Source organism: Variovorax boronicumulans, from assembly GCF_009811375.1.
Classification (GTDB): Bacteria; Pseudomonadota; Gammaproteobacteria; order Burkholderiales; family Burkholderiaceae_C; genus Variovorax; species Variovorax boronicumulans.
Genome location: NZ_BKDH01000001.1, coordinates 1,576,558 through 1,630,552 on the forward strand (window position 1 = coordinate 1,576,558; position 53,995 = coordinate 1,630,552).

At 69.2% G+C, this 53,995-nt stretch carries 55 protein-coding genes and 1 riboswitch (2 of these 56 running past the window's edge); of the genes, 34 read left to right on the top strand and 21 right to left on the bottom strand.

Annotation, left to right across the window (positions count from 1 at the left end):
* Positions 1–685 carry the 5' portion of a fumarylacetoacetate hydrolase family protein gene (locus VHAB30_RS07080; RefSeq protein WP_159276314.1) on the bottom strand. Its footprint begins 17 nt before the window's first position, so the window shows 685 of its 702 coding nt (coding positions 1–685); its start codon is at positions 683–685; the stop codon falls past the left edge of the window.
* A 154-nt stretch (positions 686–839) separates the two neighbouring features.
* On the opposite strand from VHAB30_RS07080, the gene VHAB30_RS07085 reads away from it, so the two are divergent.
* The 3 genes from VHAB30_RS07085 to pgeF are packed head-to-tail and all read left to right on the top strand — an operon-like array spanning position 840 to position 3,177.
* Positions 840–1,748, top strand: coding sequence for a tetratricopeptide repeat protein (locus VHAB30_RS07085; RefSeq protein WP_159276315.1), 909 nt, complete (start codon positions 840–842; stop codon positions 1,746–1,748).
* Between the two features lie 23 nt (positions 1,749–1,771).
* Entirely contained in the window at positions 1,772–2,410 is a 639-nt protein-coding gene (gene maiA, locus VHAB30_RS07090; protein ID WP_095745808.1) for a maleylacetoacetate isomerase, read from the top strand.
* Between the two features lie 14 nt (positions 2,411–2,424).
* Entirely contained in the window at positions 2,425–3,177 is a 753-nt protein-coding gene (gene pgeF / locus VHAB30_RS07095; protein WP_159276316.1) for a peptidoglycan editing factor PgeF, read from the top strand.
* Here the strand turns inward: pgeF and VHAB30_RS07100 are convergent.
* A complete protein-coding gene (locus VHAB30_RS07100; protein ID WP_095745806.1) occupies positions 3,109–3,417 on the bottom strand; it encodes a hypothetical protein in 309 nt (102 codons plus the stop codon). The genes pgeF and VHAB30_RS07100 overlap by 69 nt on opposite strands.
* A 126-nt stretch (positions 3,418–3,543) precedes the next feature.
* On the opposite strand from VHAB30_RS07100, the gene phaC reads away from it, so the two are divergent.
* Together phaC and VHAB30_RS07110 are read left to right on the top strand one after the other, a co-directional pair.
* Complete coding sequence (gene phaC, locus VHAB30_RS07105) at positions 3,544–5,316, top strand: class I poly(R)-hydroxyalkanoic acid synthase (RefSeq protein WP_159276317.1); 1,773 nt, start codon at positions 3,544–3,546, stop codon at positions 5,314–5,316.
* Positions 5,317–5,377: 61 nt separating this feature from the next.
* Complete coding sequence (locus tag VHAB30_RS07110; protein ID WP_062480264.1) at positions 5,378–6,556, top strand: acetyl-CoA C-acetyltransferase; 1,179 nt, start codon at positions 5,378–5,380, stop codon at positions 6,554–6,556.
* Positions 6,557–6,663: 107 nt separating this feature from the next.
* Here VHAB30_RS07110 and VHAB30_RS07115 read toward each other — a convergent pair whose 3' ends face one another.
* Together VHAB30_RS07115 and VHAB30_RS07120 are read right to left on the bottom strand one after the other, a co-directional pair.
* Positions 6,664–6,849, bottom strand: coding sequence for a hypothetical protein (locus tag VHAB30_RS07115; protein WP_159276318.1), 186 nt, complete (start codon positions 6,847–6,849; stop codon positions 6,664–6,666).
* Between the two features lie 532 nt (positions 6,850–7,381).
* Positions 7,382–8,293 (bottom strand): LysR substrate-binding domain-containing protein, encoded by a 912-nt coding sequence (locus VHAB30_RS07120; RefSeq protein WP_159271438.1) that lies wholly within the window; start codon positions 8,291–8,293, stop codon positions 7,382–7,384.
* Between the two features lie 92 nt (positions 8,294–8,385).
* On the opposite strand from VHAB30_RS07120, the gene VHAB30_RS07125 reads away from it, so the two are divergent.
* From VHAB30_RS07125 to VHAB30_RS07145, 5 genes are read left to right on the top strand one after another with little or no spacing between them, the layout of a single operon-like run.
* Positions 8,386–9,396: a Bug family tripartite tricarboxylate transporter substrate binding protein gene (locus VHAB30_RS07125; protein ID WP_235926490.1), complete on the top strand. Its 1,011-nt coding sequence runs from the start codon at positions 8,386–8,388 to the stop codon at positions 9,394–9,396.
* Positions 9,397–9,431: 35 nt separating this feature from the next.
* Entirely contained in the window at positions 9,432–10,322 is an 891-nt protein-coding gene (locus VHAB30_RS07130) for an FAS1-like dehydratase domain-containing protein (RefSeq protein WP_159276319.1), read from the top strand.
* A 24-nt stretch (positions 10,323–10,346) separates the two neighbouring features.
* Positions 10,347–11,528, top strand: coding sequence for a CaiB/BaiF CoA transferase family protein (locus VHAB30_RS07135; protein ID WP_070061123.1), 1,182 nt, complete (start codon positions 10,347–10,349; stop codon positions 11,526–11,528).
* Positions 11,525–12,415 carry an HpcH/HpaI aldolase/citrate lyase family protein gene (locus VHAB30_RS07140; protein ID WP_159276320.1) on the top strand — a complete coding sequence of 297 codons (891 nt, stop codon included), beginning with the start codon at positions 11,525–11,527 and terminating at the stop codon, positions 12,413–12,415. The genes VHAB30_RS07135 and VHAB30_RS07140 overlap by 4 nt, the downstream gene beginning before the upstream one ends.
* 30 nt (positions 12,416–12,445) lie before the next feature.
* Complete coding sequence (locus VHAB30_RS07145; RefSeq protein ID WP_139703091.1) at positions 12,446–13,450, top strand: tripartite tricarboxylate transporter substrate binding protein BugD; 1,005 nt, start codon at positions 12,446–12,448, stop codon at positions 13,448–13,450.
* 51 nt (positions 13,451–13,501) lie between these two features.
* Here the strand turns inward: VHAB30_RS07145 and VHAB30_RS07150 are convergent, their stop codons facing one another.
* The 3 genes from VHAB30_RS07150 to VHAB30_RS07160 all read right to left on the bottom strand — a co-directional run bounded on the left by VHAB30_RS07150 (position 13,502) and on the right by VHAB30_RS07160 (position 15,165).
* Positions 13,502–13,924, bottom strand: coding sequence for a GNAT family N-acetyltransferase (locus VHAB30_RS07150; RefSeq protein ID WP_095947110.1), 423 nt, complete (start codon positions 13,922–13,924; stop codon positions 13,502–13,504).
* On the bottom strand, positions 13,921–14,445 hold the full coding sequence (locus tag VHAB30_RS07155; protein WP_062480868.1) for a CinA family protein: 525 nt from the start codon (positions 14,443–14,445) through the stop codon (positions 13,921–13,923). The genes VHAB30_RS07150 and VHAB30_RS07155 overlap by 4 nt, the downstream gene beginning before the upstream one ends.
* Positions 14,446–14,517: 72 nt before the next feature.
* On the bottom strand, positions 14,518–15,165 hold the full coding sequence (locus VHAB30_RS07160) for a DJ-1/PfpI family protein (RefSeq protein WP_159276321.1): 648 nt from the start codon (positions 15,163–15,165) through the stop codon (positions 14,518–14,520).
* Positions 15,166–15,369: 204 nt separating this feature from the next.
* On the opposite strand from VHAB30_RS07160, the gene phbB reads away from it, so the two are divergent.
* Together phbB and VHAB30_RS07170 are read left to right on the top strand one after the other, a co-directional pair.
* The gene (phbB, locus tag VHAB30_RS07165) at positions 15,370–16,107 is read left to right on the top strand and encodes an acetoacetyl-CoA reductase (protein WP_062480872.1); all 738 of its coding nucleotides are present in this window, start codon (positions 15,370–15,372) and stop codon (positions 16,105–16,107) included.
* Between the two features lie 157 nt (positions 16,108–16,264).
* Positions 16,265–17,608 carry a dicarboxylate/amino acid:cation symporter gene (locus VHAB30_RS07170; protein WP_062480874.1) on the top strand — a complete coding sequence of 448 codons (1,344 nt, stop codon included), beginning with the start codon at positions 16,265–16,267 and terminating at the stop codon, positions 17,606–17,608.
* Positions 17,609–17,675: 67 nt separating this feature from the next.
* Here the strand turns inward: VHAB30_RS07170 and VHAB30_RS07175 are convergent, their stop codons facing one another.
* Together VHAB30_RS07175 and katG are read right to left on the bottom strand one after the other, a co-directional pair.
* On the bottom strand, positions 17,676–18,275 hold the full coding sequence (locus VHAB30_RS07175; protein ID WP_159276322.1) for a tetratricopeptide repeat protein: 600 nt from the start codon (positions 18,273–18,275) through the stop codon (positions 17,676–17,678).
* A gap of 104 nt (positions 18,276–18,379) precedes the next feature.
* Complete coding sequence (katG, locus tag VHAB30_RS07180) at positions 18,380–20,638, bottom strand: catalase/peroxidase HPI (protein ID WP_159276323.1); 2,259 nt, start codon at positions 20,636–20,638, stop codon at positions 18,380–18,382.
* Between the two features lie 183 nt (positions 20,639–20,821).
* Between katG and ybaL the strand changes: the two genes are divergently transcribed.
* Complete coding sequence (gene ybaL, locus VHAB30_RS07185; RefSeq protein ID WP_159271447.1) at positions 20,822–22,525, top strand: YbaL family putative K(+) efflux transporter; 1,704 nt, start codon at positions 20,822–20,824, stop codon at positions 22,523–22,525.
* 105 nt (positions 22,526–22,630) lie between these two features.
* Positions 22,631–23,509: an EI24 domain-containing protein gene (locus VHAB30_RS07190; protein WP_159276324.1), complete on the top strand. Its 879-nt coding sequence runs from the start codon at positions 22,631–22,633 to the stop codon at positions 23,507–23,509.
* Here VHAB30_RS07190 and VHAB30_RS07195 read toward each other — a convergent pair.
* Entirely contained in the window at positions 23,479–23,886 is a 408-nt protein-coding gene (locus VHAB30_RS07195; RefSeq protein ID WP_070061115.1) for a hypothetical protein, read from the bottom strand. The genes VHAB30_RS07190 and VHAB30_RS07195 overlap by 31 nt on opposite strands.
* 151 nt (positions 23,887–24,037) lie before the next feature.
* On the opposite strand from VHAB30_RS07195, the gene VHAB30_RS07200 reads away from it, so the two are divergent.
* From VHAB30_RS07200 to VHAB30_RS07245, 10 genes are all read left to right on the top strand, one after another.
* Entirely contained in the window at positions 24,038–24,259 is a 222-nt protein-coding gene (locus tag VHAB30_RS07200) for a hypothetical protein (protein WP_159276325.1), read from the top strand.
* Between the two features lie 81 nt (positions 24,260–24,340).
* A riboswitch (cobalamin riboswitch) is annotated at positions 24,341–24,622 on the top strand.
* Between the two features lie 290 nt (positions 24,623–24,912).
* The gene (locus VHAB30_RS07205) at positions 24,913–26,937 is read left to right on the top strand and encodes a TonB-dependent receptor (protein ID WP_235926492.1); all 2,025 of its coding nucleotides are present in this window, start codon (positions 24,913–24,915) and stop codon (positions 26,935–26,937) included.
* A gap of 10 nt (positions 26,938–26,947) precedes the next feature.
* Complete coding sequence (locus VHAB30_RS07210; protein ID WP_159276327.1) at positions 26,948–28,486, top strand: PepSY domain-containing protein; 1,539 nt, start codon at positions 26,948–26,950, stop codon at positions 28,484–28,486.
* Positions 28,487–28,559: 73 nt separating this feature from the next.
* Complete coding sequence (locus VHAB30_RS07215; protein ID WP_062480892.1) at positions 28,560–29,237, top strand: energy-coupling factor ABC transporter permease; 678 nt, start codon at positions 28,560–28,562, stop codon at positions 29,235–29,237.
* 114 nt (positions 29,238–29,351) lie between these two features.
* On the top strand, positions 29,352–30,416 hold the full coding sequence (gene cobW, locus VHAB30_RS07220; RefSeq protein ID WP_070061111.1) for a cobalamin biosynthesis protein CobW: 1,065 nt from the start codon (positions 29,352–29,354) through the stop codon (positions 30,414–30,416).
* 4 nt (positions 30,417–30,420) lie between these two features.
* Positions 30,421–34,233, top strand: coding sequence for a cobaltochelatase subunit CobN (gene cobN / locus VHAB30_RS07225; RefSeq protein ID WP_159276328.1), 3,813 nt, complete (start codon positions 30,421–30,423; stop codon positions 34,231–34,233).
* Positions 34,230–35,288, top strand: a complete 1,059-nt coding sequence (locus tag VHAB30_RS07230) for an ATP-binding protein (protein ID WP_159276329.1) — start codon at positions 34,230–34,232, stop codon at positions 35,286–35,288. Before cobN ends, VHAB30_RS07230 begins: the two co-directional genes overlap by 4 nt.
* Positions 35,289–35,479: 191 nt before the next feature.
* Positions 35,480–35,926 (top strand): vWA domain-containing protein, encoded by a 447-nt coding sequence (locus VHAB30_RS07235; RefSeq protein ID WP_235926493.1) that lies wholly within the window; start codon positions 35,480–35,482, stop codon positions 35,924–35,926.
* A gap of 133 nt (positions 35,927–36,059) precedes the next feature.
* Positions 36,060–36,467, top strand: coding sequence for a RidA family protein (locus VHAB30_RS07240; RefSeq protein ID WP_159276330.1), 408 nt, complete (start codon positions 36,060–36,062; stop codon positions 36,465–36,467).
* Between the two features lie 132 nt (positions 36,468–36,599).
* Complete coding sequence (locus VHAB30_RS07245; protein ID WP_235926495.1) at positions 36,600–36,854, top strand: DUF1090 family protein; 255 nt, start codon at positions 36,600–36,602, stop codon at positions 36,852–36,854.
* 6 nt (positions 36,855–36,860) lie between these two features.
* On the opposite strand, the gene VHAB30_RS07250 is transcribed toward VHAB30_RS07245, so the two are convergent.
* The 5 genes from VHAB30_RS07250 to VHAB30_RS07270 are packed head-to-tail and all read right to left on the bottom strand — an operon-like array spanning position 36,861 to position 41,192.
* Complete coding sequence (locus tag VHAB30_RS07250; protein WP_159276331.1) at positions 36,861–37,415, bottom strand: SET domain-containing protein; 555 nt, start codon at positions 37,413–37,415, stop codon at positions 36,861–36,863.
* Positions 37,412–38,278 (bottom strand): GNAT family N-acetyltransferase, encoded by an 867-nt coding sequence (locus VHAB30_RS07255; RefSeq protein WP_159276333.1) that lies wholly within the window; start codon positions 38,276–38,278, stop codon positions 37,412–37,414. Before VHAB30_RS07255 ends, VHAB30_RS07250 begins: the two co-directional genes overlap by 4 nt.
* Before the next feature lie 13 nt (positions 38,279–38,291).
* Positions 38,292–39,221, bottom strand: coding sequence for an ABC transporter substrate-binding protein (locus VHAB30_RS07260; RefSeq protein WP_159276335.1), 930 nt, complete (start codon positions 39,219–39,221; stop codon positions 38,292–38,294).
* Between the two features lie 22 nt (positions 39,222–39,243).
* Positions 39,244–40,095, bottom strand: a complete 852-nt coding sequence (locus VHAB30_RS07265; protein ID WP_159276337.1) for a PA4780 family RIO1-like protein kinase — start codon at positions 40,093–40,095, stop codon at positions 39,244–39,246.
* A complete protein-coding gene (locus VHAB30_RS07270; protein WP_159276339.1) occupies positions 40,092–41,192 on the bottom strand; it encodes an N-acetyltransferase in 1,101 nt (366 codons plus the stop codon). Before VHAB30_RS07270 ends, VHAB30_RS07265 begins: the two co-directional genes overlap by 4 nt.
* A 338-nt stretch (positions 41,193–41,530) precedes the next feature.
* On the opposite strand from VHAB30_RS07270, the gene VHAB30_RS07275 reads away from it, so the two are divergent.
* Positions 41,531–42,343, top strand: a complete 813-nt coding sequence (locus VHAB30_RS07275; RefSeq protein WP_159276341.1) for an ankyrin repeat domain-containing protein — start codon at positions 41,531–41,533, stop codon at positions 42,341–42,343.
* A 3-nt stretch (positions 42,344–42,346) separates the two neighbouring features.
* Here VHAB30_RS07275 and pdxR read toward each other — a convergent pair whose 3' ends face one another.
* Positions 42,347–43,768, bottom strand: coding sequence for a MocR-like pyridoxine biosynthesis transcription factor PdxR (gene pdxR, locus VHAB30_RS07280; RefSeq protein WP_159276343.1), 1,422 nt, complete (start codon positions 43,766–43,768; stop codon positions 42,347–42,349).
* Between the two features lie 96 nt (positions 43,769–43,864).
* On the opposite strand from pdxR, the gene VHAB30_RS07285 reads away from it, so the two are divergent.
* The 5 genes from VHAB30_RS07285 (at position 43,865) to VHAB30_RS07305 (ending at position 47,028) form a co-directional block, all read left to right on the top strand.
* Positions 43,865–44,608, top strand: coding sequence for an NAD-dependent epimerase/dehydratase family protein (locus tag VHAB30_RS07285; RefSeq protein ID WP_159276345.1), 744 nt, complete (start codon positions 43,865–43,867; stop codon positions 44,606–44,608).
* Positions 44,605–45,138: a cupin domain-containing protein gene (locus tag VHAB30_RS07290; protein WP_159276347.1), complete on the top strand. Its 534-nt coding sequence runs from the start codon at positions 44,605–44,607 to the stop codon at positions 45,136–45,138. The genes VHAB30_RS07285 and VHAB30_RS07290 overlap by 4 nt, the downstream gene beginning before the upstream one ends.
* 114 nt (positions 45,139–45,252) lie before the next feature.
* Entirely contained in the window at positions 45,253–45,588 is a 336-nt protein-coding gene (locus VHAB30_RS07295; protein ID WP_095947131.1) for an SMR family transporter, read from the top strand.
* A gap of 12 nt (positions 45,589–45,600) precedes the next feature.
* Complete coding sequence (locus VHAB30_RS07300) at positions 45,601–46,401, top strand: APH(3'') family aminoglycoside O-phosphotransferase (protein ID WP_159276349.1); 801 nt, start codon at positions 45,601–45,603, stop codon at positions 46,399–46,401.
* Between the two features lie 246 nt (positions 46,402–46,647).
* Positions 46,648–47,028 carry a helicase SNF2 gene (locus tag VHAB30_RS07305; protein ID WP_159276352.1) on the top strand — a complete coding sequence of 127 codons (381 nt, stop codon included), beginning with the start codon at positions 46,648–46,650 and terminating at the stop codon, positions 47,026–47,028.
* Between the two features lie 126 nt (positions 47,029–47,154).
* Here the strand turns inward: VHAB30_RS07305 and VHAB30_RS07310 are convergent, their stop codons facing one another.
* Together VHAB30_RS07310 and VHAB30_RS07315 are read right to left on the bottom strand one after the other, a co-directional pair.
* Positions 47,155–47,544 carry a DUF427 domain-containing protein gene (locus VHAB30_RS07310; RefSeq protein ID WP_062481469.1) on the bottom strand — a complete coding sequence of 130 codons (390 nt, stop codon included), beginning with the start codon at positions 47,542–47,544 and terminating at the stop codon, positions 47,155–47,157.
* 95 nt (positions 47,545–47,639) lie between these two features.
* Positions 47,640–48,458, bottom strand: coding sequence for an NAD(P)H-dependent oxidoreductase (locus VHAB30_RS07315; RefSeq protein WP_159276354.1), 819 nt, complete (start codon positions 48,456–48,458; stop codon positions 47,640–47,642).
* Positions 48,459–48,546: 88 nt separating this feature from the next.
* Between VHAB30_RS07315 and VHAB30_RS07320 the strand changes: the two genes are divergently transcribed.
* Together VHAB30_RS07320 and VHAB30_RS07325 are read left to right on the top strand one after the other, a co-directional pair.
* Positions 48,547–49,440, top strand: a complete 894-nt coding sequence (locus tag VHAB30_RS07320; protein WP_159276356.1) for a LysR family transcriptional regulator — start codon at positions 48,547–48,549, stop codon at positions 49,438–49,440.
* A 49-nt stretch (positions 49,441–49,489) separates the two neighbouring features.
* Complete coding sequence (locus VHAB30_RS07325; RefSeq protein ID WP_235926497.1) at positions 49,490–49,885, top strand: hypothetical protein; 396 nt, start codon at positions 49,490–49,492, stop codon at positions 49,883–49,885.
* A 63-nt stretch (positions 49,886–49,948) separates the two neighbouring features.
* Here the strand turns inward: VHAB30_RS07325 and VHAB30_RS07330 are convergent, their stop codons facing one another.
* Positions 49,949–51,370, bottom strand: a complete 1,422-nt coding sequence (locus VHAB30_RS07330; RefSeq protein WP_159276358.1) for an FAD-binding oxidoreductase — start codon at positions 51,368–51,370, stop codon at positions 49,949–49,951.
* A 103-nt stretch (positions 51,371–51,473) separates the two neighbouring features.
* On the opposite strand from VHAB30_RS07330, the gene VHAB30_RS07335 reads away from it, so the two are divergent.
* A complete protein-coding gene (locus VHAB30_RS07335) occupies positions 51,474–52,190 on the top strand; it encodes a winged helix-turn-helix transcriptional regulator (RefSeq protein WP_159276360.1) in 717 nt (238 codons plus the stop codon).
* 18 nt (positions 52,191–52,208) lie between these two features.
* Here VHAB30_RS07335 and VHAB30_RS07340 read toward each other — a convergent pair whose 3' ends face one another.
* Entirely contained in the window at positions 52,209–52,595 is a 387-nt protein-coding gene (locus VHAB30_RS07340; RefSeq protein ID WP_159276361.1) for a VOC family protein, read from the bottom strand.
* Positions 52,596–52,748: 153 nt separating this feature from the next.
* Positions 52,749–53,450: a phytanoyl-CoA dioxygenase family protein gene (locus VHAB30_RS07345; RefSeq protein ID WP_159276363.1), complete on the bottom strand. Its 702-nt coding sequence runs from the start codon at positions 53,448–53,450 to the stop codon at positions 52,749–52,751.
* 123 nt (positions 53,451–53,573) lie between these two features.
* On the opposite strand from VHAB30_RS07345, the gene VHAB30_RS07350 reads away from it, so the two are divergent.
* Positions 53,574–53,995 carry the 5' portion of a hypothetical protein gene (locus tag VHAB30_RS07350; RefSeq protein ID WP_159276365.1) on the top strand. Its footprint extends 88 nt past the window's final position, so only the first 422 of its 510 coding nucleotides appear in the window; the start codon lies at positions 53,574–53,576; its stop codon lies beyond the right edge, outside the window.

Sequence of the window (53,995 nt, forward strand, 5' to 3'; positions counted from 1 at the left end):
TCAGCGCGGGCAGGCCTGCGACCTGGCCCACCAGCGTGTCGCCGGCCACCACGGCCGCGACGCCCTCGGGCGTGCCCGTGAAGATCAGGTCGCCGGGCCGCAGCTCCCAGGCCGCCGACAGGTGCTCGATGGTCTCGGCCACGTTCCAGATCAGCTTGCTCACGGTGCTGCGCTGGCGGTCTTCGCCGTTCACCTGTAGCGAGATTTCGGCCTGCTCGGCGTTGCCGGCCTGCGCCACGGGCACGATCGGGCCGATGGGCGCGCTCTGCTCGAAGCTCTTGCCGATGTCCCAGGGGCGGCCCTGCTTCTTCATGTCGTTCTGCAGGTCGCGGCGCGTCATGTCCAGGCCCACGGCGTAGCCGTAGATGTGCTTGTGGGCGTCGGCCGCTTGGATGTTCTTGCCGCCGGTGCCGATGGCCACCACGAGTTCGATCTCGTGGTGCAGGTTCTTCGTGAGCGTGGGGTAGGCCATGGTGCCGGTCTGGCCCGCATCGACCGTCACCAGCGCATCGGCCGGCTTCATGAAGAAGAAGGGCGGCTCGCGGCCGGTGAAACCCATTTCCTTGGCATGATCTTCGTAGTTGCGGCCCACGCAGTAGATGCGGTGCACCGGGAAGCGTGCGGGCTGACCGGCCACCGGCACCGAAACGGTGGCCGGCGGGGCGAAAACAAACTCGGAAGCCATGGGAAGGTGTCCTTTTTCAGCGAAGCGGGAGGGGAGACCGGCAGTGTGCCAGAGGCGGCACGGGCTTGCCGGCACGCCGGACTCGGGATTTTGCGGCGGCCCACAATAGGCGCTTCTGCGCGTTTCCCCGATCTCTTTTCTCCCTCGCTCCACCATGCCCATCCGACTCGGCAAAGCCGGCAAGGCCACCGCCTTCAACGAACTCGGCCGCGAACGCGACGAGGCCGGCGATCAGGACGGCGCCCTGGCCGCCTATGCGCAGGCCAGCGCCATCCATCCGTACTGGTCGGCGCCCTGGTACAACGCCGGGCTCATCCACAAGTACCGCGGCGACTGGGCCGCGTCGTTGCAGGCCAACGCCCGCGCCGTGCAGTGCGAGCCGGGCAACGAAGGCGCGCTGTGGAACCTGGGCATCGCGGCCACCGCGCTGGGCGACTGGCCCACGGCGCGGCGTGCCTGGCGCCAGTACGGCATCGGCATCCCGGACGGTGAAGGGCCGGTCGACTATTTCGTCGGCCTCACGCCGATCCGCGTGCACGGCGACGAGGCCAGCGAGGTGGTCTGGGCCGACCGCATCGACCCGGCACGCGCCATCCTGCGCAACGTGCCCACGCCCGCCAGCGGCCACCGCTACGGCGACCTGGTGCTGCACGACGGCGCCGCCAACGGCTACCGCCGCCGCGGCGAGCGCGAGGTGCCGGTGTTCGACGCGCTCGCGCTGATCGCGCCGTCGGACCATGCGACCTACGAAGTGTTCGTCGAAGAGGTGCAGGCCGAAGCGATCGATGCGCTGGTGCGCCGCTTCGAGGAAGCGGGCCTCAGCGCCGAGAACTGGACCAGCAGCATGCAGGTGCTGTGCAAGGCCTGCTCCGAGGGGCGGCCCGACGACCAGCACAACCACGCGCCCGGCGAACCGCCCGCGGCCGAAGGGCCGTGGCACCTGGGCATCGCCGCGCGCGAAGAAGCCGCGGCGCGCGCGCTGCTCGATGCATGGCGGCAAGAACACCCCGAAGCCCGGCTGCGCGATTTCCGCTGTGCATTGCCGGCCACACCACGCTCCTGAGAGGGCGCTATCCTTGAGAAATCATGAAGCTGCATAACTATTTCCGCTCCTCCGCCTCGTTCCGCGTGCGCATCGCCCTGAACCTCAAGGGCCTGGACTACGACTACGTGCCCGTGCACATCGCGCGCGGCGAACACCGCACCGGTCCGTACTCGGCGATCTCGGCCGACATGCTCGTGCCGCTGCTCGAGGACGAGGGCGAGCGCTTCTCGCAATCGATGGCCATCATCGAATACCTCGACGAAACGCACCCCGAGCCGGCGCTGCTGCCGACCGATCCCGTGGGCCGCGCCCACGTGCGTGCGCTGGCGCAGTCGATCGCCTGCGAGATCCATCCGCTGAACAACCTGCGCGTGCTCAAGTACCTCGTGAAGGAACTGAAGGTCGACGACGAAGCCAAGAACACCTGGTACCGCCACTGGGTGCGCGACGGCCTGCTGTCGTTCGAGCGCCAGCTCGCGCAGCACCCGGGCGGCACCTACTGCTGGGGCGACACGCCCACCATCGCCGACTGCTGCCTCGTGCCGCAGATCTTCAACGGCCGCCGCTTCGACTGCGACTTCAGCGGCCTGCCGCGCACCATGGCCGCCTTCGACGCCTGCATGAAGCTCGACGCCTTCCAGCGCGCGCAGCCCTCGCAGTCGCCCGACGCGGAACCCTGAGCCGGCACGTCGCGATGACTCCGCAATGGCTGGTGCCCGAGTGGCCGGCGCCATCGAACGTGCGTGCGCTGTGCACCACGCGCGACGGCGGGGTGTCGACCGGGCGCTATGAGAGCCTGAACCTCGGCGACCACGTGGCCGACGACGCCGCGCACGTCGCCGAGAACCGCCGGCGGCTGCAGCAGGCGATCGGCACGCGGCCGGTGTTCCTGCAGCAGGTGCATGGCACGGGGCTCGTGTCGCTCGACGAGGCCGTGCCCGACGGCACCGTCGCCGATGCCTGCACGGCCGCGACCTCCGCGCGCGCCTGCACGGTCATGGTGGCCGACTGCCTGCCCGTGCTCTTCACTGACGAACGCGGCCAGCGCGTGGCCGCCGCGCATGCGGGCTGGCGCGGGCTGGCCGGCGGCGTGCTCGAACAGACCGTGCGCGCCTTCGCGCAGGATGACGCCGCGCCGCGCCTGATGGCCTGGCTCGGTCCCTGCATCGGCCCGAAGGCCTTCGAGGTGGGGGCGGAGGTCAAGGCCGCCTTCGAGGCGCAGTCGCCCGAGGCGGCGTCGTGCTTCACGCCCGCGGCGGCCGAAGGCAAGTGGCTGGCCGACCTGCCCGCGCTGGCGCGGCAGCGGCTGCGTGCGGTGGGTGTCGCGTCGCTTCACGGCAACGACAGCGGCGATGCGTGGTGCACCGTCGCGCAGTCGTCACGGTTCTTTTCGCACCGGCGCGACGGCGTCAGCGGGCGCTTCGCCGCGCTGGTCTGGAAGGTCTGAAGCCGCAGCCTCCGCGGCAGCGCGGCGCGCGGCCTCCTGGGCCTGCGCCTCGCGTTCCTTGATCGCCCGCCGGCGCGCCGGCGTGGCCATCAGGTAGATCACCAGCGCCACCGGCGCGAGGCCGTAAAGAAGAAATGTGAAGATGGCGCCCAGCACCGTGCCCGTGGTGTTGGTGGCTTCGGCCACCGCCATCATCACGGCCACATAGAGCCAGCCGATCACGATCAAATGGATGAACACAGGCGCAGACGTTTTGTTTCAAGGGATTAGTGAAAGCGCGGCGTTGTGAGTGCCTTGCGAATGCAGCATACTCAAAACACGCAAGCCATCCGTTCGTATCGACCCAGGCCACGGCCAGGAGACATGATGAAGCAACAAGACACGGGGGCCGATGCGTTCGCGCCCTTTCAAAAAGCCCTCACGCAGGGCTGGACCCAGGCCATGGAGGCTTTCCAGAAAGCTGGGGGCCCAGGTGGTTCCGCCGCTTTCGACGTCGGCGGCACGCCGCTATGGCAATTGCCACAAATGGCGCAATTCCCGGGCGCAGCCGCCATGCCCGAGCTGCCCAAGTTCTCCATCGATCCCGAGCAGCTGCAGTCCATCCAGCAGCAGTACCTGAGCGACGCCACCGACCTGTGGCGCCGCGGCTTCGGTGCGCGCCCAGAGGGCGACAAGCGCTTTGCCGCCGAGGCCTGGGGCAGCAACCCGCTGGCGGCCTTCTCGGCCGCCGTGTACCTGCTCAACGGCCGCACCATGATGCGCATGGCCGAGGCCATCGACGCCGACGACAAGACCAAGGCGCGCCTGCGCTTCGCGGTCGAGCAGTGGATGGCCGCGGCCTCGCCCAGCAACTCGCTCGCCTTCAACGCCGAGGCGCAGAAGAAAGCCATCGACACGCAGGGCGAGAGCATCGCCAAGGGCATCCAGAACCTGCTGCATGACATGAAGCAGGGCCACGTCAGCATGACCGACGAGAGCGCCTTCGAAGTGGGGCGCAACGTGGCCACCACCGAAGGTGCCGTGGTGTTCGAGAACGAGTATTTCCAGCTGCTCGAATACAAGCCGCTCACCGCCAAGGTGTACGAACGGCCGTTCCTGCTGGTGCCGCCGTGCATCAACAAGTTCTACATCCTCGACCTGCAGCCCGACAACTCGCTCATCCGCTATGCGAACGAGCAGGGCCACCGCGTGTTCGTGGTGAGCTGGCGCAACCCCGACGAGTCGCTGGCCCAGGCCACCTGGGACGACTACATCGAGAACGCGGCCATCAAGGCCATCCATACCGTGCAGGAGATCAGCGGCAGCAAGCAGATCAACACGCTGGGCTTCTGCGTGGGCGGCACCATCCTGAGCACCGCGCTGGCCGTGCTCGCGGCGCGCGGCGAGAAGCCGGCCGCATCGGTCACGCTGCTGACCACGTTTCTCGACTTCAGCGACACCGGCATCCTCGACATCTTCGTGGACGAGCCCATGGTGCAGTACCGCGAGATGCAGCTGGGCAAGGGCGGCCTGCTGCCGGGCGGCGACCTGGCCTCGACCTTCAGCTTCCTGCGCCCGAACGACCTGGTGTGGAACTACGTGGTCGGCAACTACCTCAAGGGCGAGACGCCGCCGGCCTTCGACCTGCTGTACTGGAACAGCGACGCGACCAACCTGCCGGGCCCGTTCTACGCCTGGTACCTGCGCAACACGTACCACGAGAACAAGCTGGCCAAGCCCGGCGCGCTCACGGTGTGCGGCGAGAAGGTCGACCTCGGCAAGATCGACATTCCCGCCTACATCTACGGCTCGCGCGAAGACCACATCGTGCCGATCGGCGGCGCCTACACCTCCACGCAGTTGCTCACGGGCAAGAAGCGCTTCGTGATGGGCGCCTCGGGCCACATCGCCGGCGTGATCAACCCGCCCGCCAAGAAAAAGCGCAGCCACTGGCTGCGCGAGGACGGCAAGTTTCCCAAGACCCAGCCCGAATGGCTGGCCGGTGCGCAGGAGCAGCCGGGCAGCTGGTGGACCGACTGGGCACAATGGCTCAAGGGCCACGCGGGCAAGCAGATCCCCGCGCCCAAGGGCTACGGCAACGGCAAGGCCTACAAGGCCATCGAACCGGCGCCGGGACGCTACGTGAAGGCCAAGGCCTGAACGGGCGCCAGCTCCCGCAAGATCGCAACCGATTTCAAATCACCTCAACGGAGAGAACCTCATGGAAGACATCGTCATCGTTTCGGCTGCGCGTACGGCGGTCGGCAAATTCGGCGGCTCGCTCGCCGGCATTCCCGCCACCGAGCTGGGCGCCCTCGTGATCAAGGAAGTGATCGCGCGCGCCAACCTCACGGCCGACCAGGTGGGCGAGGCCATCATGGGCCAGGTGCTCGCGGCCGGTGCCGGCCAGAACCCCGCGCGCCAAGCCTGGCTCAAGGGCGGCGGTACCAAGGAAACGCCGGCGCTCACCATCAACGCCGTGTGCGGCTCGGGCCTGAAGGCCGTGATGCTGGCGGCGCAGGCCGTGGCCACGGGTGACTCCGAAATCGTGATCGCCGGCGGCCAGGAAAACATGAGCATGGCGCCGCACGTGCTGCCCAACTCGCGCAACGGCCAGCGCATGGGCGACTGGAAGCTGGTCGACACCATGATCGTCGACGGCTTGTGGGACGTGTACAACCAGTACCACATGGGCATCACGGCCGAGAACGTGGCCAAGAAGTACAACATCGACCGCGCCTCGCAGGACGAGCTGGCCCTGGCCAGCCAGACCAAGGCTGCTGCCGCGCAGGACGCCGGCAAGTTCAAGGACGAAATCGTCGGCGTGAGCATTCCGCAGAAGAAGGGCGACCCCATCGTCTTCAACCAGGACGAGTTCATCAACCGCAAGACCAACGCCGAAGTGCTGGCTGGCCTGCGCCCCGCCTTCGACAAGGCCGGCGGCGTGACCGCGGGCAATGCCTCTGGCCTGAACGACGGCGCCGCCGCCGTGATGGTCATGACGGCCAAGAAGGCCGCGGCCCTGGGCCTGAAGCCGCTGGGCCGCATCGCCAGCTACGCCACCGCCGGCCTGGACCCGACCATCATGGGCATGGGCCCCGTGCCCGCATCGCAGAAGGCGCTGCAGCGCGCCGGCTGGAAGGCCGCCGACCTCGACCTGCTCGAGATCAACGAAGCCTTCGCCGCACAGGCCTGCGCCGTGAACCGCGAAATGGGCTGGGACGTGAACAAGGTGAACGTGAACGGCGGCGCCATCGCCATCGGCCACCCCATCGGCGCGTCGGGCTGCCGCATCCTGGTGACGCTGCTGCACGAAATGCAGCGCCAGAACGCCAAGAAGGGCATCGCCTCGCTGTGCATCGGCGGCGGCATGGGCGTGGCGCTGACGATCGAGCGCTGAGCCTGATCACCGGGTGAACCGGTACGGGGAGGGGAGGCAGGGGCTCGCAAGGGCCGATGCCTCCCCTCCCTTTTTTGTGCGCGCTGTTTGCGGGTTTCGCCTGCGGATTACGTCGACCGGTCTGAGTCCACGAGGTCCCAGGCCAGGCCCGCGAGCCAGCCGATGCCCACGAGCCACGCGCCGGCGTGCACCGTGTCGATGTCTGCGGGTGCCAGCCAGTGAACCCCCAGGGCGATCAGCAGCCCGGCAACGGCGCCGAGGCAGGACCAGGGGGAGCTGAGGGCTTCGAGCATGTCAGGGCGACTGTAGCGGCCCTCTTTCGCGCCTCGCATCGACCCGATTCGGCATGCTGAGAACCTTTGGATTCATTTGAGCGGCGGTCCCCCAACTGGCTGACGCTCTTGTTCACCGCTCAAAAATTGAGCAATGTGTGGAATCCCTTTGTAAAACAACAACTTGCATTCGTTTTACAAAGCTCCACCCCAGTTACCCCCAAAGTTGCCCACAGAAAGTGGGGATTGAAGCGGACTTCTTCACAACCGGCGGCAAGTCGTTGGTTTCAAAGGGTGGCCTAGCACAGGCAACCCCCTGTTTTTTCGCTTGACTTTCCTGTTTTCGAGCGATTTTCAGACCCCTCGGCGGCCTGACTTGTGCACTGCAAAATTTTTAAGCAGACTAACTATTCCCTTTATAAAACAACAACTTGCGTTCGATTTACAACGCTGCCCCTGACTTACCCCCAAAGTTGTGCACAGAAAATGGGGAAGACATCGGGTTTCTCACAAGCCGCCTGCAAGTGCCTGTTTTTGACCGGAAAACCGGCCGTCAGCCGGTTTCGGCCTGCGCGTCGGCGTAGTGCTTGCACAAGGTCTCGACCAGCGCCTGGGCGTACACGGGCAGGGCGGCGCGGTCGCGCACGAGCAGGTAGCGCTCGCGCACGCACCACGGGTCGCTGAGCTCGACCAGCGCGAGCCCCATGCTCTCCTGGTTGCGCCGCGCGGCCGACTCCGGCACCACGCCGATGCCCACGCCGCTGCCGATCATCCGGCACATGGCGTCGAAGCTGCCGAGCTGGATGCGCAGCTTCTGGCGCTTGCCCAGGTGGTCGGTGATCTGCCCCAGGAAGGCCTGCAGCGTGCTGCCTTGCTGCATGCCGATGGCGTCTTCGTCGAGCGTCTCGGCGAAGGAGATGCGGCGGCGCCGCGCAAAGCGGTGCTGGCGCGAGGTGACGAGCACCAGCCGGTCGGTGCTGAAGTGGATGGTGTCCAGGCCCAGCGTGTCCATCTGGCCCGCGACGATGCCGATGTCGGCGCGCCCGTCGCGCACGCCGCGCGGGATCTGAGCATTCGGTTTTTCCTGAAGGTCGACGTTGATGCGCGGGTTGGCGGCCAGGAAGCCGGGCAGGATTTCGGGCAGGAAGTCGGTCACCGCCGTGGTGTTGGCGAACACGCGCAGGTGGCCGCGCAGGCCGCCGCCGTACTCGAGCAGGTCGGCGCGCAGCTGGTCGGCCTGGTGCAGCACCAGCCGGGCGTGGTGCAAAAAGGCTTCGCCCGGCGGCAGCAGGCGCACGCCGCGGGCCTCGCGCTGCAGCAGCTGCAGGCCGGCCTGGGTCTCGAGCGCCTTGATGCGCGCGCTGGCCGCGGCCAGCGACAGGTGCTGGCGCTCGGCCGCCCGCGTGAGGTTGCCGAGTTCGGCCGTGGCCACGAACAGGCGCAGGTCGGTGAGGTCGAAGAGCATCGGGCGATGGTAGTCAAGCCTTCGGAATTTCAGAAGCCTGGCTTCCGAAATCGCAGATTGCGCCGACGGGGCGGGCAGAAGACCATGCGGCCATGGAGACACACGACACCACCCCCGCCTTGCGGCTTCGCGCCAAGGCGCTGATCGCCTTCGGCCTCGCCGCCACCGCCTTGCTGGCCACGAACCCGGCCACCGCCCAGACCTACCCCTCGCGCCCCATCACGCTCGTCGTGCCCCAGGCCGCCGGCGGCACCAACGACATCGTCGGCCGCCTCGTCGGCCAGAAGCTCGGCGAGGTGTTGAACAACGCCAGCGTGGTGGTCGACAACCGCCCCGGCGCGGGCGGCAACATCGGCACGCAGCTGGTCGCCAAGGGCCCGAAGGACGGCTACACGCTGCTCATGACGATCAGCAGCAGCCAGGCCATCAACCCCGCGCTCTACAAGAACCCGGGCTTCGACCCCGAGAAAGACTTCAAGCCCGTCGGCCTGGTCGGCGCCGTGCCCAACGTGCTGCTGGTGAACCCGTCGTTCCCCGCGAAGAACTTCGCCGAATTCCTGAAGCTGGCGCGCGACAAGGGCGCCAACTACCAGTACGCCTCGGCCGGCAACGGCACGCTCAACCACCTGCTGGGCGAAATGCTCAACAGCATGGGCGGCATCTCTTTGCAGCACGTGCCGTACAAGGGCGTGGCGCCTGCCATCAACGACGTGCTGGGCGGGCAACTGCCGATCGTGTTCGCGAGCCTGCCTTCGGCGCTGGCGCACATCAAGGCCGGCAAGCTGCGCTCGCTGGCCGTGAGTGGTGAGAAGCGCTCGCCCGTGCTGCCTGATGTGCCCGCCATCGCCGAGCAGGTGCCGGGCTACAACGGCACGCTGTGGATCGGCCTGTTCGCGCCCGCGGGCGTGCCGGCCGACGTGCTCGCCACCCTGCAGGACGCCACGCGCAAGGCGCTCGCGGCCAAGGACCTGCGCGACAAGCTCGACCAGCAGGGCGTCGAGATCGCCGCGCCCACCTCACCCGAGCAGTTCTCGGCGCTGCTGCATGCCGACCTCGCCAAGTGGGCGCGCATCGTCAAGGCCTCGGGCGCCGCGGTCGACTGACCTCGCCACTCATCCTTCTTCCCGACACACACGACATGACTTCTCCCCTGATCGACGCCGAAGCTCTCGCGCACCTGCAGGCCTGGCAGGGCCGCACCGAAACGCTGCGCGACGACCTCACCGCCGCGCCCGTGCGCGCGCTGTCCGCCACGCTCGACCGCGACGACCCGCTGCCCGAGGCGGGCACGCGCCTGCCTGCGCTGTGGCACTGGCTCTACTTCCTGCCGCACCACCGCCAATCCGAGATCGGCGAAGACGGCCACGCGAAGCGCGGCGGTTTCCTGCCGCCCGTGCCGCTGCCGCGCCGCATGTGGGCCGGCGGCCGGTTGACGTGGGAACCGGGCAATCCGCTGCAGGTGGGCGATGCGGTCGAGCGCACGTCGACCATCGCCTCGGTCACGCACAAGGCCGGCCGCACGGGCGAGCTGGTGTTCGTGCTGGTGCGCCATGAAGTGCGCAACGCGCGCGGGCTGGCGCTGACCGAAGAGCACGACATCGTCTACCGCGCCGCCGCCGCACCGGGCGAGGCCGCACCATCGCCCACGCCCGCACCGAAAGACGCCGCCTTCAGCCGCGACCTCGTGCCCGACGACGTGCTGCTGTTCCGCTACTCGGCGCTGACCTTCAACGGCCACCGCATCCACTACGACCGCCGCTACGTGACGCAGGTCGAGGGCTACCCGGGCCTCATCGTGCACGGGCCGCTGATCGCGACGCTGCTGGTCGACCTGCTGCGCCGCAACGCGCCGGCCGATGCGCAGCTCGCGCGCTTCGAGTTCCGCGCCGTGCGACCGACCTTCGACATCGCGCCGTTCCGCGTGCACGGCAAGCCCGCCGAAGGCAGCACCGACGGCAAGACCTTCAGCCTGTGGGGCGAAGACGCCGACGGCTGGCTCACGATGCAGGCCACGGCCGTGCTCGCCTGACGCAAGGAAAGAAAGAAGAAGCCCATGACCAGACCCCTGGACGGAATCACCGTCATCTCGCTCGAACACGCCATCGCGGCGCCGTTCTGCACCCGCCAGCTCGCCGACCTCGGCGCGCGCGTCATCAAGGTCGAGCGCCCCGGCGGCGGCGACTTTGCGCGCGCCTACGACGAGCGCGTGAACGGCGAGGCCTCGCACTTCGTGTGGGTCAACCGCTCGAAGGAAAGCCTCACGCTCGACCTGAAACAGCCCGCCGCGCTCGCCGTGCTGCAGGAGCTGGTGGCCGGCGCCGACGTGCTGGTGCAGAACCTCGCACCCGGCGCCGCCGCGCGCATGGGCCTGGGCGCGCAGGTGCTTCAGGAAAAACACCCCGCGCTCATCGTCTGCGACATCTCGGGCTACGGCGAAGACGGCCCGTACCGCGACAAGAAGGCCTACGACCTGCTGATCCAGAGCGAGGCCGGCTTTCTCTCGGTGACGGGCACGCCCGACGACCCGTGCAAGTCGGGCAACTCCATCGCCGACATCGCGGCGGGCATGTACGCCTACACCGGCATCCTCGCGGCGCTGATGCAGCGCGGCAAGACGGGCAAGGGCTCGCACATCGACGTGTCGATGCTCGAATCGCTCGCCGAGTGGATGGGCTATCCGATGTACTACGCCTACGACGGCGCGCCGCCGCCGCCGCGCAGCGCCGCCTCGCACGCGACCATCTATCCCTACGGCCCGTTCCCCGCCGGCGACGGCGGCACCGTGATGCTGGGCCTGCAGAACGAGCGCGAGTGGCGCGCCTTCTGCGACAAGGTGCTGCTGCGCCCCGAGCTCGCGAGCGACCCGCGCTTCGACAGCAACGCGCGGCGCAACGAACACCGCGAGGCGCTGCGCACGCTCATCGTCGACACCTTCGGCGCGCTCAGCGCGGCGCAGGTGCTCGAACGGCTCGACACCGCGCAGATCGCCAACGCGCGCATGAACGACATGGCCGGGCTGTGGGCGCACCCGCAGCTGCAGGCGCGCGAGCGCTGGCGCCAAGTGGGTTCGCCGGCCGGCGACATCCCGGCGCTGCTGCCCGCCGGTCGCCAGAGCGCGTTCGACTACCGCATGGACCCGGTGCCCGCGGTCGGCCAGCACACCGACGCCATCCTGCGCAGCCTGGGCCGTGGCGACGACGCGATTGCAGCGCTGCGCGCGGCCGGCGCGGTATGAGCGGACCCGCCAATCAAGCGCTCGCTTTGGCGCGCGCCTTTCTCTTCGTGCCGGCCGACCGGCCCGAGCGTCATGCGCGCGCACTGGCGACGGGCGCGGGCGGCGTGATCATCGACCTCGAAGATGCCGTGGCGCCCGCGCGCAAGGCCGAGTCGCGCGATGCGCTCGGCGCCTCGTTGGCAGCGCTGCCCGCCGAAGGGCGAGGGCGGCTGCTCGTGCGCGTGAACGCGAGCGGCACGCCGTGGCATGACGACGACTGCGCGCGCGCGGCCGGCTGGATCGCCGAGGGCCTCATCGCCGGCATCGTGCTGCCCAAGGCCGAGCACGCCGACGAACTGCATCGGCTGGCCGCCACGGCCGGACCGAAGGCCGTGCTGGTGCCGCTCATCGAATCGGCTGCGGGGCTCGCTGCGCTCGATGCCATCGCGGGTGCGCCGCAGGTGCTGCGGCTGGCCTTCGGCCATCTCGATTTCCAGGCCGACCTCGGCATGGCCTGCGATGCCGACGAGGTCGAGCTGACGGCCGTGCGCCTCGCGCTCGTGCTGGCCTCGCGCCGCGCCGGGCTGGCCACGCCCATCGACGGCGTGTCGCCCGACTGGCGCGATGCGCAGCGGCTCGCCGCCGACACCGCGCGCGCCCGGCGCGGCGGCTTCGGCGCCAAGCTGTGCATCCATCCCGAACAGGTCGCGCCCGTGCAGGCCGCGCTCGGGCCCACGGCCGACGAGGTGGCCTGGGCGCACCGCGTCACCGAGGCCGTGCGCGCGGCCGGCGGCGGCGTCGTGAGCCTTGACGGCCGCATGGTCGACGGGCCCGTGGTGCGGCTGGCCGAGCGCTGGCTGGCGCTGGCCGCATCTCACGGCCCGGGCGATTCATCCGTGACGCACTGATCCACAGACAAACCACAAGGAGACAAAGAAGTGAACGCAACGAAGACCTGGAAACTGAAAGCCCTCATCGCGGCCTCGGCGGGCGCCTGCCTGCTCGCCGCCGCATCGCCCGCCGCCGCGCAGGCCGCGTGGCCCGACAAGCCCATCGTGATGGTCGTGCCGTACTCGGCCGGCGGCCCTACCGACGTGGTGGCGCGCATGCTCGCCGTGCCCATGGGCAAGTCGCTGGGGCAGACCGTGGTGGTCGAGAACACCGTGGGCGCGGGCGGCACCATCGCGCCGACCCGCGTGGCCAAGGCCGCGCCCAACGGCTACACCATCCTCATCCACCACATGGGCATGGCCACCGCGCCCGCGCTGTACAAGAAGCTCAACTACGACCCGCTGAAAGACTTCGAGTACGTCGGCCAGGTCATGGACGTGCCGATGACCCTGCTGTCGCGCAAGGACTTCCCGGCCAACAACTTCAAGGAGCTGCTGGCCTACGTGAAGGCCAACAAGGAGAAGGTCTCGCTCGCCAACGCCGGCATCGGCGCGGTCTCGCAGCTGTGCGGCATGCTCTTCGCGCACCAGATCGGCGTGCAGCTCACGACCGTGCCCTACAAGGGCGCAGGCCCGGCGCTCAACGACCTCATGGGCGGGCAGGTCGACCTGCTGTGCGACCAGACCACGCAGACCGCGCCCGTCATCAAGGACGGCCAGCGCGTGAAGGTGTTCGGCGTGACCACGCCCAAGCGCCTGTCGAGCATGCCCGACATTCCCACGCTCGACGAGCAGGGCCTCAAGGGCTTCGACGTGAAGGTGTGGCACGGCGTGTATGCGCCCAAGGGCACGCCGCCGGCGGTGATCGAGAAGCTCAACGTGGCCCTGCGCGCCGCGCTGCAGGACGACAACGTGAAGAAGCGCTTCGCCGAGCTGAGCACCGAGGCCGTGCCGATGGACAAGGTCACGCCCGAAGCGCTGCGCAGCCACCTGGCGGCGGAGATCGAGAAGTGGGGGAAGGTGATCCGGGCTGCGGGGGTGCAGGCGGATTGAGCGCGACAGCTTGAGAGGAGGTTCGGGGTCGGGGGCCGCAATGCCCCGGGCTCAGAGCTTCTTCTTCATGTAGGCGAGGTAGTTGCCGCGCGCGTAGTTGTCGATGCGCGCGAACTCTTCGTAGCCCTGCTTCAGGTAGAAGCCTCGCGCCTGCCACTCGAAGGTTTCGAGCGCGGCATTCCCGGCACCCAACGCCTTGCCGCGCGCTTCCGCCTCCGCGAGCAGGCGGCGGCCCAGGCCGGTGCCCCGGGCTTCCTCCTCGACGAACAGCACGTCGATGCGCAGCCATTCGAGGAAGACGAAGCCACGCAGCCCGCCCATCAGGCGGCCCTGCGCATCCTTCGCGTTCAGCCACACGGGTTGCGTATCGGGGTACTCGCCGACGAAGCCGTAGTTGAACTCGCGCAACCGGCGGCCCAGGACGCCGGAGCGGACCTCCTCTTCGGAGGCGGTCGAAATCACTGTTTCGGTCATGCGTCGCCGTTCGCCAGCAACGTCTCTTCGAACAACTTCAGCAACAGCCGCGCGAACACATCCATGTTCCATGGCCGGTCGGTCGCGCCGGTCTCGATCGTGCGGCTGACCACGAGGCCGTCCGCGCCGGTCACGGCGATGCAGACATGCCCCGGCGCGTCGCCGTACGGGCTGCCCGACGGTCCCGCCGCGCCGCTCTCGCAGATGCCCCACTTCGAACGATGGGCGTCGCGGATGCGGCCCGAGATGAAGCGCGCATAGGGCTCGGTCTCGCCGCGCATGTCGCCCATGTCCTCGGGCGTGAGGCCGAGCAGGGCCTTGCCGGCGCGCCGCGAGTAGATGACCGCGCCGCCCAGGAAGTAGGCCGAGGCGCCTGGCAGGGCGAGCAGGGCGGCCGAGACCAGGCCGCCGGCCGACGATTCGGCGACCGCCACCGTCTGGCGCCGCTCGCGCAGCGTCGCCCCCACGCGGGCGGCGAGCACGGAAAGCGGTTCGAGGTCGGTGAGGTCGGGCGTGGACATGGAGGTCGAAAGAAGTAAGAAAGAAGAAATGACCGACCGTTCGATCGATCAAACAAACAAGCGAAAGAACGATCAGGCCGAGCCCATGCGCGAGCCCGGCCGCCGCACATACGATGGCGCGCGCTCGTGGCTCGAGGTGTGGCCGTACACCGTGTCGGCCGGGTAGTACTCGGCCTGCAGCTGCACCTTGGCCGCGGCTTCCTCGCCCGCCACATGGGCGATGAAGGCGAGCATCAGGTCGGTGCCCGCCGAGACGCCGGCTGAAGTCCAGACGTGGCCGTCCTGCACGAAGCGCTGCTCCACCACCTTCACGTCGCCGAGCGCGCGCAGGCGGTCGAGCGATCCCCAGTGCGTGGTCGCGGTGCGGCCCGAGAGCAGGCCGGCCGCATGCAGCACGAAGGCGCCGGTGCACACCGACAGCAGCGCCTTGCAGCCCGGCGCCTGCGCGGCCAGGAACTGCACCATGGCGGGGTTGTCGACCTCGCGCCGCGTGCCCATGCCGCCGGGCACGAGCACGAAATCGAGCGGCGGGCAGTCGGCAAACGAGACATGCGGGTTGATCGACAGCCCCTTGGCGCAGACGACCGGGCCATGCGTTTGCGCCACCACGAGGCAGTTGGCGGGGCCGCCGGCCAGCTTGCTCCACATGGTGAGCATTTCCCAGGGACCGACGAAATCGAGCTCCTCGACCTCGGGGAAGACGACGATTGCGAAATTCATGCGTGCGAACTCCTGGTGGGGTGGCCGGCAGGGGCCCTGTCACGGGCGCGAAGCCGCAAGCATATAGAGTGCCGCCGAGGTGATGTCCGTGACAGCTGGTTGCAAGCTTGGCTCAGTGTTCTCCCTCAGAGTTGTGTGGCCTGAAAATGGCTAGAGTGAAGGCGGCCGTTCAGGCTTTTTGCTAGCTTCAATCAAGGAAATCTCATGAGCAAGAAAGTTGCATATGTCACCGGAGGCATGGGTGGCATCGGAACAGCCATCTGCCAGCGTCTCTACAAAGACGGGTTCACCGTGGTCGCAGGTTGCGGCCCCACGCGGGACTACGCCAAGTGGCTGGCCGAACAGAAAGCCGAAGGCTTCGAGTTCCACGCGTCGGTCGGCAATGTCGGCGACTGGCAATCCACCGTCGAGGCCTTCTCCGCCGCCAAGGCGGCCCACGGGGCGATTGACGTGCTCGTCAACAACGCCGGCATCACGCGGGACCGCATGTTCCTCAAGATGACCCCCGAGGACTGGAGCGCGGTGATCGAAACCAACCTCAACAGCATGTTCAACGTCACCAAGCAGGTGGTGGGCGACATGGTCGAAAAGGGCTGGGGCCGCATCATCAACATCAGCTCGGTCAACGGCGCCAAGGGCCAGGCCGGCCAGACCAACTACTCGGCGGCCAAGGCCGGCATGCACGGCTTCACGATGGCGCTGGCGCAGGAGCTGGCCAACAAGGGCGTCACCGTGAACACGGTGAGCCCGGGCTACATCGGCACCGACATGGTCAAGGCCATCCGTCAGGAAGTGCTCGACAAGATCGTGGCCACGATCCCGGTCAAGCGCCTGGGCGAGCCGAGCGAAATCGCTTCCATCATCGCGTGGCTCGCCACCGATGAAGGCGGCTACAGCACCGGGGCCGACTTCTCGGTCAACGGCGGCCTCCACATGCACTGAGCATGCGCGCCACGCCCTGAAAACAAAAACCCGCTTCGGCGGGTTTTTTCATTTCGGCGGCGGCCGCAGGCACCGAACGCAGTACCCCATCCATCGAAAGCAACCGAGACACGAACCCTTTTCTCCTCGTTTCCCTTCATTCCTTCAGGAGGCAGTCATGGCACATACAACAAGCACAGTACCCAGGAAGCTCCCCCTTTACCGTTCCCTGTACGTGCAGGTGATCACTGCGGTGATCGTCGGCGTGCTGCTGGGGTACTTCTACCCCTCGCTCGGCGAGTCGATGAAGCCCTTGGGCGACGGCTTCATCAAGCTCATCAAGATGATCATCGCGCCGATCATCTTCTGCACCGTGGTGGTCGGCATCGCCGGCATGGAAGACATGAAGAAGGTCGGCAAGACCGGCGGCCTGGCGCTCTTGTACTTCGAGATCGTGAGCAGCATCGCGCTGGTGGTCGGCCTCGTGCTGGTGAACCTGCTCAAGCCCGGTGCGGGCATGAACATCGACGCGTCCACGCTCGACACCAAGGCCATCGCGGCCTACACCGGCCCCGGCAAGATGACCGGCACGGTCGACTTCCTGCTCAACGTGATTCCCTCCACCGTGGTCGACGCCTTCGCCAAGGGCGAGATCCTGCAGGTGCTCCTGATCGCGGTGCTGTTCGGCTTTGCGCTGCACCGCTTCGGCGGGCGCGGCACGCTGGTGTTCGACGTGATCGAGAAGGGCTCGCACGTGCTGTTCGTGATCGTCAACTACATCATGAAGCTCGCGCCCATCGGCGCCTTCGGCGCCATGGCCTTCACCATCGGCAAGTACGGGCTGGGCAGCCTGCTGTCGCTGGGCAAGCTCATGGGCACTTTCTACCTGACCTGCCTGCTGTTCATCTTCGTGGTGCTGGGGCTCATTGCGCGCTTTCACGGCTTCAGCATCTGGAAGTTCATCAAGTACATCAAGGAAGAGCTGCTGATCGTGCTGGGCACCTCGTCCAGCGAATCGGTGCTGCCGCGCATGATGGAGAAGATGGAGAACCTGGGCGCCCACAAGACCTGCGTGGGGCTGGTGATTCCCACGGGCTACTCGTTCAACCTGGACGGCACCTCGATCTACCTGACGATGGCGGCGGTGTTCATCGCGCAGGCCACCAACACGCCCATGACGCTCACGCAGGAGATCACGCTGCTGGCCGTGCTGCTGCTCACCTCGAAGGGGGCGGCCGGTGTCACGGGCAGCGGCTTCATCGTGCTGGCGGCCACGCTGTCGGCGGTGGGGCACGTGCCTGTGGCGGGGCTGGCGCTCATCCTGGGCATCGACCGCTTCATGTCCGAGGCGCGCGCGCTCACCAACCTGATCGGCAACGGCGTGGCCACCATCGTGGTCGCCAAGTGGACCAACGAACTGGACACCGAGCGGCTGCAGGCCGGGCTCAACAACGAGAGCTGGGTCGAGTCGCAGGAGCCCGAGGAGCTGGTGAACGCGCGCGAATCGAAGATGGCGCAGTAGCCGGAGCAGGGCGCCGGCCCGCGCGTTTGGGTGCGGTGCGGCGCGTTTCGGTGCGCTTCAGTGCGCGTCAGTGCACCAGGGCCACCGCGAGCAGCGGCTGCGCCCTGGCGTCGAGCTCGCGTTCGTACAGCGGGGCGGCCTTGGCGTAGGCGCCCTGGGCGCGATGGGCCGCGGCCAGGTTCTGCCGGCTGTACAGCACGGCGTGTGCGTCGGGGCGCCGCTGCTTCTCGTGGATCGCCAGGGCGCGTTCGTACAGCGCAATGGCCTGGTCGAAGGCCTCGCGGCGATAGTGCAGGCCGGCCAGCGCGCTCAGCGTGAACGCCACCATCGGGCTGTCGGGCCCGGCGGTCTTTTCCTGGATGGCGAGCGCAGCCGTGTACGACTGCGCGGCCCGGGTCAGCTGCCCCTGCCGCTGGTGGACATGGGCCAGCAGCACGAGGCTGAGGGCCGTGTCGGCGGACTCGGGCCCGCCCGTGCGTTGCGCCGTCTGCAGCACTTGCTGCGCCAGCTCGAGCGTGCCGACGTCGTAGCAGTTGGCGTTGATGCGTTGCACGAGTTCCTGGCGCAGCGCGCGCCATTCGGGGTTGCCGTCCTGCGCGTGCAGCGCGCCGAACTGCGAGGCCGCCAGGACGACGCCGGCGGCAAGCCATGCCTTCGCGAATTTCATGGGGCCGAATCTAGTGCCCCGGCCCGGAAAACGAATACCTCGTTCATGGGAGTCCGCGCCCGCGGGGCAGGGCCCCGGGGCGCGGACGGCGCTGGCGCCCCGCCTCAGGCGAGATCGAAGCGGTCCAGGTTCATCACCTTGGTCCAGGCGGCCACGAAGTCGTCGATGAACTTCTGCTGGCTGTCGGACGCGCCGTAGACCTCGGCGATGGCCCGCAGCTGCGCGTTGGAGCCGAACACCAGGTCGACGCGCGTGCCGGTCCACTTGAGGGTGCCGGTCTTGCGGTCGCGGCCTTCGTACTCTTCCTTGGCGTCCGACACGGCCTTCCACTCCGTACCCATGTCGAGCAGGTTCACGAAGTAGTCGTTGCTCAGCGTGCCGGGCGTCTTCGTGAAGACGCCGTGGCGCGTCTGGCCGACGTTGGTGTCGAGCACGCGCAGGCCGCCGACCAGCACCGTCATCTCGGGCGCCGTGAGCGTGAGCAGCTGCGCCTTGTCGAGCAGCAGTGCTTCGCCGGGCACGCTGTAGCGGCCCTTCAGGTAGTTGCGGAAGCCGTCGGCCGCGGGCTCCAGCGGTTCGAACGAGGGCACGTCGGTCTGTTCCTGCGAGGCGTCGGCGCGGCCCGGCGAGAAGGGCACCTTCACTTCACGCCCGCCATTGCGCGCGGCCTGTTCCACGCCCGCACCGCCGGCCAGCACGATCAGGTCGGCGAGCGAGATCTTCTTGCCGCCGGTCTGTGCCGCGTTGAACTCGCTCTGGATGCCTTCGAGCGCCTTCAGCACCTGGGCCAGCTGCGCGGGCTGGTTGACCGCCCAGTCCTTCTGGGGCGCCAGCCGCACGCGGGCGCCATTGGCACCGCCGCGCATGTCGGAGCCGCGGAAGGTGGAGGCCGAGGCCCAGGCGGTAGACACCAGCTGCGCAGGCGTGAGGCCCGAGGCCAGCACCTTCTTCGTCAGCGCCGCGACGTCGTTGGCGTCGACCAGCGGGTGGTCGACGGCCGGGATCGGGTCTTGCCAGATCAGCTCTTCGGCCGGCACCTCGGGGCCGAGGTAGCGGGCGCGCGGGCCCATGTCGCGGTGCGTGAGCTTGAACCAGGCGCGCGCGAAGGCGTCGGCGAGCTGGTCGGGGTGGGCCAGGAAGCGGCGCGAGATCTTTTCGTAGGCCGGGTCCAGGCGCAGCGACAGGTCGGTGGTGAGCATGGTCGGCGCGTGGCGCTTGGAACCGTCGTGCGCGTCGGGGATGGTGCCGGCACCGGCGCCGCCCTTGGCGACCCACTGGTGCGCGCCGGCGGGGCTCTTGGTCAGCTCCCATTCGTAGCCGAACAGGTTCTCGAAGAAGTTGTTGCTCCACTTCGTGGGCGTGGTGGTCCACGTCACTTCGAGGCCGCTGGTGATGGTGTCGCCGCCCTTGCCGGTGCCGAAGCTGTTCTTCCAGCCGAAGCCCTGGTCTTCGAGGCCGGCGGCTTCGGGTTCCTTGCCGACGTTCGAGGCCGGCCCCGCGCCGTGCGTCTTGCCGAAGGTGTGGCCGCCGGCGATGAGCGCCACGGTTTCCTCGTCGTTCATGGCCATGCGGGCGAAGGTGTCGCGGATGTCGTGGGCTGCGGCGATCGGGTCGGGGTTGCCGTCCGGGCCTTCGGGGTTCACGTAGATCAGGCCCATCTGCACGGCGCCCAGCGGGTTCTCGAGGTTGCGGCTGTGCGGCACCTTGCTGTCGTCGTCCTTCACGAGCACGCCGCGGTCTTTCTCGACGCCGGGCGAGCCCTGTGCGTAGCGCACGTCACCGCCCAGCCAGGTCTTCTCGCGGCCCCAGTAGACGTCCTGGTCGGGCTCCCACACGTCGGGGCGGCCACCGCCGAAGCCGAAGGTCTTGAAGCCCATGGTTTCGAGCGCGACGTTGCCGGTGAGGATCAGCAGGTCGGCCCAGGAGATCTTCTGGCCGTACTTCTGCTTGATCGGCCACAGCAGGCGGCGCGCCTTGTCCAGGCTCACGTTGTCGGGCCAGCTGTTGAGCGGCGCAAAGCGCTGCTGGCCGCGGCCGGCACCGCCGCGGCCGTCGCCGATGCGGTAGGTGCCGGCGCTGTGCCAGGCCATGCGGATGAAGAGCGGGCCGTAGTGGCCGAAGTCGGCGGGCCACCAGTCCTGCGAGTCGGTCATCAGCGCGGCGAGGTCTTTCTTCACCGCGGCGAGGTCCAGGCTCTGGAAGGCCTTGGCGTAGTCGAAACCGGCGCCCAGGGGATCGGATTTGGAGGAGTGCTGGTGCAGCAGGTCCAGGCGCAGCTGCTCGGGCCACCAGTCGCGGTTCGTGGTGCCGGCGCCGGTGGCCTGGCTGAACGGGCACTTCGCTTCGGTTTTCTCGTTGCTCATGGGGAGGCTCCTGTTGTTGGGGGGACGGGGGGACCGCTCAAATTCTGGATGAGAAAGGTGTCGATGCGAATAGAAGTGCTTTATGCCTACGATAGTTCGCGTCGCTTCCGTAGGGGTGTAGACGCAGGCCCGTAGAAGCCTGCGGGCTTCAAAGGTTGGGGGCCGTTCCTGCAAAATGGACCGATGCCCCACAGCGTCTCCCTCATCAATACGATTGCCGCCGGCCTGGGGTTGGCGCTGGTGTTCGGCTTTCTCGCGGCGCGGCTGCGATTACCGGCGCTGGTGGGGTACCTCCTGGCGGGCGTGATCATCGGCCCGTTCACGCCCGGCTTCGTGGCCGACGCGGGCATTGCCGCGCAGCTGGCCGAGATCGGCGTGATGCTGCTGATGTTCGGCGTGGGCCTGCATTTTTCGCTGGCCGACCTGCTCGCGGTGCGCAAGATCGCGCTGCCCGGCGCCATCGCGCAGATCGCGGTCGCCACGCTGCTCGGCGGCGGCCTCGCCATGTGGTGGGGCTGGAGCTGGGGCGCGGCGCTGGTGTTCGGGCTGGCGCTGTCGGTGGCGAGCACGGTGGTGCTGCTGCGCGCGCTCGAGAGCCTGGGCATCCTCGATTCGTTCACCGGCCGCATCGCGGTGGGCTGGCTGGTGGTCGAAGACCTCGCGATGGTGCTGGTGCTCGTGCTGCTGCCGCCGCTGGCGGGCGCGCTGGGCAGCACCAAGGTCGACACCAGCGGCGACCCCGTCTGGCAGACGCTGGGCCTCACGCTGCTGCAGGTCGGCGGCTTCGTCGTGCTGATGCTGGTGGTGGGGCGGCGCGTGTTCCCGTGGATTCTCTGGCAGGTCACGCGCACCGGTTCGCGCGAGCTGTTCACGCTGTGCGTGGTGGCGGCGGCCGTGAGCATCGCCTTCGCCTCGGCGGCGCTGTTCGGCGTGTCGTTCGCGCTGGGCGCCTTCTTCGCCGGCATGGTGATGCGCGAGTCGCAGTTCAGCCACCGCGCGGCGCAGGAGTCGCTGCCGCTGCGCGATGCGTTCGCCGTGCTGTTCTTCGTGTCGGTCGGCATGCTGTTCGACCCGTCGGTGCTGCTGGAGCGCCCGCTGCAGGTGCTGGCCGTGGTGCTGGTGATCGTGCTGGGCAAGTCGCTCGCGGCCTGTGCGCTGGTGCTGGTGTTCCGCTACCCGTTGGCCACCGCGCTCACGGTGAGCGCGAGCCTGGCGCAGATCGGCGAGTTCTCGTTCATCCTGGCCGGGCTGGGCGTGTCGCTCGGCCTGCTGCCGGTGGAAGGGCAGAGCCTGGTGCTGGCGGGCGCGCTGATCTCCATCGCTACCAACCCGCTGTGGTTCAGCCTGATCGCGCCGCTGCAGAAATGGCTGCACGCGCATTCGAAGTTCGCACGCGAACTCGACGCGCGCAGCGACCCGTTGGCCGAACTGCCGATGACCACCGAGGCCAAGTACCTGTCGCGGCAGGTGGTGCTGGTCGGCTACGGCCGGGTGGGCCGGCGCATCGCCGCCGAGCTCGAGACGAACGACATCCCCTACGTGGTGGCCGAGCAGAACCGCGAGCTGGTCGAGAAGCTGCGCGAGGCCGGCATTCCGGCCGTGTGGGGCGACGCGGCCGATCCGGCGGTGCTGATCCAGGCGCACGTGGCGCGCGCCCGCGTGCTCGTGGTGGCCACGCCCGACGCCATGAACGTGCGCCAGATGATCGAAACCGCGCGCACGCTGAACCCCACCATCCAGACCGTGGTGCGCAGCCACAACGAGCAGGAAGCCCGCCTGCTGGCCGCCGAAACCGACGCGAAGGTGTTCCTGGGCGAACAGGAACTCGCCCAGGCCATGGCCCGCGATGTGGTGCAGCGCGCCGCCGCGATGGCGGTGCCGGCCTGAGGGCCGGTCGATTCCTCCTGTTGCAGCGCGCGTCGGCCGAGGAGCCCGTTCCTCGGCCAAGGCATGCGCCCGCACATTTCATCGATTTCTCCTTTTTCTGATCCCATGTCACTGAAAGCCCGATGGCATTCGTTGCTCGGCGCGGTGCGCGAGTCCCTGGTCTGCCTCGCGCTGGCCTTCCGCTCCAGCCTGCGCCCCGGCATCGCGCTGCGTTCCGCGGGCCTGTGCCTGCTGGTCTTCACGGTGTGGAGCTGGGTGCTCTACCGCCACTTCCAGCCGATCGGAACGGCGGCCGGGGTGGTGTCGGTCTTCATCGTGATGGGCGGGGCGGTGCTCGGCCTGCTGCCCGGCACGGGAGGCAGTGGGGGGAGCATCGCGGGCATGGCGGGCATCGCCCCTGCGCTGGCGATGTTGCTGCTCTATGCGGCGCTGCTCACGGTCGTGGTGCTGGTGGTGATGTACGTCGGCGTCATCGTCGCCACCATCCGGCTGGCGTTGCGCTGGGTGGTGTTGGGCCCGGTGCGCGAGCGCGTGCAGGCGCGCTACCCGGCGCTGCTGCAGTCACGGCCCGAGTCCTCGGGCTTGCTGGTCGGCGTGCGCGGATGGCTGGGGCCCTGGCTGGGCGCGAGCCTGGGGATGCTGCTGTGCCTGCTGGTGCCGGTGATCAACGGCGTGCTGCTGTTCCTGCTGCTCGCCTACCTCAACGTGCGCTTCCTGCTGGCGCCCGCGCTCGCCGGCATTGCGAACGGCGAGGAGCGCATGCAGGTCGTGCGTCGCCAGCGCGGTGCGATGGTGGCGTTCGGCGTTCTGATCCTGCTGCTGGCGCTCGTGCCGGTGGTGAATCTGCTGCTGCCCGCCTTGCTGGGCGCAGGCACCTGCCACCTCGGCTGCCGAGGTATGGAGGCACAGCGCCGGGCTGACACCGACGCCTTGACCGACGCTTCGGCCGGCGTTCAAAGATCCTCGATCACCAGCGTGCGATAACGCTCGGCGATCGAGTAGGGCACGGTACGCACCAGTTCCATCACGCGCTCGGCGATGGCGCCGTCCTTGGTGCGGATCAGCAGGCCCGTGTGGCCTTCGTGGGCCAGCTGGATGAAGGCGCGCACCGTGTCGCCGTCGGTGCCGGCGGAGGGCAGGGGACTGTGCGAGGCATGCACGGTCGGCGCGATTTCCGCCAGGACGGTTTCGGCCGGTATCAGGTAGACCTCGTCGCCGCTCACGATGCCTTTCGCGATCAGCCCGTGGCCGATGCGGCTGGCGTCTTCGACGCTCGGAAACATCACCAGGGAGTAACCGGTCGGGTAGAACGCGCCACCGAAGGCGGCGCGCATGTTGGGTTCAAGCGTGAAATGTTTCATGCTGACTCCTTGTTCTGATGCAACTCCCCACCCCTAACATTAGGCCGCGCGGCGTCCATGCACTGTAGGAGAAGCCCTAGTACTGACAACCGCGCCAGCCCCTTGCCCGTTCAAAGGCGGGTTCATTCCCTGTTTCATTTCTCTGACCGTCATGCCTTCGCCGAGAGACATCGCACTCACCGTCCACGAACTGGAAGAAGGGGAGTTCTACTGGGTGCTGATGGAGGCCGTGGACGGCTCGCCCGGCGACTCCACCCATGTGTACATGCCGCTCGAAGCCGCCCACGAGCCCTACGCCACGTATTCGAATGCACTGGTGGCCGGCGTGGCGGTGCTGCGGCGGCTGTTCGGGCCCGACGGCAAGCCCGTCTGACGGGGCCCGCAAGGGCGTTGCCGCAGGGCGCTCCCTATAATCCCGGCGGTTGGAAACATTGGTTCACACCGGTGTCGTCCAACACCCCACGGTTCGAAGGTGCCCTGCACGACCAGTCACAGGATTGGCGGCGGGGTTAAACGGGAAGCAGGTGCGAGGCGTCGTTTTTTTGAACGACCCTTCCATTCCTGCGCTGCCCCCGCAACGGTCAGCGGACATCGACACCCTCAGGTCCCGGCGATTCTTCGCCCGGGCAGCCACTGCGCTTCGGCGTGGGAAGGCGAGGGCTTCGGCGCCGAGGTGCATGCATTGCACCCGACGCACTCCGCGAGCCCGGATACCGGCCTTCGCAACCGCCTTCGGATGCTGCGGGAGTGCGTGTCCGGGCCTGCCGCTTTTCCCTCGCGCGAAACGGCACCGCCCCTCGTCTCTTCTCCCTCGGCGTCCGCGATCGGTCAGGAGCCTGCGGGGACGCGGGCCGGAGGAGAAGTCGGATGAATCGCATTGCATCGCCGCCGCGCGATCGCTCGGGCCCGCCCCTGCAACGGGCGCGCCTTTCGGGTCTTTCAGGTCTTTCACTGGGGCTCGGCCTCGCTTGCGGGCCCGCCCTGGCCCAATCGGGCGACACAACCGGTCGCCCCAGCCTCACGCCCGTGCAGGTCGAAGCCAGCCGCCACACGCCGCTGGCCCTGGACGAACCCACGCAGACCGGCAGCCGCCTGGGCCTCACGCCGCTCGAAACGCCGGCCAGCATCGAGGTGCTCACTGGCGATGCGATCCGCGCGCGTGGCGACGTCTCGGTGGTCGAGGCCGCGAGCCGCGCCACCGGCATCACGGGCTCGCCCGCGCCGGGCAATGGCGGCTCGTCGCTGTCGGCACGCGGCTTCAACGGCCACGGCTCGGTGATGCAGCTGTACGACGGCACGCGCCTGTACGTGGGCGCAGGCACCGTCACCTTCCCGTTCGACACCTGGTCGACCGACCGCATCGAGGTGCTGCGCGGCGCCGCCTCGGTGATGTTCGGCGAGGGCGCGATCGGCGGCGCGATCAACGTGGTGCCCAAGAAGCCCACGCGCGGCCCGATCCGCAACGAGGCGCTCGTGACCGTGGGCTCCGACGCCACGCGCCAGGTCGCCTTCGGCAGCGGCGGGGCGATCAACGACATGCTCTCGTACCGCCTCGACATCAGCCACCGGAAAACCGATGGCTTCATGCGGCGCGGCGAGGCCGAGAGCCTGGCGGTGGGCGGCGCGGTGCGGCTCGATGTGTCGCCGCGGCTGCAGTTCACGCTCTCGCACGACGAGGGCCGCCAGACGCCGCAGCGCTACTTCGGCGTGCCGCTCGTCAATGGCCGCCTGAGCAGCCTGAACCGCGAACAGAACTACAACCTGGACGACGCCGAGGTCAAGTACCGCGACCGCTGGACCCGCCTCGATGCGCAGTGGACGCCCAACGACGCCGTCACCGTGCGCAACCAGCTGTACCGCCTGGACAGCAAACGCCACTGGCGCGACAGCGAAACCTACACCTACAGCGCCACCACGAACCGCGTGACGCGCGGCGACTACCTGGAGATCGGCCACGACCAGGAGCAGATCGGCAACCGCACCGACGCCACCTTCAAGCACGCGCTGTTCGGCCTGAAGAACCAGGTGCTCGTGGGCTTCGACGCCAACCGCATCGACTTCCTGAATTCGAGCGACACGCCCTACGGCGGGCGCTCGGTGGTCGATGCCTTCGTCTTCAACCCCGGCACCTACGCTTCGCCCACGCCCTACCTGCCGCGCTACAAGACGAAGACCAGCACCTACGCCTTCTTCGCCGAAGACAAGCTGGCCTTCAACGAACACTGGTCGGTGGTCGGCAGCCTGCGCTGGGACCACGCGAAGATCGTGCGCACCGACCCGCAGAACCGCGCCCCGCGCCTGGACAAGACCTTCGAGTACGCCACGGGCCGCCTCGGCGTGGTCTACGCGCCCGACGCCGCGCAGTCGTTCTATGCACAGGTGGCGCGCGCGGCCGATCCGCTCACCGGGCTCATCAGCACCTCGGCCACGCAGGTGCCGTTCGAGCTCAGCGTCGGCAAGCAGGTCGAGGTGGGCTACAAGCGCCAGCTGGCCGAGGGCCGTGGCGCCTGGAGCGTGGCCGCCTACCGCATCGAGAAGACCAAGCTGCTGTCGCGCGACGCGAACGACCCGACCGTCGTGCAGCAGATCGGCAAGCAGTCGTCCGAAGGCATCGAGGCCACGCTCGACCTGGCGCTGACCTCCACGCTGCGCCTCGAAGCCAACGCCGCGCGGCTGCGCGCGCGCTATGACGACTTCAACGAGGCGGTCGGCAAGTCGCTGGTCTCGCGCGCGGGCAACACGCCCGCCGGCGTGCCCCAGGTGGCTGCCAACCTGTGGCTGCACTGGCGCTTCCTGCCGCAGTGGGAGGCCGAACTCGGTGTGCGCCACGTCGGCGCGCGGCAGGTCGATGCGGCCAACACGCGCCGCATCGGCTCCTACACCGTGGCCGACGCGGGCGTGAGCTGGCAGGCGAACCCGTCGCTCAAGCTCGCGCTGCGCGCCTACAACCTGGCCGACCGCAAGTACCCGGTCTCGTTCTCGAACGGCGGCAACCAGTGGCTGCTGGGCCGTCCGCGTTCGTTCGAACTGTCGGCGTTCGTGACCTTCTGAGCGCGGAATCATGAGCACCGCATGGCAACGCGCATGGCCCCCGCTTCGGCGGGCGCTGTACTGGACGCACCGATGGCTGGGCATCGGCGGCTGCCTGCTGTTCGTCATGTGGTTCGTCTCGGGCGTGGTCATGATGTACGTGGGGTACCCGAACCTCACGGACGAAGAGCGGCTCGCGGGGCTCGCCCCGGTGCGCTTCGAACAGGCGGTGGTCGCGCCGTCTGTCGCGCTCGAGGCGCTGCCGCCCGCGGTTCGCACGCAGCCGCCCCGGCGCATGGCGCTGGAGATGCAGGCCGGCGCCGACGCGCAGCCCGTGTGGCGCATCGTCGATGCGCGCGGCGGGCGGCATGCCGTGTCCGCGCGCGACGGCCGTGTGCTCGGCCCGGTCGATGCCGCGCAGGCCGAGGCCATCGCCCGCGACTTCTCCGCGCAGCCCGGCGCGCGCTGGGCCGAGACGCTGGAGCGCGACCAGTGGACCGTGCCGCAAGGCCTGAACCCATTGCGCCCGCTGCACCGCATCGAAGTCTGCGACGCGGCGGGCACCGAGCTGTACGTGTCCTCGCGCACCGGCGAGGTGGTGCGCGACACCACGCGCGCCGAGCGCTTCTGGAACTGGCTGGGCGCCGTGCCGCACTGGATCTACTTCACGCCGCTGCGCGCCGATCCGCCGCTGTGGCACGACGTGGTCGTGTGGCTGTCGGCCGCCTGCATCGTCTCGGCCGTGACGGGCATCGTCATCGGCATCCTGCGCATCCGGCTGCGGCGGCGCTTTCGCAGCGGCGCGGTCACGCCGTACACCGGCTGGATGGCCTGGCACCACATCGCCGGGCTCATCGGCGGCTTCTTCGTGCTGACCTGGATCGTGAGCGGCTGGCTCTCGATGAACCCCAACGGCTGGTTCCAGCGCGCGCCGGCCGATGCGGCCGCGATGGCGCGCTACACGGGCACCGGTGCATCGCCGTTCCCCTGGCCGCCGGCCGTGGTGCCGGTAGGCGAGGGCGCGGGCGCACCGCGCGAGGCGCTGCTGATGGGGTTCGACGGCAAGCCGCTGCTGCAACTGCGCGATGCGCAGGCCCGCGTGCAGGTGGTCGATGCCGCGACCGGTGCACCAGCCGCCATCGCCCGCGAAGACATCGTGCGCGCCGCCGCCCGCCTGCGCCCCGGCGCCGCGATCACGCAGGCCACCTTGCAGACGCAGGAAGACTTCCACTGGTACGGCCACCACCGCACGCGCGTGCTGCCCGTGTGGCGGCTCGAGTTCGACGACGCCGCGCGCAGCTGGCTCTACATCGACCCGACGAGCGGCCAGGTGGCCGGCAGCAACGACCGCAACGCGCGGCTGCGCCGCTGGCTCTTCAATGCCGCGCACAGCCTCGACTTTCCCTGGCTCATCCAGTACCGACCGGCCTGGGACCTGGTGATGTGGTTCCTGTCGGTCATCGGCGTCGTCGCTTCGGCGAGCGGCGTGGTGATCGGCTGGCGGCGGCTGCGGCGCAAGCCAGGGCCTTCGCCTGTTCAACGGGGGCTGCAAGGCTCCCGGGTTTCATGACGGGGACTTGCGCAAGCCAGTCCATCCCCCAACAATCAACTTTCGCACTTCGGTGCATTTCAGGAGGTGCGCGATGCACATCGAACCCGGACTCGTCGACGGATCCAAGATCTTCCTCAGCTATGCCACGGGGGCGGCTGCACTGGCTTACACAGGCAAGGTCGCCTTCGACACCTTGCGCAAGGACGGCCCCATCGGCCTGCTGCTGCGCTCGGTCTTCACCGTGATGCTGGTGTTCTGCTTCTTCGAGGTGTTCCCGCACCATCCCGTGGGCGTGTCCGAGGTGCACCTGATCCTGGGCACCACGCTGATGCTTCTCTTCGGGCTCGCGCCCGCGGCCATCGGCCTGGCCGGCGGCTTGCTCATCCAGAGCCTGTTCTTCGCACCGCCCGACCTGCCGCAGTACGGCATGAACGTCACGACCCTGCTCGTGCCGCTGTTCGCGACCGCCGCGCTGGCCCGCCGCATCATTCCCGCCAACATGGCCTACGTGGACATCAGCTACCAGCAGGCCTTCAAGCTGTCGGTGGCCTACCAGGGCGGCATCGTGGTGTGGGTCGGCTTCTGGGCGCTCTACGGTCGCGGCACGGGCCTCGAGAACCTGGGCCAGATCGCCAGCTTCGGCGCGGCCTACATGACGGTCGTGCTGGTCGAGCCGCTGGTCGACCTGGGCGTGCTGGCCGCGGCCAAGGCCTGGCGCCGCCTGCAGGGCACGGCCCTGGTCGAGCGCCGCCTGTACAGCGCCGTCTGATTCGCGCCGGCAGCCCCTCGTTGAAGAGGGCGTGCCGTTCGCCGGCGCGTGCGCCACGCACGCGCCGCGCGCCCGATTCCCCGTGCGCCTTGCGCGCCTGAAAGCACCCATTCCATGACACAAAGCAACGCCAAGATCCCCGTCACCATCGTCACGGGCTTCCTCGGCAGCGGCAAGACCACGCTGCTGCGCCACATCCTCGGCAATGCCGAGGGCCGCCGCATCGCGGTGGTGGTCAACGAGTTCGGCGAACTCGGCATCGACGGCGACATCCTGCGCGGTTGCGGCATCGGCTGCGACGACGAAGGCAACGAGCGCGAAGGTGCGCTGTACGAACTCGCCAACGGCTGCGTCTGCTGCACCGTGCAGGAAGAGTTCCTGCCCGTGATGCTGCAGCTGGCCGAGCGGCGCGACCAGATCGACGCCGTGCTCATCGAGACCTCGGGCCTGGCGCTGCCCAAGCCGCTGGTGCAGGCCTTCCAGTGGCCCGACATCGCGAACATCTTCACCGTCGATTCGGTGGTCACCGTGGTCGACGGCCCCGCCGCCGCGTCGGGCCAGTTCGCCGCGAACCCCGCGCAGGTCGACGTGCAGCGCCGCGCCGACCCCAACCTGGACCACGAATCGCCGCTGCACGAGCTGTTCGAAGACCAGCTCTCGGCCGCCGACCTCGTGGTGCTCAACAAGACCGACCTCATGGACGCCGCCGCGCGCGCGCAGGTCGAGGCGCTGGTGCGCGAAGAACTGCCGCCCGAGGTGAAGATCGTCGGCGCCACCGAAGGCAAGCTGCCGCTCGCGCTGCTGCTGGGCCAGGGCCGCGCCGCCGAAAGCACCATCCACCTGCGCGAGAGCCACCACGACCACGAGGAGGACCACGACCACGACGAGTTCGATTCGCTCGTGATCGAGCTGCCGCCCGTGGACCGCGACGGTCTCATCGCCGTGCTGACCGCGCTGGTCGAGCAGCACACCATCTACCGCGTGAAGGGCTTCGTCGCCGTGCCGCACAAGCCGATGCGCCTGCTGGTGCAGGGCGTGGGCCGCCGCTTCGACCACCACTTCGACCGCCGCTGGCGCGATGGCGAGGCGCAGCGCACGCGGCTCGTGTTCATCGGCGAAGACCTGGACGAAGGCGCGTTGCGCAAGGCACTGGAAGGCGTGGCGGCCGTTCCCGCCTGACCGCATGCACCTGCTGAGCACCCAGCCCGGCCGCTTCGTCGAGGACGATCCGAGCGTCGTCACCCGGCTCGACCAGACGCCGGGCGACATCGTGGTGCTCAGCTCGGCCGACACCACGCTCGCGCTGCTCGCCGCCGCGCGCACGGCGCTGGCGGCCACCGACCCCGGCTACCCCTCGCTGCGGCTGGCCAACCTCATGCACCTGCGCCAGCCCGCGTCGCTCGACCTGTACGTCGACGAGGTGCTGCGGCATGCGCGCGTGGTGGTGGTCGATCACCTGGGGGCCGAATCGGCCTGGGCCTACGGGCTGCAGCAGCTCGAAAAGCTTGCGAAGCGCCAGGGCCAGCAGCTTGCGATGTTCTCGGGCGACCTGCAGGAAGACGAAGACCTGCTCGCGCGCGGCACCGCGGCGCGCGGCGTGAGCCGGCAGTTGTGGCAGTACCTGCGCTCGGGCGGTGCGGGCAACGCGGCGCAGTTCCTGCGCGCGGTGGCCTTCCATGGCCTGGGCCACGGCGAGGCGCCCCTGCCGCCGCGCAGCCTGCCGCAGGTGGCGCTGCATGTGCCGGGCGGCATGGACGCGACGCACACGGTCGCAGGCATCGACGACCTGCGCGCCGGCTGGCATGCGAACGCGCCCGTGGTGGCACTGGTGTTCTACCGCTCGCACCTGCTGTCGGGCAACACCGAGGCCTTCGATGCGCTGGCCGCCGCGCTGCATGCGCAAGGACTGAACCCGCTGCCCGTGGCGCTCGATTCGCTGAAAGACCCGCTGTGCCTCTCTGCACTGCGCGCGCTGTGCACCGAGCACGGCGTGCAGCTGGTGCTCAACACCACCGCCTTCGCCGCGTTGGGGCAGGGCGCTTCGGGCGAAAGCGGCGAGCCCATGGCACTGGCAGGCGACGCCCCCGTGCTGCAGGTGATCGTGAGCGGCGGCAACCGCGAAGACTGGCTGGCCGACAGCCAGGGCCTGCGCCCGCGCGACATCGCGATGCAGATTGCCCTGCCCGAGATGGACGGGCGCATCGTCACGCGTGCCGTGAGCTTCAAGGGCCTGTCGCACCGCTGCGAACTCACGCAGACCGAGGTGGTCGGCTACCGGCCCGAGCCCGACCGCATCGCCTTCGTGGCCGAACTCGCGCGCCGCTGGTGCAGCCTGCGCCGCCTGCGCGCCGACGAGAAGCGCGTCGCGCTCATCCTCGCGAACTACCCCGGCAGCGAAGGCCGCATCGGCAGTGGCGTGGGGCTGGACACGCCGGCCTCGGTGATGGCCATCCTGCGCACGATGCAGGCCGAGGGCTACACGCTCGACACGCTGCCCGCGGACGGCGACGCGCTGATGCGCACGCTGCAGGAGGGCATCGCCAACGATTCCGCGCAGTGGGCCGCGCGGCCCGCGTGGCAGAGCTACGCGCTCGCCGACTACCGCGCCCGCCTGGCGGCGTTGCCCGAGGGCATGGCCGCCGCCATCGACGCGCAATGGGGCCCGCCCGAAAACGACCCGATGCTGCGCCAGGGCCGCTTCATGATCGCCGGGCTGCGGCTGGGCCGCGTGTTCGTCGGCATCCAGCCGGCACGCGCCCTCGGCCCGCTGGGCCTGGCCGACTACGCGAGCTACCACGACGCCGAGCTGGTGCCGCCGCACAGCTACCTCGCGTTCTATTTCTGGCTGCGCGACGTGTTCGCCATCGACGCGGTCGTCCACGTCGGCAAGCACGGCAACCTCGAATGGCTGCCGGGCAAGAGCCTCGCGCTTTCGGCCACCTGCTGGCCCGACGCCATCCTCGGGCCGCTGCCCAACGTGTACCCCTTCATCGTCAACGACCCCGGCGAGGGCGCGCAGGCCAAGCGCCGCACGCAGGCCGTGATCGTCGACCACCTGATGCCGCCGCTCACGCGCGCCGAGAACCACGGCCCGCTGCAGGACCTGGAGCGGCAGGTCGACGAGTACTACGACGCGCTGCTGGTCGACGCGCGCCGCGCCAAGGTGCTGCGCGCGCAAATCCTCGCGACCGTGCGCGCCCAGCACCTGGTCGAAGAGCTGGGCCTGCCGGGCGCGGAAGACGATGCCGTGCTGGCGCGTGTCGATGCCTACCTGTGCGAGCTGAAAGAAACCCAGATCCGTGACGGCCTGCATGTGTTCGGCGATTCGCCACGCGATCGGCTGCGGCGCGACACGCTGCTCGCGCTCGCGCGCTTTCCGGCCGGCGACGGCGCGGGCGAGAACGCCGGGCTGCTCGGCGCGCTCGCGGCGGACCTGCTGCCCGGCGACGCCTTCGACCCGCTCGACATCGACGCAGCGAAGCCCTGGCAGGGCGCACGGCCCGCGCTCTTGGCTGCGGTGAGCGACGAGGCCTGGCGCCACCAGGGCGACACGCGCGAGCGGCTGGAGCTGCTGGCGCAGCAGCTGCTCGAAGTGGACGCCTGTCCGGCCGGACTGCCGTGCACCGCTGCCGTGATGGGCCGCATCGCGCACCGTCTAGCGCCCGCGCTCGATGCGTGCGGCGCAGAAGAGCTGCGCCAGCTGTCGCGCGCACTGCAAGGCCGCTTCGTGCCACCGGGCCCCAGCGGCTCGCCTTCGCGCGGCCGGCCCGACGTGCTGCCGACCGGGCGCAACTTCTACGCGGTCGACACGCGCGCCATCCCCACGCCCACGGCCTGGATGCTCGGGCTCAAGTCGGCCGCGCAGCTGGTCGAGCGCCACCTGCAGGAACACGGCGATTACCCCGTGGCGCTGGGCCTGTCGGTCTGGGGAACGGCCACCATGCGCACCGGCGGCGACGACCTGGCGCAGGCCTTCGCGCTCATCGGCGTGCGGCCCAAGTGGGCACCGGGCAGCCAGCGCGTGGTCGATTTCGAGGTGCTGCCCACGGTCGGCATCGGTCGTCCGCGCATCGATGTCACGCTGCGCATCTCGGGCTTTTTCCGCGACGCCTTTCCCAATGCCGTGCAGATGTTCGACGCGGCCGTGCAGGCCGTGGCCGCGCAGGAGGACGAAGACGCCGAGCGCAACCCGATCCGCGCACGCATCCTGCGCGAGGCCGCGGCGCTCGAAGCGCAAGGCGTGGCACCCGGCGAGGCACGCACGCAGGCCGGCTGGCGCGTGTTCGGCTCCGCGCCCGGCAGCTACGGCTCGGGCCTGCAGCCGCTGTTCGACCATGGCGACTGGCAGACCGACGACGACCTGTCGAAGGCCTACGTCGGCGGCAGCGCCCATGCCTACGGCCAGGGCAGCGACGGCGTGCCGGCGGGCGATGCGCTGGTGCGTCGGCTGCGCGCCATGAACGTCGTGCTACAGAACCAGGACAGCCGCGAGCACGACCTGCTCGACTCCAACGACTACTACCAGTTCCAGGGCGGCATGGCCGCCGCCGTGCGCCACCTGAGCGGGCAGCAGCCCGCGATGTACCACGGCGACCACGGCAACCCGCAGGCCCCGCGCGTGCGCACGCTGAAGGAAGAAATCAGCCGCGTGATCCGCGCGCGCGTGGTCAACCCCAAGTGGATCGACGGCGTGAAGCGCCACGGCTACAAGGGCGCCTTCGAGATGGCCGCCACGGTCGATTACCTGTTCGGCTTCGACGCCACCGCGCGCGTGGTGGGCGACCACCAGTACGCGATGGTGGCCGACGCCTACGTGCTCGACGAGGCCACCCGCGACTTCGTGAACGCGCACAATCCGCGCGCGTTGCAGGACATGCTCAACCGCCTGCTCGAAGCCATGCAGCGCGGCCTCTGGCAGTCGCCCGGCGACTACAAGAACCAATTGGAAAACCTGCTGCTCGACCACGAGCAGCAGATGGAAGGAAGCCCCCGATGACCACAGCCGCCCCGATGCCGGTGCCGTTCCCCTTTGCCGCGATCGCCGGCCAGCCGCAGCTGCGCCAGGCGCTCTTGCTGGCCGCGGTCGATCCCGCGCTGGGCGGCGTGCTCATCGAAGGCCCGCGCGGCACCGCCAAGACCACGGCCGCGCGCGCGCTCGCCGAGCTGCTGCCCGGCGCGCCCTTCGTCACGCTGCCACTGGGCGCGAGCCTCGAAAGCCTCGTGGGCACGCTCGACCTCGGGCAGGCGCTGGCCGGCCACGAACTCAAGTTTGCTCCGGGCCTGCTGGCGCGCGCGCACGGCGGCGTGCTGTACGTCGACGAGATCAACCTGCTGCCCGACGCGCTCATCGACTCGCTGCTCGACGCGGCGGCCAGCGGCGTCAACGTGGTGGAGCGCGATGGCATCTCGCACCGGCATGCCGCGCGCTTCGTGCTCGTGGGCACCATGAACCCGGAAGAGGGCACGCTGCGCCCGCAGCTGCTCGACCGCTTCGGCCTGTGCGTGCGGCTGCGCAACCTGCAGGACGCGGCCGAGCGCCAGGCCATCGTGCGCGCGCGGCTGGCCTTCGATGCCGATCCGCAAGGTTTTCGTGCGGCGCATGCGAAGGAAGAGGCCGAACTCGCGACGGCGCTGGTGCGTGCGCGCGCGCGCGTGGCGGACGCGGCGGCCTTGCCGTATGGCGATGCGGTGCACGAAGCCGTCGGCGCGCTGTGCATCGCGGCCGGCGTGGACGGCCTGCGCGCCGACCTCGTGATGCTGCGCTCCGCCCGTGCGCTCGCGGCATGGGAGGGTGCGGCATCGATCAGCGACGACCATGTGCAGCGCGTGGCCGAAGCGGTGCTGCTGCATCGGCGCCATCCGGCGGCCGACGCGGCGGTGGCGCCTCCCATGGCGTCACCCGCACCGCAACGCAACCCGGGCGATGCACCCGCACGCGATGCTGGCGACGGCGACTGGGGCGCCATGCCGCCCGAGCCCGTCGGCATCGAGCGCGTGAAGCCGCTGCGCCCGCTGATCTCCGCGTCCCAGGCCGCCCCAAAAAAAGCCTGAGCCTCCGGGACGCCGCACCCGCTGGCGCACGCCAGGGTGACCGGAGGCAGGGCACGCAACGGGACGCCTGGCACGGCGCCGCCGCGCGCGGCACCGCATTCGACTGGCCGCGCACGCTCGTCGCCCGCGGTGCGGACCGCCTGCAGGCCGCGCACCTGCGCCATCGCCCACAGGAGGCGCGCAGCGGTGCGTTGCATTGCTTCCTGCTCGACTGTTCGGCCTCGATGCGCCACGACGGCCAGCTCGCGCGCGCCAAGGGCCAGCTGCTCGCGCTGATGCAGGAGGCCTACCAGCGGCGCGACCATGTGGCGCTGCTGTGCTTTGCCGGCGACGTGGTCGAGCTGCGCCTGCCGCCGCGCCGCGCCAGCGCCTGGAACGACGACTGGGTTGCGCCCATCGCCGCCGGCGGTGGCACGCCGTTGGCACTCGGCGTGCAGCGCGCGCAGCAGTTGCTGGCGAAGCACGAGGCCCGCCAACGCTGGCTCTGGCTGCTGACAGATGGCCGCAGCAACGAAAGCCCCGCGCGCCCCGCCGCGGCGGACGTCGCCTGCGTGATGGACTTCGAGCGCGCCCGCACGCCGCTGCACCGGGCGCGGCAGCTGGCCGCGCAGTGGGACGCACGCTACCTCAGCGCCTGAATCACAGGATCGCGGGGCGCGCCTCGGCGCTCGTGGATCGACTTGGGACGAGAAGGGGCATCCGCCGCGTGGCGCACCGCGGCAGGCGGCGCCTTCGATACTGCGGCGCTCCCAACGAAACCCAGGAAACCCCATGTCCGTCACTCCCCGCCGCGTGGTGCGCGAAGGCGCGTTCAAGCACATCATTGCCGACGGTGTGCAGGTCGGCGACACCATTTACCTCTCGGGCCAGGTGAGCGTGGACGAGGAGGGACGCACCCTCGGCGCCGGCGACATTGCGGCGCAGGTGCGGCAGGCCTACGCCAACGTACGCAGCGTGCTCGCATCCTTCGGCGCCTCGATGGCCGACGTGGTGGACGAAACCCTGTTCGTGACCGACATCGACGGTTTCCTCGGCCAGGCCGACACACTGTTCGCCCTGCGCGCCGAGATGTTCGGCGGCGAGCCGCAGGTGTCGCAAACGCTGGTGCAGGTCGCGCGGCTCGGCAGCCCCGACTGGCTGATCGAGATCAAGTGCATCGCCAGAACAGCTGCAGCCTGAAGGGCTGAAGGCCTGTTCCGCCAGCCAGTTCGGGTACCGTACGGCATGCGTCCGAAACCCTGCCTCCTGGCCCTTGCGTTGACCCTGGCCATGCCCGCCGCCTTTGCCCAAACCGAGGCATCCGCACTACCGTTGAATGCCGAAGAGTGCAAGGCGCAGGAAGCGGTGCTGGAGCGCGACATGGCCCTGGCCCGTTCCCGTGGCCAGATGCTGCGCCGGCGCGAGCTGGCCGATACCCTGAGCGCGCTGCAGCTGCGCTGCCAGGCACTGGCGCCGGTGAGTCGCGAAGTGCGCATCGAAAAGCTGGAACACGAGATCCGCACGCTGCGCACCGAGCTCGAACGCGCGGAGGCGCAACTGCGCAGCGTGAAGAGCGAGTCGCCCTGAGCTACTTCACCAGGGCAGCTCGCTGAGCGGCCTACGCGGGTCTGAAACAGCCGGCGCCACATCGGCGGGGGTGGCCGGCCCGTCTTTCTCCGCCACGGCCTCCACCGGCGCCAGCATCGTCCCGCGGCAGTTCGGCGAGCCGCAATGGCAGGGGTACTTCGACGGCGGCGAGCCGTCGTCGGCCGTCAGCGAGTAGTCGATGAAGAGCTCGTCGCCGGCCTCCACCGCCTCCATCGTCTGGAAGCGCAGCACCATCTCGCCCGCCTCGTCGTATTCCTCGACCGCCTCGCAGTTCGGCTCGCAGGAGTGGTTCAGGTGGCGCGTGGCATTGCCGCCCTTGGCGCCGTCGATGGTCTCGCCGGTCGTCAGCGTGAACAGGTAGGTGAGCTGGTCGTCCCAGAGCTTGGAGGCGACTTCCTGCCTGGTGTAGCGGCGGCCTTCGTACAGGCCCAGGAAGGCTTCGGCCGGCAGGTCGCGCGTGGCGAAGGCGCCCAGGCCATGCACGCCGCTGGGGCCCACGCGAATGAAGGGGGTGGACGAGGTTCGCTTGGGGGACTTCATGAACGGACGGGGCGCGAGGAATCGGAAGAAAAGGTGGGCTGGGGCTGGAGTGTCGCGGTCATCTCGATCTGGCGTATGACAACGGTGGCGCCGCGTGCGGTCAGAGCGCGGTGCAGCGCGCTGCCCTCGGGCTCGTCGACCAGCCGCCAGCGCGCACCGGGGCGGGCCTGCGCGAGCATGTCGAGCAAGGCGTGGGCCGAGGCTTCGTCGGGCGCGGCGGCGTCCAGCAGCATGTGCAGCGGCAGGGCCGGCGGCAGGAGGATGGCGTAGCCGCCCGTGGCCCCGCCGAGGGCCACGGCGCCGTCGTGCGCGAGCGCGCCTTGCACGGTCGGCCACTCGCGGCGCCAGGTGGGGCGCGAGACGGCGGTGCAGGCCGCATGCAGGGCGGCGAGTGCGTCGGTGTCGGGCGCCGTCGAAGCTGCATCGGCGCGAGGTTCGAAGCTGCCTTCGAGCACCTCGAGCGTGCGGGTTTCGATGAAGCCCGCCTGCCGGTAGAGCTGCCGCGCCGGGTTCTGCTCGATGACTTCGAGCTGCACTTGCGCGATGCCGGCCGCCGACAGGTCGCGCAGCTGCGCCTCGATGAGCTGCTTCGCCAGCCCCCGGCGGCGCTGTGCGCTCGCGATGCCGAAGCCCGCGAGGTAGGCGCGCGGCCCGCGCCGGCCGACGAGCGAGAGGCCGCAGGCCGCGCCGCCGGCGACGATCACGCGCGAGAGGTCCAGGTCGGCCTGGGCGCGCCGCACGTGCCGCTCGAACATCGCGCGGTCGAACGCGATCGGCACGAAGTAGTCTTCGTACGAACGGTTCCACAGGGCGGTGAGTTCGTCGGTGCCGAAGTTCGCGGCGGGAACGATGTCGAAGTTCATGGCGTGCCGAAGATCAGTTGCGCGGCGCATCCAGCGACGCAAGGCAATTCACGATGGCGTCGGCCGCCTCGTCGAGCCGGGGGCCTGGCCGCATCATCAGGTCGAAGCGCGCCGAGGCAAAGCTGCAGACGCGTCCGCGCTGGATGGCCGACATGGCCGACCAGCCGGGGCGCCCCGCCATGGCCGAGATTTCGCCCAGGGCCGAGACCATCAGCACGTCGGGGTTGGCGCGCACCACGAACTCGGGGTTCATCCTGGGGAAGGGGCCGAGCGAGCCCGGCACCGCGTTGGCCAGGCCCAGGCGCGCCAGGGTTTCGCCGATGAAGGAGCTTTCGCTCGCCGCCGCCACGCCGCCGTGCACCTCGAAGTACACGCGCCGCCCCTGCCAGTTCAGCGGCACGCGGGCGCGCGCTGCGTTCAGTCGGGCATCGAGGCTGCGCCAGAAGGCCTCGCCTGCGCCCGGCTTGCCGGTGGCGCGGGCGACGGTTTCCATCACGCGGCGCATGTCGGCATGGGTCTTGGCGTCGAGTGCCAGCACCTTGATGCCCAGGCGCTCCAGCGCTTCGGCGGCGCGGCTGCGCGGGCGCAGCAACACGAGGTCGGGCTTGAGCGCCACGATGCGCTCGATGTTCGCGTCGTCCATGCCGCCCACCTGCGGCAGGCCCTTCACCGCCGCCGGCCAGTTGGCGTGGCGGTCGATGCCCACGAGCCGGTCGCAGGCGTCGAGCGCGCAGACCGTCTCGGTGAGCGAGGGCATCAGCGACACGATGCGCCTGGCGGGCGCCTGCAGCTCGAGCACGCGGCCACGGTCGTCTTCCAGCCGGATGGCGCCCGCGTGCGCAGCCGGGCCGATGCCCAGCGCCACGAAGGCTGCGGCCCGGGCGATGTGGCGCACGGCGGTGGAAGCAAAGGGCGGGCGCTGGGGCAGGGCGTTGGAAGTCATCGGGGCGGGCGGAGTCAGCCCGCTATTGTCGCGGCGCTTGCATCCGCAGCTGGCGCGCCGCTTCTTCCGCCCGTGCGTCGTCCACTTCGCGCAGCACGTTGCTGAGATCGACCGGGCCGGTCTCGCGCACGAAGGTGCCCGTGAGCTCGGTCTCGGGCCGTAGCAGGCCGCGCTCGTAGAGCTGCCAGATCTCGTCGCCGTAGTGCGTCTGCAGCAGCGCGGGCGCGTACTGCCCGAAGAAGTTGCGCAGGTTCTCCACGTCGCGCAGCAGCATGCGCTTGGCGTGGTTGTTGCCCGCCGCGTCCACCGCCTGCGGCAGGTCGATGATCACCGGGCCGTCTTCGGCCAGCAGCACGTTGAACTCCGACAGGTCGCCGTGCACGATGCCCGCGCAGAGCATGCGCATCACTTCTTTCAACAGGCTGGCGTGGTGCTGCAACGCGTCTTCAGGCGAGAAGGCCACGTCGTTCAGGCGCGGGGCGGCGTCGCCGTTGGCGTCGGTCACCAGGTCCATGAGCAGCACGCCTTCGAGGAAGTTGTGCGGCGTGGGCACGCGCACGCCGGCCGCGGCCAGGCGGTAGAGCGCATCGACCTCGGCGCTCTGCCAGATGGCCTCGGTCACCTTGCGGCCGAAGCGCGTGCCCTTGGCCATGGCGCGCGCCTCGCGGGTGTTCTTCACGCGGCGGTTCTCGGTGTAGTCGACGGCCTGGCGGAAGCTGCGCTTGTCGGCTTCCTTGTAGATCTTGGCGCAGCGCGTTTCCTCTCCGCAGCGCACGACGTAGACCATGGCTTCCTTGCCGCTCATGAGCTGGCGCACGACGCTGTCGATCAGCCCTTCGTCGACGAGGGATTGCAGTCTTTGGGGTGTCTTCATGCGCGCGCCTCCGGCACAGCCAGGGGGCGGGTCGAGAGGAAGGCCCTCAGGCTTTCCGTGCCGATCTGGTAGGCGCCATCATGCCTGTGCGGGGCAAAGCCCAGCTGGCGGTTGATGGCGAGCATGGGCGCATTGGCCTCCGCGTTCTGCGTGACGGCGATCGCCACCTCGGGATGCCGTTCGCGCACGAGCTGCAACATGATCGCCTTCACGCCCTTGGCCAGGCCCTTGCCGCGCCAGGCGCGGGCCACGCCGGTGAGGCGCTGGAACATGCGGTCGGGGTACAGCTGGTTCCAGCTGGCGTCGCACACGGCGGCCACCTCGTCATTGGCGTCGCGCAGCAGCACGAGAAAGTGCTCGCCGCCGCGCCGGTCGATCTCGGCGTACCAGGCGTGGAAGCCTTCCAGCTCGAAGCGCAGGGGCGCGCGTTCCAGCGCGCTGGTGGGCGCGTCTTCGAGCAGCGCGGACAGCGGCGCCATCAGCGTGGCCAGCCGATCGAAGGGCACGCGGCCTGCGTGGATCTCCAGGCGCAGCCCGTGCGTGGGCGCGAGGGCGTCGGCGCGCCAGCGTGCGAGCGCCGCCCAGTCGAGGCCGGCGAAGGCCATGTGGTTCTCGATGCTGCGGTGCTTTTCGGTCGCGCCGATGGTCGCGAGAAACGCCCGGCCTTCCGGCAAGTGGGTCTTGAAGGTCGCGGTGGAAGGGCCACGCGCCTCCATCAGCGCCAGAAGTCGGTGCAGCAAGGTGCTGGCCACGCCCTGGCGTTGGTGCGATCGCAGCACGCCGCCCCACACGTCGATGAAAGGCGCGAAGGTCGCATAGTCGGGCGAGCCTTCGCGGCGCACGCCCATGTTGAGGCTGCCGACGATGCGGCCCTGCGCGTCCCGCGCGAAGGCGCGGTGCACCACATGCAGCGGTGTGTGCTGTTGCACGTTCTGCTGGATGTGGACGTCGTCGGGCTGCGGTTCGCCCGGAAAGTCTTCGTCGTGGCGCTGGCGCCAGTAGGCCAGCGCCTGCGCCCATTCTTCAGCGGACGCCCGCTGCGGATCGAAAAGAGAAGTCACGAACTGCCGCGCATCGGCGGCACGGGTTTCAAGCATGGTGAGCCTTGATTCGAAAAGGGAACGGACCGCGCACGGCACTCGTGTGCCGGCGTGGCGTTGTCTGAATCGGACGGCGTGTCGCGGCAGGACACCGCGAGGGTCGAACGGGCTGGCTGGTGGTGCCTTCAGCGGCACCGGGTGCGCGGGGAGCGCTTCAGCAGCAGTTCGGATGCGACCCGACAAACCGTACGTGGGAGGGAGAGTGAATAGCAGTGTCTTCCATCGCGCACCTCCAGTCCGGTTTGTTGATCGAGGCGTCGAATGTAGCGAGGTTCGCGCGGTCTGTGAAGTGCAAGGTGCCTGGGGCAGAATCCAAAAACCAACAGGGAGATGCCATGAATCTGAAGAAGATCTTCGACGCGGCGCGCGAAGCCGATGTCGACACGGTGCGCGCCTGCATCGCGGCCGGGGCCGACCTGGCCGCCGTGAACAAGCAGGGCTTCACCGCGCTGCAGTGCGCCGCGATGGGCACGAACGAATCCGAGCTCGAGCCGATCCTCGCCGTGCTGCAACTGCTGCTCGAGGCCGGCAGCCCGCTCGAATACACCGGCACCGACGGCCGCACCGCGCTGTACCTCACGGCCGAGTTCTCGCCGACCACAGAGCCGGTGCAACTGCTCATCGACGCGGGCGCGAACCCCGACGTGCGCGACAGCCACGGCAACCACATCACGGAGAACGCGATGGAAGAGGAGGTTGCCGAGTTGCTCTCGCGCATCACCGGCCACGCGCTGCCCGAACCGCCGCCGCCCGAGCCCGACCCGGTGAAGATGAGCGCCGCGCAATGGCGCGCCGCCGAGGCACGCATCGCCGAGGTGTTCGCCGCGCTGACGCAGGCGGGCCTGGTCGCGCTGCAGGATGCGGGCGACACGCAGTCCGACGGCTTCTCTGACTGCTCCGAAGCGTTCCGCGAACGCGGCGGCAAGAAGGCCGGCGTGCACGGCTTCTGCTTCTACACGCGGCAGGACCAGAACCGCGCCAAGCGCACCAGCCAGCTCTCGCTCGCGTTCTGGGGCGCGCCCGAGGGAGGCGATGCCGACATGCAGCGCGTCGGCGAACTGGTGGTCGGCCAGTTCCGCGGCGCGGGCTTCGAGGTGCGCTGGAACGGCGCGTCGTCGATGCGGCCCGAAGTCGATCTGCGCGCCTGAGCCTCAGCCCAACGCCGCGCGCAGCCGGGTCGCGAGTTGGCGCGCCTGGGTGGGCGAGGCGACGTTGGTGAAGCCCATCAGCAGCCCCTGGCTTTCGACGGCCGTGGTGCCCCGGCCCGACAGCGGCTGGCCGTTCAGGCCGGCCGCCTGCGCACGGCGGGCCAGCACCACGTCGTTGTCGCGGTGCCCTTCGAAGCGCGCGATCAGGTGCATGCCGCCGGCCTGCAGGTCGATGCGCACGCCGTCACCGAAGGCCTTCTGCAAGGCCTCGACCAGCAGGGCGCGGCGGCGCGCATAGAGCAGGCGCATCTTCTTCAGGTGGCGCGAGAAATGGCCGTCGCGCATGAAGTCGGCCACCGTGGCCTGCGTGATCTGCGGGCAGCCGTTGGACGCGATGCGCGACGCGTTCTCGAAGCGTTCGCGCAGCGATTCGGGCACCACCAGGTAGCCCAGCGCGAGACCCGGGTAGAGCACCTTCGAGAAGCTGCCCGCGTACAGCACGCGGTCGTGTCCGTCGAGGCTCTTGAGCGCGGGCAGCGGCGCGCCGGCGTAGCGGTACTCGCCGTCGTAGTCGTCCTCGACGATCCAGGCCTTGGTACGCGAGGCCCAGTCGAGCAGCTGCAGCCGGCGCGCCAGCGACATCGACACCCCCAGCGGCGCCTGGTGCGAGGGCGTGACGACCGCCATGCGCGCCTTCGACGAGCGGCGCACGCCGCGCGCGACCACCAGGCCTTCGTCGTCCACCGGCACGGGCACCACGCGGTGGCCGGCGCTGTGCAGCACGTCGCGCGTGGGCGCGTACCCCGGGTCTTCGATCCACACGCGGTCGTCCCGGGCGAGCAGCGTGCGTGCCACCAGCGCCAGCGACGCGCGGTAGCCGCCAGTGACGAAGACCTGCGCCGGCTGGCAGGCCACGCCGCGCGACACCCGCAGGTAGGCCGCGATGGCCTCGCGCAGCGGCGCATGGCCTGCGGGGTCGCCGTAGAACAGGTCGGCCGCGCCCATGGCGCGCGCACGGCGGGCCATCAGCCGCGCCCAGAGCTTGCGCGGAAAGGCGTCGAGCGCCGGGATGCCCAGTTGCAGCGGTGGTGGGGCGGCGGGGCCGGCCAGTTCAGGCGTATCCGCGACGGGGCGCGAACCGGCGCGCACCGGCCGTTGCACCGGCAGCGACGGCGACACCACCGTGCCCGCCTGTCCCTGCGCAGAGAAATAACCTTCGCCCGCGAGCTGGCTGTAGGCCGCTTCCACCGTGCCGCGCGCCACGCCCAGCTCGCTGGCCAGGCTGCGCGCCGAGGCCACACGGTCGCCGGGGCGAAGCACGCCGTGTTCGATCGCCGTGCGAAAGCGCTCGTAGACCTGGCGATGCAGCGGGGTCGCGGTCGAGCGGTCGATGCCGGGGAGGGCGTTGTCTGGCGGTTCGGTCATGGCCCAGTCATTTTGACGATTCTTGGTTCTTTTATCTGGTGCATCACGATCCTAAGCTCGAGCCTTCGAACAGCCAGCAGGAAAGAAGGACACGCAATGGGCGAGAAGGTATTCGTGGCGGGCGCGACCGGGGCCGTGGGCTCGGCGCTGATCCCGCTGCTGATCGAGGCCGGCCACACGGTGCATGGCGGCACCCGCCGCGCCGAGCGTGCGGCGGCGCTGGAGGCACGCGGTGCGACGCCGGTCGTCGTCGACGTGTTCGACGCGCAGGCCTTGCGCGACGCGCTGGTGCGCATCGCGCCCACGGTCGTCATCCATCAGCTCACCGATCTGCCCCGGGACCTGGACCCGGCGCTGATGGCCGAGGCGGTGGTGCGCAATGCGCGCGTGCGCATCGAGGGCACGCGGCACCTCGTCGCGGCGGCGCTGGCGGCCGGTGCGAAGCAGCTGATTGCGCAAAGCATCGCCTGGGCTTACGCGCCCGGGCCGACGCCGCACACCGAGGGCGACCCGCTCGACCTCGGGGCCGAAGGCGGTCGCCGCATCAGCATCGACGGCGTGGCGGCGCTGGAGCGCAGCGTCCTGGGTGCTGTCGGTCTCACGGGCACAGTGCTGCGCTATGGGCAGCTGCATGGGCCGGGCACCTCGAACGCGGCACCGAAGGGCGCGAGCCCGGTGCACGTCGAGGCCGCGGCCTGGGCGGCGCTGCTCGCGATGCGGCATGCACGCGGCGGCATCTTCAACATCGCGGAGCACAGCGCCGAGGTCAGCAGCGAGAAGGCAAGGCGCGAACTGGGGTGGCATGCGGCGCTGCGGTCGTCGCAGGAGGTCGTGTCATGAAGGCCGCACGCTGGCATCGCACGCCCTCCATCGGCGCGGGCCTCGCGGGGCTGTCGCTGGTGCTCGCCGCCGGCTGGGCGCTGATGCCGCGCACCGGCCAGCAGGAGGCCGTGCAGTGGTTCGCCGATGTGTGCAGCTCGGTGGCACGGCCGATGTTCGCGTCCGCGCCGGTGCCTGCGGGCTCGGAGGCCACGGCGCGGCCCGCAACGCAGGTCAAGGTGCTGTCGTGCGAGGCGCTGCCGCATGTGCCCGGCAAGTCGGTGACGACGGTGCTGGTCGACTTTCCGCCGCTGGCCTATTCGCCCGCGCACCGGCACCCAGGCTCGGTGACCGCGATCATTGTCGAAGGCACCATCCGCTCGCAGCTGGGCGGAGGCCCCGTGGGCACCTTCAAGAGCGGCGAGACCTTCTTCGAGCCGCCGAACACGCTGCACATGTTCGCGGAGAACCCCGACCCGGTGAAGCCCGCGAAGCTGATGGCGGTGTTCGTCACCGACAGCAACTGCGGCCCGCTGCTGCTGCCGCCCTGAAGCTTCCGGTGCTGTGCGCACAGCTTCGAGAGAGCGTCAAACGCACGCGCCTTCGGCCCCGGATCGCGCAAGGCCACCGAGGCCGCACGGACTGCGCGCGTTTAGAGTCCGGCGATGACCCTGACCTATGCATACCTCGCTGTCGCGATCGTTGTCGAAGTGCTCGCGACCAGCTTCCTCAAGGCCTCGGACAGCTTCACCAGGCTCTGGCCCAGCGTGGCCACGGTGGTGGGTTATGCGGTGTCGTTCTACTTTCTCTCGCTCGCGCTGCGTGTGCTGCCCACTGGCATCGCCTACGCGATCTGGTCGGGCGTGGGCATCGTGCTGATCTCGGTGGTGAGCTGGCTCTGGTTCGGCCAGACGCTCGATGCGCCGGCCATCGTCGGACTGGGGCTGATCATCGCGGGCGTGGTGGTGGTCAACGTGTTCTCGAAGTCGGTGGGCCACTGAGGCATGGGCACGATGGAACAGCTGCTGCCCCGGTTGCCCGCCGGCACGACGTGGACGCCGGCCAGCGAGGGCGAGTCGGGCGATGCGGTGTTCCGCCGCAGCGATGGCGTTGCGTTCGCGAAGGTGTCGCTCGGTGCGGGCGCCACGCAGCTCGACGAGGAGCGCCGGCGCACCGAATGGCTCGCGCCGTACAACGTGGGCTCCGCGCGCGTGCTCGACTGGCGCGCGACGCCCGAGGGGGCCTGCCTGGTCACGACGGTGGTGCCGGGCGTGCCGGCCAGCGACCTGCCGGCGGCCGAGCTGCTGCGTGCCTGGCCGTCGATGGCGCGGCGCCTGCGCGCGCTGCACGAGATTCCGGCGGGCGAGTGCCCGTTTGCGCGCCCGCTGTCAGCCATGTTCGACCGCGCGGCCGATGTCGTCGCGCGCGGCGCGGTGAACCCGGAGTTCCTCGACCCCGACCAGCAGGACGTGCCGCCGCCATTGCTGCTTGCGCCGTTGCACGCCGACCTGCCGCACCGGCTCGCGCAGGAGGCGCAAGACCGCGTCGTGTGCCACGGCGATGCCTGCCTGCCGAACTTCCTGGTTGATCCGCAGACGCTGCAATGCACGGGCCTCATCGACGTGGGGCGGCTCGGCACGGCGGACCGGTATGTCGACCTGTCGCTGCTGCTGGGCAATGCGCGAGAGAGCTGGCGCGATGCGGCTGACGCACGCACCGCGCATGCCTTGCTGTTCGCGCAGCTGGGCATCGACGCGCCCGACGACGGCCGGCTCGATTTCTATCTTCGGCTCGACCCGCTGACCTGGGGCTGATGGCTGCGCAGGGGCGCCGCATTGTTTCCTTTTCGGGAACGCCGTGGTTCTTTTTGCCGCGGGTTTTTACCTAGATCCCACCGCACAATTCATCTCACGGACCGGCCCCCAAAGCCGGTCCGGATGAACAGGCCCCGAGCGAGTTGGCCGCCCTTCAAGAAGAGGGACGGTGACCCACCCAAGACCGGTTCAAACCATCCAAGCCAACACTTGTACTACTGAACTGAATTGAAGAAGGAAACCGCCATGAACGCCTCGAAGATCCTCTCCGCCGTTGCTGTTGCCCTGATGGCCGTCGCCGGTGCCGCCCACGCTGAAACCTACGAAGGCGTGCATCGCCTGACCTCGGCCGCCAGCCGCGCTGACGTCGCCGCACAAGCCGTCGTGGCCGCGCACAGCGCCGACCCCTATGCCACCGGCGCCGAGGCAGGCCCCGCCCAGGTGTTCGTGTCGACCGTGAGCCGCGACACCGTGCGCGCCCAGGCCGTGGTGGCCGCTCGCAGCGAGAACCCCTACAGCGAAGCCGTGACCTCCCGCGTGGCCCCGGTGCTGGCCAGCGGCCTGGACCGCGCCAGCGTGCGCGCCGAGGCCCGTGCCGCCGCACGCGGCGAGGCACTGCCGCTGTAATCGATCGGTCTGACAGGCAGGCACGCGCACTCGGCCCCACGGGGCGGGTGTCGGCGGGCCAGGGAAAGAAAAACCGGCCTTGCGAAAGCAAGGGCCGATTTTTTCACGGACGGGGCGGGGTGGTTGTCAGAAGCAGCGTTCTTCGATCGTGCCCACGCGGTCCGGATAGAAGGCCACGTAGTCCTTGATCGGCGCGACCGATTCATAGGGTGACTCGTAGGTCCACACGGCATTCACCGAGCGCTCGCCGCCGGCTGGAATGCTGTAGTAGGCGCACTCGCCCTTGTACGGGCAGTAGGTCGCATGCGTGGTGCGCTCCAGCAGCGACATGCGCACGTCCTTGCGCGGAAGGTAATGCACCGTGCCGAAATGCGACTCTCGCAAGGTCAGCGCCTCGCGCGAGCTGGCAATGACATGGCCTCCCACCGACACCACCACGCGCAACGGATTCGGCGTGATGGTGATCGCATGGTCGGGGCCCGGAATCTTGACGGTGCGTTCTGGCGTGGCGAACATGGACAAGCTCCTTCGGACGAATCGGCGGATGCGCATCTTGCTGCGTTGTCGCGACGATTTGAAGTCTCCCGCGAATCCACCTGTTCCCGGCGTGGTTAAAGGCGGCCGGGCTCGAAAACCAAAGTTTCAGATTCGCTGTTTTTGCGGTGTACCCCGAAGCCCGCGCGGCCCGGCGCGATGTGTTCGCGCAGCGTGAGCGCCGGAATTTCGTAGTCGCCGCCGTTCTGCCGGCGGAACGCAATCGGGTCGGTGGTCCACAGCGTGTCCAGCCGCTCGCCCAGCTCGCCGGTGATGCGCGCATAGGCTGCGGCATCGACCTTGCCCGTGCGGTGCACCACGAAGGGCGGCAGCACGTCGAAGCCGGGGTAGTAGAGGATGCCGTGGTGAATGGGAAACAGCAGGTCGTCCATCGGCCCGTTGATGCCGCGCGGGGCGTAGTGCGAGGCCCAGCCGCCGGTGGTCACCACCAGCATCGCGCGCTTGCCGGCCAACGTGCCTTCGCCGAAGCGGTCGCCCCAGTGTGTATCGGAATGTTCGCCCACGCCGTAGGCAAAGCCGTAGGCGTAGATGCGCTCGATCCAGCCCTTGAGGATGGCGGGCATCGAGTACCACCACAGCGGGAACTGCAGGATCACCGTGTCGGCCCACAGCAGCTTCTCCTGCTCGGCGGCGATGTCGGCGGTCTGCGTGCCGCCCTCGAAGGCGCGCAGCGAGTCGAGCACGGGGTCGAAGGGCGCGGCGGTGTCGCGCGCGGCAAAGTCGTCGGCGTCGAGCGCGGGCTTCCAGCGCATCGCGTACAGGTCGGACACGCGCACCGAATGGCCGGCGCTCGTGAGGCGTTCGACCATGAAGCGATGAAGCGAGCCGTTCAGCGAGGCGGCTTCGGGATGGGCAAGGACCAGCAGGATGTTCACGGTGTCAAAGGGTTCGAGTGAAGATGCCCTCAGGTTAGGGATTGCCAAGCTATATTGGAAATGAATAGTTTGAATGCCAGGTATCGCCATGAACAATTTCAGCCGCATCGACCTCAACCTGCTGGTCACGCTCGACACCTTGCTGGCCGAGCGCAACGTGACCCGCGCGGCCGAGCGCCTGAACCTTTCGCAGCCCTCGGTGAGCGTGCAGCTGGCGAAGCTGCGCGAGCTCTTCGGCGACCCGCTGCTCGTGCCCGCGCAGCGCGGCATGCGGCCCACCGCGCGCGCCGACGAACTGCGCGAGCCGCTGCGCGAAGCGCTCGCATCGCTGGGCCGCGCGGTGGCGCCCAGCCAGCCCTTCGACCCGGCCAAGGCGACCACCACCTGGCGCGTGGCCGCGGCCGACTACGCCGAGTCGGCCATCCTGCTGCCCGCGCTGGCCGGCCTGCGCGCGGCCGCGCCCCACACCCGGCTGGCCGTGGTCGAGGCCGTGCCTACGCGCATGGCGCGTCAGCTCGAGCAGGCGGAGATCGACCTGTTCTTCCACACCAGCGTGGGCGCGCCGCCCGGCCTGCACCGGCGCGTGCTGTTCCACGAGCGCTACGTGCTGGCCGGGCGGGCAGGGCACCCGCGCCTGAAGCGCCGGCCCACGCTCGCGCAGTTCTGCGCGCTGGAGCATGTGGTGGTGTCGCTCAGCGGCGGCGGCTTTGCCGGGCCGACCGACGGGGCGCTGGCGGCGCAGGGCCTCACGCGGCGCGTGGCGCTGTCGGTGCCGCACTTTCTTTTCATGATGTCCGTGCTGGCCAGCACCGACATGGTCGCCATGCTGCCCGAGCGCCTGGCGCGCGGCGCGCCAGGGCTGCGCGTGGTGGAAGCGCCGCTGGAGGTGCCGGGCTACGAGATGGCGATGCTGTGGCACGAGCGGCGGCATCGCGACCCGGGGCATCGATGGCTGCGCGAGCAGATCGCCCGCAGCTTGTAGCGCCGGCTGGCGAGCCCGCCAGCCCCTTCGCCGGCATCGGCTTTCCGCCATGACGACGCAGAGCTTGCCGCTGCGGGCGTACAGTCGAAGCGTGGGCCTGTCGGGGCTCTCTCTGCACGAATGGAGGTCGAAGATGGCCCAGCACGCAATTACCGCGGTTCACTTCAAGGACGGAAAGGTGGACCTCGTCGCCATTCACCCGGTCGTGGAGAAGGAGTTCGGTTCGACGGAGTTTTCTCTTGGCACCGCACAGCGCGTCAGCGTTGGCGAATGCGTCAAGCTCCTCGCGGCCGGCGAGGAGGTGTGCCTGGCCCGGCGCACTGAAAGCCACGGCTGGGAAGTCATTTGCGACGCCCGGCTCTTGCCGGGTGGGACCGCTTTCGCTGGCGTCGACATCCTGGACCGTCCCACCGATGCCTTGCTGCAGCTTCCTGCGTGGGACTAGATCACCGGGCGCCTGCGCCGGATGCACCTGTGAAGGGCCGCCAACAAGTCGCCGACGATCGGTTCAGCCGGAGACACTCTTTGTGTGACGGAAGAAGTTCCCGGGGTCGTACCTGCGCTTGAGTGCCGCGAGTTTGTCCAGGTTGGCCCGGCCGTATGCGGCTTCGATGCGGTCCTGACCCTCTTCCTCCGTCAGGAAGTTGATGTAGGCCCCGCCTGTCGAGCAGGCGCGCGTCGCTTCGAAGCAGTCCCGCGCCCACTGGATGTGGATGTCGTCGTCGCCCGGCTTCTCCCAGGAGCCCGCGATGTTCAGCACATAGGCCGCGTCCCGGTTGCCCGCCGGCGAATGCCCGGCAGGCAGCTCGCCCAGCGCACCCTGTATCTGGAACAGGAGGATGGCCGAATGGGGCGATTGAATCCGGCCCGCATGCGTCACGGCGAGGTCGATGGTCCGCTGATCGATGCCAGGCAGGTAGTGCGACTTCCAGTAGTAGCGCCGTCCCTTGGGCTGCGTGGCGTCGAGCAGGCTCTGCATCTGCGTGTAGGGCCGGCGCGTCACGATGTCGGCCACCGGCCGGCCAAGCGCGCGCAGCGGTGCGATCAATGCCTCTCCCTCTTCGACCTTGCCGGTGTAGCAGACGAAGATGGCCACGATCGGCTTGCCGTGCACCTCCTTCGGGAGCCAGGGCGCCGGCGGCGCGATCCGCAGAACCGCCACGCTGGTCAGTTCGCGCGGGGCCTCTGCGCTGAACGCACGGTAGGCGTCGAGAACCTGCCGGGCGTCGTCGCCGCTCCATGCGATCGCACCGCCCAGGATTTCGGGGCCGACGGGAAAGAGCCGGTACTCGAAGGAGGTGACGATGCCGAAGTTGCCGCTGCCACCACGCAGCGCCCAGAACAGGTCCTCGTTCTCGTCCGCAGACGCACGCAGGACCTCGCCGCCGGCCGTCACGACCTCCATCGAGACCACGTTGTCGCAGGTCCAGCCATGGCGACGCGTGAGGTAGCCGAATCCGCCACCGACGGTGAGGCCCGCGATCCCGGTGGCAGACACAAAACCGAGCACGGCGGCGAGCCCGTGCAGCTGCGTCTCGCGATCGACGTCGCCCAGCGTGCAGCCCGCTTGCGCGCGCGCCGTGCGACGCGCCGGATCGACCCAGACACCTCGGAGCAGCGACATGTCGATCATGAGGCCGCCCTCGCAGACCGCAAGCCCTGCGATGTTGTGGCCGCCGCCGCGCACGGAACTCAGAAGCCCATGCTGGCGCGCGAACCGGACGGCCTGCACGACATCGACCGTGCCGGTGCAGCGCGCCACCAGGCCCGGGCGACGATCGATCATCGCGTTCCAGACCTTGCGCGACTCCTCGTAGGCCGGGTCCTCCGCGGTCAGCACCTGGCCTTTGAACGTGGCCTTGAACGACTGCAGGATCTCCGGCGAAAGGTCCACGGTCCCGCCGTCCATGCGTGTGAGTTGGATCGTCATGAGTCGTCTCCGAAAAGAGTGAGGAAGTCGGGGGCAGCTTGCGCGTGACCAGGCGAGCGAACAAGTCCAGAATCTGAAGCGTTGCCGCTCTGGAGACGAGGCGATGGAAAACACCTACGGTCAGTTCTGCACCGTCGCCAGGGGGGCCGAGGTGTTGTGCGAGCGATGGACGCCGCTGGTCGTGCGCGAATTGCTGTGCGGCAGCAAGCGCTTCAACGACCTGCATCGCGGGGTACCGCGAATGTCCACCAGCCTGCTGGCGCAGCGGCTTCATCGCCTCGAGGAATTCGGTGTCGTGCGCCGCAACACCGTCGGCAAGGTGTGGGAATACAGCCTCACCGAGGCCGGCGAGGAACTTCGACCCATCGTCATGGCGCTGGGCCATTGGGGTGCGCAGTGGATCGGCAGCCGGCTGCGCGACGATGAGCTGGATGCGGGCCTGCTCATGTGGGACATGCGCCGGTTCGCGTGCATTCAGGAGTTCCCGCCCCGACCGGTGATCATCCACTTCCAGCTCCGCGACGCACGGACGCGCGAGCGCGCGTGGTGGCTCGTGGTGGAGGACGGCGTGGCCGATCTGTGCCGCGACGACCCGGGGCGTGAGCTGACGCTCGTGGTGGATGCCTCCGTGCGCGCCTTGACCGAAGTGTGGACGGGCGATCGCACGCCTGCGCAGGCGCTTCAGTCGCGCGAGATCCGTGTCGATGGGGCGAGGTGCGACGCGCAAGACCTGTGGCGGTGGCTGGGCACCAGCGTGTTCGCCTCGACGCGCCGCGCCGCGGGACGGACGTTGCCGGACGGCCAATCTCTGGCGCCGTAGCTGCTCACGGCGAGCCAGCTACGCCGGCGCAAGGTCCTCGTGAATGCACAGGAAGTTGCCTTCCGTGTCCTTGAACCACGCCGCCTTTTCCGAACCGAGCACGCAGACATGGTCGGCCGTCTTCAGATCGGGAAAGTCGTAGTCCTCGAACACCACGCCGGCGCGCTTCAGCTTGTCGATGCTGGCGGCGATGTCCGGCACCTGGAAGCTGATCGCCGTGTGGTCGGCCTTGGTGCCCTCGGGTTTGGGGAACAGCGCCAGCGTGCTGCCGCCCACCGTGTAGACAAACTTGCCGTCGGGCCGCAAGCCACCGGCCTTCAGGCCCAGGCAGCCTTCGTAGAAGGCACGCGCGCGGTCCATGTCCTTCACGGGAAGCATGGTCGTGACAGACGAATCGGACAGCATGGTGGGTCCTTTCGCACAGTTCGGCGCAGCGGGTGCCGCTTGGCGGCATGGCCTTGGCTGGCCGGGTGGTGGTCAGCTTACGCCTGAGGCGGGCGCGATGCCAGTGCGGTGGGTAACCTGTTTGGTGATGCGAGGCGCTGTCGTGCACTCGCTTCAGGTGTTCAGGAAGCAGCGCGTCGTCGCCATCATCCGCACGTTCTTCGTCGAGTTGACGGAGGGCGTGTGCAAGAGGCGCAGGTCCATCAGGAAGACATCGCCCGCGCGCCCTGACATCTCGACGAGGTCGATGCCCAGTGGATGGAGGCTTTGCGCCAGGTCGCCGGTCGTCTTCAGAAGCTGCCTCAGCTCGGAGGCCGCAACCCGCCCCGGTGTGCCGACGCGATGCGATCCGGCCAATGCCAGCGTCGCGCCGCCGCCGGGTGCCACGTCGTCGATCAGGAAGAAGGCCTGGATTCCCGGCAGCGGGTCTTGCGGTCGGGTCGAGACGTCGACATGCCAGTTCAGGCCCGTGAGGGTCGAGGCGCCTTGAAGGGGCGGGGACAGCAGCAGCTGCGTGTCCTGGATGGCGGTCGGGGCACGTCCACCGAGTCGGGTGACGCAGTCGATCAGCGCCAGCGTCACCAGCGCTTCGTGCACGCCGGGCACCTTGACGAGCGCGGACAGCTTGCCGATCTGCTGGAAGACGGGGAGTTTTTGCAGCGCGCCGGGCAGGCTCTTTCCACCGGACAAGGCTTTCAGGCGCTTGATCTCATCGAGCAGCTTCTGCCGCAGGCCCGCGATCTGCTTGTGCGGATGGAAGCCTTCCAACCGCACATAGCCCTTGTCGATGAAGAAGTCGGCGTGAGAGGGGGTCATGGCTTGAAGCGGCCGCGCAGTCCGCTAATGAACGTCGCGCGGCGTGGAAGCAAGAATACAAGAGCGGCTGCACGTGGCGGGCGTGGCTAACATCGGCCCAAAGCAGATCAAGGAGGACGCAGGATGACCGTGGTTGCAGAGACCTTGCGGATGTCGACATTGCAGCAGCTCGGCGCGTCCGCGCCCTTGGTGCAATTGGCGATGGGCGAGTGCCTCCATGAAGTGTTCCGCACGGTCTGCCTGGGGCCGCCGTTCCTCGCGTACCACGGCGCCCGCGCACCCGACGGGCCGCCATGGGTTCCGCTGTGGGATCGCAGCAGCCGGGTGACGGGCCTGCGCGCGCACCCGGACGGCCTGGAGTTCGTCGAGTTCAGCGTGGAAGACCCTCGCGCCTTCGAGCGGATCGCGTTGACCGAGCAAGGCTTCTGGGTGACCCGGTTCGACGCGCTGTACGAAAACGAAGTGCCGGAGGGCGTTCTGCACGAGGCCGCACGGCGGGTCGGGTTCCGGTACCTGGACCAGCACCTGGCCGTGAGGGAGGCGGC

Excerpts from the sequence above, each read along its gene's own strand:
- VHAB30_RS07085 (WP_159276315.1), top strand. The coding sequence starts at position 840 with ATGCCCATCCGACTCGGCAAAGCCGGCAAGGCCACCGCCTTCAACGAA.
- maiA (WP_095745808.1), top strand. The coding sequence starts at position 1,772 with ATGAAGCTGCATAACTATTTCCGCTCCTCCGCCTCGTTCCGCGTGCGC.
- pgeF (WP_159276316.1), top strand. The coding sequence starts at position 2,425 with ATGACTCCGCAATGGCTGGTGCCCGAGTGGCCGGCGCCATCGAACGTG.
- phaC (WP_159276317.1), top strand. The coding sequence starts at position 3,544 with ATGAAGCAACAAGACACGGGGGCCGATGCGTTCGCGCCCTTTCAAAAA.
- VHAB30_RS07110 (WP_062480264.1), top strand. The coding sequence starts at position 5,378 with ATGGAAGACATCGTCATCGTTTCGGCTGCGCGTACGGCGGTCGGCAAA.
- VHAB30_RS07115 (WP_159276318.1), bottom strand. The coding sequence starts at position 6,849 with ATGCTCGAAGCCCTCAGCTCCCCCTGGTCCTGCCTCGGCGCCGTTGCC.
- VHAB30_RS07120 (WP_159271438.1), bottom strand. The coding sequence starts at position 8,293 with ATGCTCTTCGACCTCACCGACCTGCGCCTGTTCGTGGCCACGGCCGAA.
- VHAB30_RS07125 (WP_235926490.1), top strand. The coding sequence starts at position 8,386 with ATGGAGACACACGACACCACCCCCGCCTTGCGGCTTCGCGCCAAGGCG.
- VHAB30_RS07130 (WP_159276319.1), top strand. The coding sequence starts at position 9,432 with ATGACTTCTCCCCTGATCGACGCCGAAGCTCTCGCGCACCTGCAGGCC.
- VHAB30_RS07135 (WP_070061123.1), top strand. The coding sequence starts at position 10,347 with ATGACCAGACCCCTGGACGGAATCACCGTCATCTCGCTCGAACACGCC.
- VHAB30_RS07140 (WP_159276320.1), top strand. The coding sequence starts at position 11,525 with ATGAGCGGACCCGCCAATCAAGCGCTCGCTTTGGCGCGCGCCTTTCTC.
- VHAB30_RS07150 (WP_095947110.1), bottom strand. The coding sequence starts at position 13,924 with ATGACCGAAACAGTGATTTCGACCGCCTCCGAAGAGGAGGTCCGCTCC.
- VHAB30_RS07155 (WP_062480868.1), bottom strand. The coding sequence starts at position 14,445 with ATGTCCACGCCCGACCTCACCGACCTCGAACCGCTTTCCGTGCTCGCC.
- VHAB30_RS07160 (WP_159276321.1), bottom strand. The coding sequence starts at position 15,165 with ATGAATTTCGCAATCGTCGTCTTCCCCGAGGTCGAGGAGCTCGATTTC.
- phbB (WP_062480872.1), top strand. The coding sequence starts at position 15,370 with ATGAGCAAGAAAGTTGCATATGTCACCGGAGGCATGGGTGGCATCGGA.
- VHAB30_RS07170 (WP_062480874.1), top strand. The coding sequence starts at position 16,265 with ATGGCACATACAACAAGCACAGTACCCAGGAAGCTCCCCCTTTACCGT.
- VHAB30_RS07175 (WP_159276322.1), bottom strand. The coding sequence starts at position 18,275 with ATGAAATTCGCGAAGGCATGGCTTGCCGCCGGCGTCGTCCTGGCGGCC.
- katG (WP_159276323.1), bottom strand. The coding sequence starts at position 20,638 with ATGAGCAACGAGAAAACCGAAGCGAAGTGCCCGTTCAGCCAGGCCACC.
- ybaL (WP_159271447.1), top strand. The coding sequence starts at position 20,822 with ATGCCCCACAGCGTCTCCCTCATCAATACGATTGCCGCCGGCCTGGGG.
- VHAB30_RS07190 (WP_159276324.1), top strand. The coding sequence starts at position 22,631 with ATGTCACTGAAAGCCCGATGGCATTCGTTGCTCGGCGCGGTGCGCGAG.
- VHAB30_RS07195 (WP_070061115.1), bottom strand. The coding sequence starts at position 23,886 with ATGAAACATTTCACGCTTGAACCCAACATGCGCGCCGCCTTCGGTGGC.
- VHAB30_RS07200 (WP_159276325.1), top strand. The coding sequence starts at position 24,038 with ATGCCTTCGCCGAGAGACATCGCACTCACCGTCCACGAACTGGAAGAA.
- VHAB30_RS07210 (WP_159276327.1), top strand. The coding sequence starts at position 26,948 with ATGAGCACCGCATGGCAACGCGCATGGCCCCCGCTTCGGCGGGCGCTG.
- VHAB30_RS07215 (WP_062480892.1), top strand. The coding sequence starts at position 28,560 with ATGCACATCGAACCCGGACTCGTCGACGGATCCAAGATCTTCCTCAGC.
- cobW (WP_070061111.1), top strand. The coding sequence starts at position 29,352 with ATGACACAAAGCAACGCCAAGATCCCCGTCACCATCGTCACGGGCTTC.
- cobN (WP_159276328.1), top strand. The coding sequence starts at position 30,421 with ATGCACCTGCTGAGCACCCAGCCCGGCCGCTTCGTCGAGGACGATCCG.
- VHAB30_RS07230 (WP_159276329.1), top strand. The coding sequence starts at position 34,230 with ATGACCACAGCCGCCCCGATGCCGGTGCCGTTCCCCTTTGCCGCGATC.
- VHAB30_RS07240 (WP_159276330.1), top strand. The coding sequence starts at position 36,060 with ATGTCCGTCACTCCCCGCCGCGTGGTGCGCGAAGGCGCGTTCAAGCAC.
- VHAB30_RS07250 (WP_159276331.1), bottom strand. The coding sequence starts at position 37,415 with ATGAAGTCCCCCAAGCGAACCTCGTCCACCCCCTTCATTCGCGTGGGC.
- VHAB30_RS07255 (WP_159276333.1), bottom strand. The coding sequence starts at position 38,278 with ATGAACTTCGACATCGTTCCCGCCGCGAACTTCGGCACCGACGAACTC.
- VHAB30_RS07260 (WP_159276335.1), bottom strand. The coding sequence starts at position 39,221 with ATGACTTCCAACGCCCTGCCCCAGCGCCCGCCCTTTGCTTCCACCGCC.
- VHAB30_RS07265 (WP_159276337.1), bottom strand. The coding sequence starts at position 40,095 with ATGAAGACACCCCAAAGACTGCAATCCCTCGTCGACGAAGGGCTGATC.
- VHAB30_RS07270 (WP_159276339.1), bottom strand. The coding sequence starts at position 41,192 with ATGCTTGAAACCCGTGCCGCCGATGCGCGGCAGTTCGTGACTTCTCTT.
- VHAB30_RS07275 (WP_159276341.1), top strand. The coding sequence starts at position 41,531 with ATGAATCTGAAGAAGATCTTCGACGCGGCGCGCGAAGCCGATGTCGAC.
- pdxR (WP_159276343.1), bottom strand. The coding sequence starts at position 43,768 with ATGACCGAACCGCCAGACAACGCCCTCCCCGGCATCGACCGCTCGACC.
- VHAB30_RS07285 (WP_159276345.1), top strand. The coding sequence starts at position 43,865 with ATGGGCGAGAAGGTATTCGTGGCGGGCGCGACCGGGGCCGTGGGCTCG.
- VHAB30_RS07290 (WP_159276347.1), top strand. The coding sequence starts at position 44,605 with ATGAAGGCCGCACGCTGGCATCGCACGCCCTCCATCGGCGCGGGCCTC.
- VHAB30_RS07295 (WP_095947131.1), top strand. The coding sequence starts at position 45,253 with ATGACCCTGACCTATGCATACCTCGCTGTCGCGATCGTTGTCGAAGTG.
- VHAB30_RS07300 (WP_159276349.1), top strand. The coding sequence starts at position 45,601 with ATGGAACAGCTGCTGCCCCGGTTGCCCGCCGGCACGACGTGGACGCCG.
- VHAB30_RS07305 (WP_159276352.1), top strand. The coding sequence starts at position 46,648 with ATGAACGCCTCGAAGATCCTCTCCGCCGTTGCTGTTGCCCTGATGGCC.
- VHAB30_RS07310 (WP_062481469.1), bottom strand. The coding sequence starts at position 47,544 with ATGTTCGCCACGCCAGAACGCACCGTCAAGATTCCGGGCCCCGACCAT.
- VHAB30_RS07320 (WP_159276356.1), top strand. The coding sequence starts at position 48,547 with ATGAACAATTTCAGCCGCATCGACCTCAACCTGCTGGTCACGCTCGAC.
- VHAB30_RS07325 (WP_235926497.1), top strand. The coding sequence starts at position 49,490 with ATGACGACGCAGAGCTTGCCGCTGCGGGCGTACAGTCGAAGCGTGGGC.
- VHAB30_RS07330 (WP_159276358.1), bottom strand. The coding sequence starts at position 51,370 with ATGACGATCCAACTCACACGCATGGACGGCGGGACCGTGGACCTTTCG.
- VHAB30_RS07335 (WP_159276360.1), top strand. The coding sequence starts at position 51,474 with ATGGAAAACACCTACGGTCAGTTCTGCACCGTCGCCAGGGGGGCCGAG.
- VHAB30_RS07340 (WP_159276361.1), bottom strand. The coding sequence starts at position 52,595 with ATGCTGTCCGATTCGTCTGTCACGACCATGCTTCCCGTGAAGGACATG.
- VHAB30_RS07345 (WP_159276363.1), bottom strand. The coding sequence starts at position 53,450 with ATGACCCCCTCTCACGCCGACTTCTTCATCGACAAGGGCTATGTGCGG.